This is a genomic window from Neotabrizicola shimadae (assembly GCF_019623905.1).
Taxonomy (GTDB): domain Bacteria; phylum Pseudomonadota; class Alphaproteobacteria; order Rhodobacterales; family Rhodobacteraceae; genus Neotabrizicola; species Neotabrizicola shimadae.
The window spans coordinates 3,593,682-3,640,000 of record NZ_CP069370.1 but is presented as its reverse complement, the minus strand read 5'-3'; the positions used below and the strand labels follow the sequence as shown (position 1 = coordinate 3,640,000).

The following is a 46,319-nucleotide window of genomic DNA, read 5'->3' as shown; positions in this document are numbered from 1 at the left end:
CGACCAGCCGAGCCGTCCATTGCGTGCTGTCATCGCTTTTCTCCTGCGACATGCAATCCTTGTGCTTCTCCTTATACGCCTGCCGCTGGCGCGGAGTTTCACCCGGACCCCGCAAAATCATCAGCGCGCCGGTCACGATTTCTGACGTCCGATCACTCCAATGTGACTGGACGCGGCGCAAGGTCGCAGCTTGGCGCGAAATCGCCGCAGGTCAACGTCGCTTCGTCCAAATTTGAACCTGATCCGCCCCACACCCCACCGCCGTAGCCATTGGGCCAAAACGGCTCAACATACGGGAGTGACCGATGATCCGCAGAACCTTCCTCGCGCTTGCCGCTGCCACCACCTTCCTTACCGTCCCGGCCCATGCCGCCGAAGTGGACATCGTGGACACCGCGGTTGCCGCGGGCAGCTTCACCACGCTGGTCGCCGCCGTTCAGGCAGCGGGCCTCGTCGAAACGCTGAAGGGCGAAGGCCCGTTCACCGTGTTCGCCCCCACAGATGCGGCCTTTGCCGCTCTGCCCGTGGGCACGGTGGAAGACCTGCTGAAGCCGGAAAACAAGGACAAGCTGGTGGCGATCCTCACCTACCACGTCGTACCGGGCAAGGTGATGTCCACCGACCTGACCGAAGGCATGATGGCCAAGACCGTTCAGGGTGGTGAAGTGACCATCACCCTGGAAGGCGGGCCCAAGGTCAACGGCGCCGTCATCTCGGGCCCCGACATCGCGGCCACCAATGGCGTGATCCACGTCATCGACTCGGTCATCCTGCCGCCGATGTAAGACCAACCGACCGGGCGTCCCATCGGGCGCCCGGCTCGCTTTCCGGCTGACGCAAGCCCTGCGCAGGGCGCGCCCGGACCACCCCCCCACATCATATGGAGCCTGCCGTGCCCTCGATCGCCGCGATTGCCGCTGCCGACGACCGTTTCGACATCCTCGTGAATGTGCTGACCTTCGTGGATTCGGCCATCCCCGGATCGAACCTGCTTCCCACCCTGTCGGCCCCGAGTTCGGATTTGACCGTCTTTGCCCCGACCGATGCCGCCTTTGGCCAACTGGCGAAGGACCTCGGCTTTGCCGGAAACCCGGCCAATGCCACGGCCGTCACGAACTTCCTCACCAGCGCACTGGATGCGGCGACGCTGCGGACGGTGCTCCTCTATCATGTCAGCGCCGGCACCCAGCTTGCGGCCGACATTGCCGCGCAGGGCTCGGTCACCACTCTGACCGGGGCCACCATCACCACCGACCTGCCCACCCTGGTGGATGCAGAACCCGACCTGATCGACCCCTCGCTCGTGCAGACCGACGTGATCGCCAGCAATGGGGTGATCCACGCCATCGACCGCGTGCTGCTGCCCGTCGATCTGGCCGGAAATGACGCGCCCACCATCACGGAAATCGTCGCGGCCAGCGGCGGCACGCCCGATGCCAACCGTGGCGATTTCGACATCCTGCTTCAGGCCGTCACCACCGCCGGCCTCGCCGGCGCCCTGAACGACCCCAGCGCCGACCTCACCGTCTTTGCCCCGACCGACGCCGCCTTCATCCGGCTGGCCGAGGCCCTGGGCTACGACCAGCACGGCGAATCCGGCGCCTTCACCTATATCGCCGATGCGCTGACGCTCCTGTCCGGTGGCGGCGATCCGGTGCCGCTCCTGCAATCCATCCTCACCTATCACGTCGCGCCTGAATCCCTTCAGGCATCGCAAGTACTGTCAAGCGCCAGCATCGACACCCTGTTCGGCACGACCATCGGCCAGCAGAACGGACGCCTCATCGACGCCGACCCCGATTTCAAGAGCGCCGGCTTCGTCACCACCGACATCCAGGCTGCCAACGGCGTGGTGCATGTCATCAATGGCGTTCTCCTGCCGGTCGATATCCCCGGCTTTGGCGGCCCCAACGGCGATGAACTGGTGATCGCCGACGACGCGGCCAACATCCTGCGCACCAACGACGGCAACGACCTGATCGACGGCAACGGCGGCAATGACATCATCGTCGCTGGCTCCGGCAACGACCTCGCCCTTGGCGGCGCGGGCAACGACCGGCTGTCGGGTGGCCGCGCCAATGACACGCTTCTGGGTGGCGACGGACTGGATGTCCTTTACGGCGGCCACGGCGTCGACCGCTTGGGCGGCGGCACGGGCCATGACATCCTGGAAGGCGGCGGCGGGCGCGATGTCTTTGTCTTCACCACCGGCGACGGCCGCGACATCGTCACCGATTTCAAGGCCGGCACCGACCGCATCGACCTGTCGGGAACCGGCTTCGACGATTTCGCCGACCTCGCGGGCCGGATCGTCGACCGTTTCGGCCTGACCGAAATCCGCCTCGGCGGCGGCGATGTCATCAGCCTCTGGAGCGTTGACGCCCACGACCTCACGGCGCGCGACTTCCTCTTCGCCTGACGATCTCAGCGGGTGGCTGGCTTCTTCACATCCAGCGCGGTCTTGCCCGAGGCGATGTCATAAGTGCAGCTGGCGCTCTTGGCGCCAGCCTTGTCAAAGACCGACATCTCCACCAGCGCGCGCTTGCCACCAGCAGCCGCCGTTGTGCTGACGATATTGCCCACCGACAGGTTCTTCGCCTGGGCCGCCTTCACGCAGGCGGACTGGGCCGCCTTGACCGTGCCCGATGGCAGCCCGGCATCAGCCCGGTACGGCTCCACTGTCACCTTGCCGGTCGCCGCCACCTGAACGCAGCGGTAGTCGCCCTTCTTGCCCAAGAGCTTGCCGCGGAACAGCACTTCCGTCCCCACGGTCCGACCCTTCTTGTCGCGGATCGGCTGCACCTGCTGCAGCTTGTCGAAGATGATCAGCTGCTGCAGCGCCGCCTTGGCACAGGCCGGCACCGCGTCCTGCGCCCGCGCCGCAACCGGCAAGGCCAGTGCAAGCGACAGCATCAGCAGGGCAACACGCGAACGGGCAGACATGCGGGCGATTCCTTCCAGGTGATGTCGCATCATCCTAGTCGGACCCTCCGTCGTACCGAAAGGGGGCCAAGGCAGAAACGCTGGCAGGCGCCCGCACCGAAACCCCTGCCTTCTGCCTTTTCAGGCGGCACGCGCCGCTTCGGCCAGGCCAACAAGGTTGTCGACCGTTCGGGCCGTTCCCGCGGCCACGCCAAAGCGCAGGAAATCCTCCAGATGCGCCGCCGACCGGCAGCGGATCTCCACCCGCATGTCGGTCATCTCGCCCTCAGGCTGAAAAGTCACCGTACCGGCCGCGCCCATCGCCTCGAACTCCAGCCGGTGAGGCGGCTCGATCCGCGTATAGGTGCCGGTAAACGGATGGTCCGCCTGATCCGCGGTGGCGAAGTGCAGCCCGCCGCCGACCCGCAAATCGACATCGCAGCGCGCCAACGGCCTGCCGGCGGGATCCCACCACAGAGTCAGCCGCGCCGGATCGGTCCAGGACCGGAAGAGCCAATCAGGTGTCGCACGGACGCGGCGCTCCAGCCGGATGGTATGGGTGGTGTGGTCAAGGGTGAAACCGGTCGTTGTCGTCATGGTCCTGCCTTTCGGGACTCGGGATCGGTATCTGCAAGCGCCTCCAGCAGGTCGAACCGTCCGTCCCAGGTCTTGCGGAACGGCTCGACCCAGTCGCTTATCGCGGCAATCGCCTCCGGGCGCAGCCGGCGCGGCCGCCGCGTCGCCTCGCGCCCCGAGACGATCAGCCCCGCATCCTCCAGCACGCGCAGGTGGCGCGAGATCGTGGGCTGGCGAAGGCCAAACGGGGCGCAAAGCTGTGCCACCGTCGCCTCGCCCTCCAGAAGACGGGTCACGATGGCCAGGCGCGTAGGGTCACCAAGGGCCATGAAGATCTGGTCAAGCGGCATGGGGTCCTCGCAGGTTTCCATATTTATAGCCGATTCGCTATATAGATGCAACGCGATGTAATTCCGCCCCGGCCTGAAACGAAAACGGGGGGCCGAAGCCCCCCGTTTCCCGTCCTGTCGCGATGCTCAGTGCACCACCGCCGCCGCCGGCCGGTCGCGCCGCGATGACGCGACGCGGTCGCCGATGATCAGCCCCTCGGGGCCAACCGTGACATGGATGGTGGACCCGTCCATCACGTCGCCCGCCAGCAGCATCTCGGCAAGCGGATCCTGCAGCGCGCGCTGGATCACCCGCTTCAGCGGCCGTGCGCCATAGACCGGGTCGTAGCCCTCGTCCGCCAGCCAGGCCTTCGCGTCGCGGTCCAGTTCCAGCGTGATCTTGCGCTGCGCCAGCCGCTTTTCCAGCCGCTTCATCTGGATCGTCACGATGCCGTCCATGTCGGCCCGGGCCAGGCGGTCGAAGATCACCGTCTCGTCCAGCCGGTTCAGGAACTCGGGCCGGAAGTGCCCGCGCACCGCTTCCATCACCTCGCGCTTCGCCTCGGACGCATCCGCGCCTTCCGGCAGCTGGCTCAGCGCATAGGACCCCAGGTTCGACGTCAGCACGATCAGCGTCTGCTTGAAGTCCACGGTCCGGCCCTGGCCATCGGTCAGGCGGCCGTCGTCCAGCACCTGCAACAGCACGTTGAACACTTCCGGATGCGCCTTCTCGACCTCGTCGAACAGCACAACCTGATAGGGCCGCCGCCGCACGGCTTCGGTCAGCACACCGCCTTCATCGTACCCCACATAACCGGGAGGCGCCCCGATCAGCCGCGACACCGCGTGCTTTTCCATGAACTCCGACATGTCGATCCGCACCATCGCGTTCTCGTCGTCGAACAGGTACTCGGCCACGGCCTTGGTGAGCTCCGTCTTGCCCACGCCGGTCGGGCCAAGGAACAGGAACGACCCAAGCGGACGGTTCTCGTCGTTCAGGCCCGCCCGCGCGCGCCGCACGGCATTGGCCACCGCCGACACCGCCGACCGCTGGCCGATCACCCGCTTGCCCAGCTCCTCTTCCATATGCAGCAGCTTCTCGCGCTCGCCTTCCAGCATCTTGCTGGTCGGGATGCCCGTCCACCGCTCCACCACTTCCGCCACCTGCTCAGGCCGCACGGTCTCGGACACAAGGGCGCCGCCCTCGCGGTTCTCCGATTCCGCCAACTGCTTTTCCAGCGCCGGAATACGCCCGTACTGCAGCTCGCCCGCCTTGCCGAAGTCGCCTTCGCGCTTGGCCTGCTCAAGCTCCGCCCGGGCCCGGTCCAGCTGTTCCTTCAGCTCGCGCGCCTTCTCCAGGCTGTCGCGTTCTGCCTGCCAGCGGGCCGTCAGCTCGGCCGACTTCTCCAGCTCCTCGGCCAGATCCTTTTCCAGCTTCTCCAGCCGGTCCTTGGACGCCGCGTCGTCTTCCTTCTTCAGCGCCTCGGCCTCGATCTGCATCTGCAGGATCTGCCGGTCGATCTGGTCAAGTTCCTCGGGCTTGGAATCCACTTCCATGCGCAGACGCGAAGCCGCCTCGTCCACCAGGTCGATGGCCTTGTCGGGCAGGAAGCGGTCGGTGATGTAGCGGTGCGACAGCGTCGCGGCCGCAACAAGGGCCGAGTCCGAAATCCGCACGCCGTGGTGCAGTTCGTACTTCTCCTTGATGCCGCGCAGGATGCTGATCGTGTCCTCCACCGTCGGCTCGCTCACGAACACCGGCTGGAACCTGCGAGCCAGCGCCGCGTCCTTCTCTACGTGCTTGCGATACTCGTCCAGCGTCGTGGCGCCCACGCAATGCAATTCACCCCGCGCCAGCGCCGGCTTGATCAGGTTGGCCGCGTCCATTGCGCCATCCGCCTTGCCGGCACCGACCAGCGTGTGCATCTCGTCGATGAACAGGATGATCTGCCCTTCGGCCGAGGTCACCTCGTTCAGAACCGCCTTCAGACGCTCCTCGAACTCGCCGCGGTACTTCGCACCGGCAATCAGGGCGCCCATGTCCAGCGCCATCAGCTTCTTGTCCTTGAGCGACTCCGGCACGTCACCGTTCACGATGCGCAGCGCCAGGCCCTCCGCGATCGCGGTCTTGCCCACGCCCGGCTCGCCGATCAGCACCGGGTTGTTCTTCGTCCGGCGCGAAAGCACCTGCATGGCGCGTCGAATTTCGTCGTCGCGGCCGATGATCGGGTCGATCTTGCCCTGCTCGGCGGCCTCGGTCAGGTCGCGCGCATACTTCTTCAGCGCGTCATAGCCTTCTTCCGCCGAAGCGGTGTCCGCCGTCCGGCCCTTGCGGATGTCATTGATCGCGGCGTTCAGCTTCTGCGCCGAAACCGCGCCCGCATCCAGAGCGTCCTTTGCCTTCGAAGGCACCATGGCCAGCGCCATGAGGATCCGCTCGACGGGAACGAAACTGTCGCCCGCCTTCTTCGCCACCTTCTCGGCCTCGTCCAGCACCTTGGCCAGACCGGGGTCCATGAAGGGCTGGGCATCGCCCGAAACCTTCGTCTGGCGGGCCACCGCCAGGTTGACCGCCTCGGTCACGCGCGCGGGTTCGCCCCCGGCACGCCGGATCAGGTTGGCGGCCAGCCCCTGATCGTCATCCATGATCGCCTTCAGCAGATGTTCGGGCGCAAGCCTCTGGTGGCTTTCCCGCATGGCAATGGTCTGCGCCGCCTGAAGGAACCCGCGCGACCGCTCCGTGAACTTTTCCAGGTTCATCGGTTCAAATCTCCCTTTCCAGCACCGTGTCGGGACGCCCTCATCAGGCACGTCCCCCCGGCCTCGGGACCAAGATGGGAACCCGCCCCGCCTGATGCAAGATTGCCACAACCTTCCGCCACCGGATTTTTCCGGGGTCTCAGCCCGCCGTGCCGCCGATGCTCTCCTGCGCGACCGAGACCGCTTTCAGCACGGCAAAGACCGGCCGCCCCGGGTCCAGCGCCAGCGCCATCACCGACCTCTGCGTGATCCGCGCCAGCAGCCGGTCCTCGCCCACGCGCAGCAGGACCATCGCCCCGGGCCCCTCGCCGCGCCTGATCTCCTCGACCTGTGCCTCAAGGATGTTCAGCGCCGAAATGCCCGTGGGCCGCTCCACCGCCAGCATCACGTCCTGAGCCAGGATGCGCAGCCGCAGCACCGTTCCCTCCGGCGCCGGAACCCGCGGCAACCACAGCGCGCCGCCGCCCGTCTCCAGTCGCGTCAGCCCGTCCGGTTCCTGCGCCACCACCCGCGCCGGGATCATCGCCCCCGCCTCGCGCAGCCCCATCACCGGCGCCGTCGCCGGGTCGGCCATCACCTCGGAGGCCGGCCCGGCCGCCACCACCCTCCCCCCGTCCAGCAGGACGATGGTCGTGGCCAGCCGCGCCACCTCGGCGACCGAATGGCTCACATACAGGATGGGCAGCCGCAGCTCGTCCCGCAGCCGCTCCAGATAGGGCAGGATCTCAGCCTTGCGCGCCTCGTCCAGCGCGGCCAAGGGCTCGTCCATCAACAGAAGCCGGGGGTTCGACAGGATCGCCCGCCCGATGGCCACCCGCTGCTTCTCTCCCCCGGACAGCGCGCCCGGCCTCCGGTCCATCAGTGCGCCGATCCCCAGAAGATCGACGATCCGCGCCACATCCGCGCCCGGCCCCTTCGGCGCGAACCAGCGCCCATAGCCCAGGTTCTGCCGCACCGTCAGATGCGGAAACAGCCGCCCGTCCTGAAACACATAGCCCATGCGCCGGCGATGCACCGGCACCGCCATGCCCGCGTCGGTGTCCAGCAAAACGGTCCCGTCCACCGCGATCCGCCCCCGGTCCGGCCGCAGAAGCCCCGCCACCGCATTGACCAGCGTGGATTTCCCCGATCCCGACCGCCCGAACAGCGCCGTCACCCCCGCCGGCGCCTCGAAAGCCGCGTTCAGCGTGAAGCCGGGGAATCCGTGCCGCACCGAAACCGACAGCGTCATCGCCCCGCGATCCTTCGCGCCACGGCCCGGCTGACCCATTCCGCCAGCGCCAGCGCCGTCATCGCCACCGCGATCGAGATCAGCACCAGCCGGAACGCCTGCGCCTCTCCGCCCGGCACCTGCAACCAGGTGTAGATCGCCGAAGGCAGCGTCTGGGTCTGGCCGGGAATGTTCGAGACAAAGGTGATCGTCGCCCCGAACTCGCCCATCGCCTTGGCAAAGGCCAGGATCGCCCCCGTCAGGATCCCCGGCAGGATCAGCGGCAGCGTCACCGTGGCAAACACCCAGATCCGCGGCGCCCCCAGCGTGCCTGCCGCCTCTTCCAGCTTCGGGTCCACCGCCTCGATCGCCAGCCAGATCGCCCGCACCATCAGCGGAAAGGCCATCACCCCCGCCGCCAGCGCCGCCCCCGTCCAGCGAAAGGCAAAGACGATGCCGAACCACTGGTCCAGCGGCTCCCCCAGAAACCCCTTCCGCCCGAAGGTCACCAACAGCAGATAGCCCGTCACTACCGGCGGCAGGATCAAGGGCAGGTGCACCAGCCCGTTCAGCACCCCGCGCCCCCAGAACCGCCAGCGCGCCAGCGCAAAGGCCACGAACACCCCCAAGGGCAGGCTCACCACCGTCGCCCAGAACGACACGCGCAGCGACAATGCCACCGCACGCCATTCCTCCGCTGTCAGTGCCTCGACCATGCGCCCCTTCCGGGCTGGCTCAGTTCAGAACGGCAAACCCCTGCGCGGTGAACTTCGCATCCGCCGCCCCGGACGACAACGCCTCAAGAAACGCCCGGTCCGCCGCATCCGCCGCCCCGGTCAGCAGCGCCGCCGGATAGACGATGGGCCGGTGCGTGTCCTCGGGGAAAACCCCCACCACGCTCACCCCCGCCTCCGCCACCGCGTCCGAGGCATAGACGATGCCGTAGGGCGCCTCGCCCGCCGCCACCAGCGCCAGCGCCGCGCGCACATTTTCCGACTGCGCCACCGCCCCCTCGACCGAAGGCCACAGCCCCAGCGTCTCCAGCGCCTCCTTGCCGTACTGCCCCGCCGGCACCGCATCCACCATCGCCATCGACAGCTTGCCCTCGCCCAGGAGCCCCTTCAGGTCCAGCCCCGGCCCGATCTCGACCTTCGCCGCCTCCGCGCCATGCGCCACCAGCACCAGCGTATTGCCCAGCAGATCGGCGCGCGTGCCCGGCACAACCAGCCCGGCCTTTTCTACCTCGTCCATCCAGGGCTCCGAGGCCGAGATGAAGATATCCGCCGGGGCACCCTCGATGATCTGCTTGGCCAGCGCGTTCGACCCGGCGTAGCTGATCGTCACCGTATTCCCGGTCGCGGCCTGGAACTCTGCCGCCACCTCGTCCAGCGCGGTCTTCAGCGAGGCGGCGGCAAAGACCACCACCTCCTCCGCCATGGCGGGTGCAGAAAGGCCAAGGCCCATCACGGCGGCAAGGGCAAGACGGCGGATCATCGGATGCCTCCAGGCGTTATATTCCGCCAGACATATCAGCCGGCCACGCCCACCCTGGCAAGCGTTATTTTCCGCCAGATATAGCGCCTAGCCCTTCGCCCGCAGCATCCGTTCCAGCGCCGCCACCGGCCCCGCCGCCGCCCCCTCGGCGACCTGAACCACCTCGCGGTACAGCCGCAACACCTCGGCCCCGGCCTCGGTCAGCCGCGCCCCGCCGCCGCCCGACCCGCCACGGACCGAGGCCACCAGCGGCTCGGCAAAGGCCGCGTTCATCTCTTCCACCAGCATCCAGGCGCGCTTGTAGCTCATCTCCATCTGCCGCCCCGCGGCGGAAATGGAACCGGTCTCGCCGATCCGCTCCAGAAGCTCGGCCTTGCCGGGCCCCAGCATCGCCCCGTCGAACAGGATGCGCAGCTTCAGGGATGTCATGGCTCTCGCTCCGCTACCGACAGAAGCGATGTTTCCTGATCGGCCAACCGGGCGCAAGCACCCGGCCCGCTCACATCCCCGGATCGACCGGCTCCACCACGGCGCCGCCACCCTCTTTCCAGTCCTTGAACCCGCCCAGGTTCCAGACCTCGGTGTATCCCATGTCCAGCAACAGCTTGCCCGCCAGTGCCGCGCGCCCCCCGCTCGCGCAATGCAGAACGACGGGGCGATCCCGCCGCAACTGCGGATCGGCATAGGGAGACTCCGGATCAGCCCGGAACTCCAGCATCCCGCGCGGAATGTGGTGCGACCCCTCGGCCCGGCCCATCTTGTCGATCTCCGGCGCGTCGCGGATGTCCAGAAGCAGCGCGCCCGCCGCCACCTTCTCTTGCGCCTCGGCCGCAGAAATCCGCGGCACCACCGCATTTGCCGCCGCCATCAAATCCTTCAGCGTCACCGTCATCGCACCCTCCTCACATTCGATGTTCAAGATACTTGCATGACATCCCCGGCCCGGCAACCACCCGCACCGGCTCAGTTGCCGAAGATGCGGATCGGCACATTCGCCAGAATCTGGTCCAGCCCCGGCGTTCCCGCACCGCCCAGACCGGGCGAAGAATTCAGCCCCAGCGCGATCAGCTCCACCACTTCGGGCGAATCCGCGAACTTGTCATGGCTGTTCGCCGGCGCATCGGCCACTTCGGTCAGGTCCACCACGGTGATGCCCAGCCCCTCCAGCGCCTCGGCATGAATCGCGCCCACCCGCGGCACCCCGCCCGCCACCACGCGCGACACCCGCAGCGCATAATCGCCTTCCGAAACCAGGACGTGAATCTTCTTGCGGAACTCGGGCGGCAGAATGGCCACCTGCGTGCGGAACAGATCCACGTCAATGTCGGGCGAGGCCAGGATCACCGTGTCGATTGTCTTGCCGCGCCCCAGCCGGCCCGAAAGCTGCGCATCCACCAGCCCCTCCATGGTCAGGAACGTGCCCATCGAATGGGCCAGGATGCTCACCCTCTCGGCGTTGGTCCGCGACAGGATCGACGACAACTCCTTCAGCTGCGACCGCGCCACCAGCGCCGAATTCAGGTCATAGACATAGCGCGGCACCCGCGCCGCCGAGGCCCAGGTGAACAGCACCGGCACTCCCTTGAACCCGCTGTCCTTGACGAACTGCGCCAGCCGCAACACCGCATCGCTCGTCGTGGTGTTGTAGCCATGGACAAACAGCAGAATCTCGCGCTGCCCCTTGGGTCGCTTCGCCAGCGCGGCATCCAGTTGCGAAATGAAGTCGCGTTCGGTCGTGTAGATCACCGGATCGACGATGGCGAATTCCTTGCGCGGATCGGGCGGCAACCGTTTGGGCCGCTCCAGCTGGCCCGTCACATGGTTCGGCGGAATGCTCACCTCGACCGAGGCCATCCCCAACTCCGGCGCGCGGGTTGCGGAATACAGCGCCCCCACCACTTCCGACGCCTGCCGCGTGCTCAGGATATACAGCTTCTCGCGCGAACTGCCGGGCACCGATTCGACTGGCACTGCCGCATTTTCCACGCCCACGATGTCCGGCGGGCGCGAACAGCCCGCCAGCATGAAGGCCGAAACCGACAGGGCAACGATCAGGCCACGAAACGGCAGGGGCATCCGGGTCTCCATCAGCGCGGCCCCTGTTCCGGCAAGCCCGGTTCAGGCAAGCCTGGGGGCAGGTCACGCAGCCTTATCACCGAACCCCCGCCCGCGCGGCAAGACGGCGCGGCGCCCGTCCTGCAAATGTCATGCCGGCGTTACGCGCGAAGGGCCTCCCCGCCCCTCCCGGTTCCTGTCATGCTCACCCGGCACGGCACACCGGCCGAAAAGGCGCAAGGCAACATGACCAGATCCCTGATCGAGACCAGCAGCTTCATCCTGCTCGTCGTGCTGATTTCCGCGGGCCTTGTCTGGCTGGTCCTGCCCTATTTCGGCGGCGTCCTCTGGGCCGTGATCTTCTCGATCCTGTTCCGCCCGCTGTTCCTGCGCCTTCTTTCCGCGACCGGAGGCCGCAAGACGCTCGCCGCCGCCCTCAGCCTTCTGACCTGCATCTTCATCGTCCTCATTCCCGCCGCCGTCATGCTGCAATCCCTGCTGGCAGAGCTTTCCGTCAGTCACGGTGCAACCGGAACAGGTACTGGCGCTGGCACCGGTGTTGCCCTCGACCCGGCCGCCGCGGTCCAGTCCCTGTGGAACGCCCTGCCCCTGTTCGTCACGGACACCCTGACCCGCTTCGGGATCGAAGGGCCGGGACAACTGCGCGAGATGGTCGCCACGGTGATCGGCGAAATCGCCAACACGGCCACCCGCCTGTCGCTCCAGGTCGGACAGGGCACGCTGCAACTGACCATCAACCTCGGCGTCATGCTCTACACGCTGTTCTTCCTGTTCCGCGACGGCCCGGCGATCATGGCCGCCATCCGCCGCTGCAGCCCGCTCAGCCCGGATCACACCGCCCGCATCATCGACCGCTTCGCCTCGGTCGTGCGCGCCACGATCAAGGGCAATGTCATCATCGCCATCGTGCAGGGCGTCCTGGGCGGCGTGATCTTCTGGCTCCTTGGCATCGACCCCGCCCTGCTCTGGGGTTTCGCGATGATGCTCCTGGCGCTCCTGCCGGTGGTCGGTGCCGCGCTCGTCTGGTTCCCCTTCGGCGTCATCCTCCTGCTTGGCGGAGACGTGACCAAGGGCCTCATCCTGCTTGCCTACGGGACGCTGGTGATCAGCGTGGTCGACAATCTCCTGCGCCCCGCCCTCGTGGGGCGCGACCTGCGCCTGCCCGATTATGTCGTGCTGATCTCGACCCTGGGCGGGCTGTCGGTGGCCGGGGCCAACGGCTTCGTCCTCGGCCCCATGATCGCGGCCCTGTTCTTCGCGGTCTGGTCCCTCTTCGCCGAGGAACAGGCCGCGACGCCCAAATCATGAAGTCCAGGTTAATGCGCACGCGCAACCCATTGATTTTGAACGGGTCGAGCAAGCGTCCGAGCTCGGACGCCTCTCCGGCAGTGGTGCGGGATGGTAGGCCCGGAGGGACTTGAACCCCCAACCTAAGCGTTATGAGCGCTCAGCTCTGACCATTGAGCTACGGGCCCCCCCGCGGTGCCTAGCAGATGGGGGGTTCCAGTCAAGCTCACCGCCCCCGCTCCCACCCCCGCGACCGCCCCAGCCGGACCGCCAGCGACACCGCCCCATAGACCGCGAACCCCACCGGGTCCCGCAGTGCCAGCCCGGCCAGGTCGGGCAAGGTCAGCCGCGCCTTGCCCTCCCGGTCCATCAGCCCCGGCCACAGCCGCGCGATCTCGGCCACCCCGGCATCCTGCCGCCGCCGCACCCGCACCAGCGCCGCGAATCCCTCGATCATCGGCCAGTCATAGGTCGGCCCCACCTGCACCCGCTCCCCCGGCAGGAACTGCATCCGGACAAAGGTATCGTCCGAAATGATCGCCGGAAACGCCCCCCACCGCGCCCGCCCCACGGCGTTGACCGCAAACAGCCCGTACCCCGGCGCCACGCTCCGCGCAAAGGGCAACCGCTGCCAGAACCGCGCATAGGCCCGCGTCACCGCCGTCTCGGGCCGCGGAATGACCGGCGTGCCAGAGGCATAGGCCGCCCCCTCACGCCCCAGCACCTCCACCAGTGCCCGCATCAGGCCCGGGCTCACCACCACATCTGCATCCAGATAGACCCGCCACTCCCCGCGCGCCGCGCCATCCCCCGCGTTCAAGGCGCCCGGCTTGCCGCCCTGTGCGAGGTCCAGCACGGTCAGGCCCCAGCCCGCCGCCGCCGCCTCCCCGGCCAGTTCCGCCGCCGCCGCCGCTGTCCGGTCGCGGCAACCATTGGCCACCACCACCGCCTCGACCGGTACGCCCGCGGGGTCCGAGCCGAACAAGGCCCGCAGGCACCGCCCGATCAGCGCCTCCTCGTTCGAGGCCGGGACGATCACGCTCAGCACCCGCCGCAGCCTTTCGCCAGCGCCTGCCACCGCGGGTTCTCGTCCGCCAGATGCCGCAGCGCGCCCCAGCCTCCCCATTTCGACGGGGCGGCAATGTCGTTGTAGGCCGCGAAGGGCGCCGCGCTGACCCGCGCCCAGTCGACCAGAAGCTCCTCGTAAAGCGCCCCCATCTCGGGCGAGTAATTCAGCGCCGAAAGGAAGCCGTTCAGCGCCATGTCGTCGTTCAGCGCCGGAGCGGCTGCGGCATGGCTTCCGCCCTCGTACATCACAAGGTCCAGCCCATAGGCCGAAGCCACCTGCGCCTGATAGGCAAACAGGTCGCGCAACCCCTTCAGGCTGCCATCCTCCGACCCTGACAAGGACCCGTCCCGCAGCTCCTGGGACGCCAGCTGCAGCGCCGCACCATAATCGCCCGGCCCCGACCCCGTCTGCTCCATCCAGCCCTTCACCAGCGCCGCGCCGGCGTCGGACCCGAGCGAGCCGCCGAAGTAGCCGGTCACGGCATAGGCATCAAAGCGCGTGGCCGGCATCGGCCGGCCCTCGGCCACCGAGGGCGGAGAGGTCAGGAGGGCTTCTTCCAGCCCCTTCCAGCCGGTCTGCGTGGTGATCACCCGCACCAGCCGGTCCGGCGCCTCGGCGCCAAAGACATCGGCCCAGATGTCGGCGATCTCGGCAGCGCGGTGGCCATAGAACTGCATCCAGACCGCCTTGTCGGCATCACCCCACCGCGACTTGCCCTGCTCATCGGCCCAATGCGCCTGTTCAAACCCCCAGTTCCAGACCTCGTTGGAATACTCCACCCATGCCCGGCGCCCCGGCGCCATCCCATCGCGCGCCGCCTCGGCCAGCGCCCTTGCCAGCCCGTCGTCGGCCTTGTGAGGCACATTGAACCAGGCATCGGCCTGGAGCTCGTTCGCCAGCGCCACCATCGCCGCCATCGGCACGCCCACCCGCGCCCAGGTGTAATCCGCCACCTGGGGCAACTGGTCGGCCGACACCAGAGGCGAGCCGTTGGTGGCCATCCAGTCCATGAAGCGCAGCATCTTCACCCCGTGCATCCGGGTCAGGAAATCGGGGTTGAAGATCTGGCCGGCGTCCAGAAGCCCGGCGCGATCCTCGCGCACCACGGTGATGCGGCGGATCGGGTCGGCAGGGTCGATCCTGTCGATGGTCACGATGACCGGCCCCTCGCCGGGAGTGAAGTCGAACAGCACCCGGCCCGGTATCGCCTGAACCACCTGCCCGCGCCCGCCCACCGAAAGGTCGCCCTGGCCTTCGTACCGCAGCAGATAGCGCCCCGCGATGCCGCCCGCGTCGGGCGGCAGGTCGGTCAGCATCACCGTGGCAATGGCGGAAAGTTCAGGCGGCATCGCCTTGGGCCAGCCCTCGGCATCCAGATAGCCCCCCTTCGCCAGTTCGTCATGGCCCCAGCCACCCCATTGGCCAGGCAGATGGCCGATCCAGGGCCGCGCCGTCTTCATCACGTCCAGGAAGGGCTGTTCCACCGTCCAGTCGTTCACCCCGGCCAGGTTCATCGCCAGCGAGGGGTTGGTGATCGGCGTCAGTCCATCCGGCAGCGCGGCATTGGCGGCAGGGGGCGGGGGCGGCGCGGTGGCCGGCTCGGCCACGGCAGACTGAACCGGCTGGGTTTGCTCCACCACGGCCAAAGCTTCGGGAGAAGGAGGCTCGTAACCAGAAACCGCTTCCCAGGCGATGCGCTGCATCGCCGCCGCCAGTTCGTCCGAGATCACAGCATCGCGCGAGGCCCAGGTCCGCGTCAGTTTGGCCGGCAACCCTTCGGGCGAGGCGCCGGTCAGCGCCGCCACGTTCACCATGGCCACGAAGTAAAGCCCCTTGGCATTGGGGTGGATCTTGTCCTCGAACAGATCCTGCGGCGAGGACAGCCCCGGCACCTCGCCGCGCGTGATGGCATCGGCCATGCGCGCCATTGCCTGCCCCGCCGGAATCAGCTGCACCGGCGCCCCGCCCAGTTGCGCGCTGGCCGCCGCCGCGGCCTGTTCCCAGGCCGGCAGATCGGCATCCAGCCGTTCCCGCCAGGAAAGGCGCGAATTCGGATCGCCGTCCACCGGCGTGCCGGAATCCAGGTCGTGCCAGGTCTCCAGCAGATAGATGCGCGCTTCGGGCGAGGCCGCCCGCGCGGCCTGTCCCCATTGCGCGATCTGCCCCGCGGTGTCGTTCCAGGCCACCTGAAAGGCCAGAGGCAGGCCCTCGGTCAGCACCAGCGCACCGACACCGCCCTGCGCCAGAACCGCGCGGCCATCGACACCCTCGGCCTCGGACGAATGGTCCCAGTTCCAGGACAGGGGCGCCCCGTTGATGACCTGCGCCTCGACCGGGTTCACATGCCCTCCCGCGCGCAGCGCCGCCTCGACCAGACCAGGCAGCTGCGGGCCGATCAGGCTGTGCCCGACGAACAGAACAGTGGCGGCAACTGGCAGGATCGACATGAGCCCTCGCGTTCAGCCCCTGGCCGGGGCCAGTCCCGCCGGAGGATAGCCGCTGACGACCCGCCAGACCACCTGCCGCAACGCGTCCTCGGCGTCCGGAGGCAGCGGCGTGGCCGGGCTGCCATCGGCGTTCAGCACCGGCGCATCTTCGGGCAAGCCGTGATAGATCACCGCGTGATGGGTCATCGCCACCAGCCAGTTGCCCCAGTCGCCCAGGTGAATCATGTCCGGCGCGCCCTCGGGCGTCCGGCCGAACAGCTGGCTGCGGTCGGTCATCCCCGGCACCTCGCCCGCCTCCATCGCCCGCACCGCCGCCGCCATCACCTGTCCGGCCGGAATCACATGGATCGTGCCCACGCCCCGCTCGGCCAGGGCGGGGCGCAGGATCTCGCCCTCCCAGTGCCGCGCAAGATCGGCATCCAGCCGCGCCAGCCAGCCCTCCGGATCGTCCAGCGGGTGCCAGGTCTCGTACAGATAGACGCGCACCTCCGGATTGCCTGCCCGCGCCGCGCGCGCCCAGGCCGCCAGCTCATGCGCCGAGTCGTGCCAGCGGATCGCATCGCGGATCTCCACCATCTCGGTCAGCACAACCACGTCGTAGTCGCCCGAAGCCAGCGCCTCGCCCACCGGGCGAAAGGCTGCGTGGTCGTTCTCGGTGTCGAACCCGGCGATCTCGCCCGTACGGTGGCCCTTCAGCGGCGTGCCCCAGCCCAGTTGGCTGGCGTGGTCATGACCGGCCCAGGCCCCCAGCATCGCCGGCATGTCCCGGCCCACCAGGCTGTGGCCCAGGTGATAGGTCGCCACCGGCCCCGAAGGCGGCGCAAGCGGCTCCCGGTACAACGCCGCGAATTCCTCGGTCGAAAGGCTTGGCCGCCGCCGGAACGCCCACCACAGGCCACCCGCCGCCGCCAGCGCGGCCCCCGCCCCGATAACCACGCTTCGCCTCTTCATCCCGCCCTCCGTTCCGTTCCAGTTGGGGGCACCCGGACGCATTGGCAAGGCCCCGGCCAGCGCCTATAGAACCGGCAACCAGCGGAGGGGACGATGACGCATCTGTGGGTCCGGGCCGAACAGCGGCCGAACGAGGAACGGGTGGGCCTCACCCCGCAGGGCGTGGCCGAACTGGTCCGCGCGGGCATCCAGGTCACGGTCGAGGAATCCTCGGTCCGCGCCATCCCGATCGAGGGCTACCTGCATGCCGGCGCCCGCATCGTCGAAGAAAACCTCTGGCCCCATGCACCTGCCGACGCCATCATCTTCGGCCTGAAGGAACTGCCCGAGGACGGCACGCCCCTCACCCACCGCCACATCATGTTCGGCCATGCCTACAAGGGCCAGCCCGCGGGGCAAGTGCTGCTCAAGCGGTTCAAGGCCGGCGGCGGAACGCTCTACGACCTGGAATACCTGGTTGACGACTCTGGCCGCCGCGTCGCCGCCTTCGGCTACTGGGCGGGCTATGCCGGCGCCGCGATCAGCCTGAAATGCTGGGCGGCACAACAAGCCGGCGGCATCGCCGGCCCGGTCCACAAATACCCAGGCAAGGCGGCGCTTCTGGCCGATCTGGTGGGCGACCTGCGCGGTCTGCCCCACCCAAGCGCGCTCATCATCGGCGCGCTTGGCCGGGTCGGCACCGGCGCGGCCGACCTCTGCTCTGCCCTCGGCGTGCCCACCACGCTGTGGGACATGGCAGAAACCGCCAGCGGCGGCCCCTTCCCCGAGGTGCTGCAACACGAGATCTTCCTCAACTGCATCCTCGCCCGTCCTGGCTGCCCGGTCTTCGTGCCCGCCTCGGCCAGGACCGACCCGCGCAAGCTGACCGTGATCGGCGACATCGCCTGCGACCCGACCTCGGATTTCTCGCCGATCAAGGTCTATGACCGCACGACCACCTGGGAGGAACCGGCGCTGCGCGTGGCCGACCTTCCGCCGCTGGATGTGACCGCCATCGACAACCTGCCCTCGCTCCTGCCCGTGGAATCGAGCGAGGATTACGCGACCCAGCTCCTGCCCTCGCTGCTGACCCTCACCGACCTCGGATCGGGCGTCTGGGGCCGTGCGAAGGCCGAGTTCGACCGCCACACAGCCACGCTCTGAACAGACGCCCTGCAAGGGCGCCGCCACCGAAGGGAGTTCACTCATGACGACGATCCACTGGTGCGGCACCGGCCTGTCCTCAGGCCCCGGCCTGCGCCGCCTGCTTGAACGCGGCCACAAGGTCACGGTCTGGAACCGCTCGGTCGACAGCGCCCGCGCGGCAGTGGGCGGCCTGACGCAGGACGTGCGCCTCTACACGCTGGATGCGCTGACCGCCGCACTGGAACCGGGCGACATCGCGGTGTCCATGCTGCCGGCCGACCATCATGTCGGGATCGCCAAGGCCTGTCTCGCGAAGGGCGCGAATTTCGTCTCGTCATCCTACATCGCGCCGGAAATGCGCGCGCTGGACGAAGACTTCCGCGCGAAGGGTCTGGTCTCGGAAAACGAGGTCGGGCTCGACCCAGGCATCGACCACCTGATGGCGCATGACCTCGTGGCCCGCTACCGCGCGTCGAAGGCCTATCACCCCGACAACGTGCTGTCCTTCATCTCCTATTGCGGCGGCGTGCCAAAGGTCGCCAATGCCTTCCGCTACAAGTTCTCCTGGGCGCCCGCCGGCGTGCTGAAGGCGCTGCGCTCGCCCTCGCGGTCCTTGCGCAACTTCAGCGAGTTGCGCATCGCCCGCCCCTGGGATGCCGTCACCGCCTATGACGCGCCGCTGCCGCAACCCGAAAGTTTCGAGGTCTATCCCAACCGCGACAGCTATCCCTTCATGGCGGATTATCGCTTCGATGCCGACTGGAAGGTGCGCGATTTCGTGCGTGGCACCATCCGCCTGAATGGCTGGGCCGCAGCTTGGGAGCCGGTGTTCCGCGCCGTGGAAAAGCTGGAAGGGGCAAGCGCCGCCGAAGTGGACGCCACCCTGGGCGCCATGGCGGCCGAGCTTCTGAAGGAAAACAGCTATTCCGAGGGCGAGGCCGACCGCGTGGTTCTGTTCGTCAGCCTCAAGGCCGAACGTGACGGCAAGCCGGTGTTCCACGAAACCTGGGCGATGGATGCCTGGGGCGACGTCCGTGGCACCGCCATGGGGCGGCTGGTCTCGGTGCCCGTGTCGCTCGCGGTGGAATCGGTGCTGTCGCGCGAAATCCCGGCAGGCGTCCATGCCGCGCCGCATGATCCGCGCCTGATCGAGAAATGGCTGGGCGAGGTCCGCCACCTTGCCCAATACATGGACCGCATCGACCACCTGGCCTGAGACGCACCGCCGGGCAGGGTGACAGCCCCGCCCGGCGCGGCTATGCTTTCGCCCCAAAGGCCCGCAAGGGTCAGAGGCAGGCATGACAGGCAAAACCGGAAAACCAGCAGCCGAACTTCGGGCGGCCGAACGCGGGGCGTTCGGCACACGCTTTGCCGTTTGGCGGGCCAGCCTGTCGCGCAGCGCGGAAAGCTTCGTCAGCCAGCCGGAACCGCGCACGATCGGCCATTTCGCCCGCGGCCGGCAGCTGGTGGCCGGCAACTTCCTTCTGGGCGGCTCCTTGGTCGAAGCGCCCGATACCCGCCTTTGGGACATCGCCGCGCCGCATCCCGATTTCGCGCAAGAGGCACAGGGCTTCGCCTGGCTTGACGATCTGGCCGCCGTGGGCAGCGCCGCCGCGCGCGACCGCGCGCAGGACTGGACCTTCGGCTGGATCGAGCGGTTCGGTCGGGGCGACGGGCCGGGCTGGACGCCGGGGCTTGCCGGACGGCGGCTGATCCGCTGGATCAACCATGCCTTCTTCATCCTTCAGGGCCGCCCCAAGCCCGAGGCCGACGCCTATTTCCGCTCGCTGACCACCCAGACGGTCTGGCTCTCGCGCCACTGGTCCGCCGCACCTCCCGGCCTGCCCCGGTTCGAGGCGCTGGTCGGAACCATCTGCGCGGGTCTCGCGCTGACGGGCCTTGGCCGCCACGTCGGCCCTGCCGTTGCGGCGCTGGCGCAGGATTGCACCAGCGGAATCGACTCGCAGGGCGGCATCCCGACCCGCAACCCCGAGGAACTGCTCGAAGTCTTCAGCCTGCTGCTGTGGGCAGATCAGGCGCTGGCCGCAGCGGATCAGCCCATCCCCGAGCCGTTGACCGCCGCGCTCGACCGCATCGCCCCCACCCTGCGGGCATTGCGCCATGCCGATGGCGGGCTGGCCCGGTTCCACGGTGGCGGGCGCGGGCTGGAAGGGCGGCTCGACGCCGCGCTTGCCACCTCGCCGGTCAAGACCGTGGCACCGGGTTTCGCTATGGGATTCGCACGCATGGCCGCACATCGCACCACCGTGATCGTCGATGCCGCCTCGCCCCCTGCCGGCGCCGCCGGCGCGCGTGGCCATGCCTCGACGCTGGCCTTCGAACTCACCTCGGGCCGCCGCCCGCTGATCGTCTCTTGCGGCTCGGGCGCGGCCTTCGGCCCGGAATGGCGCCGCGCCGGACGCGCCACCGCCTCCCATTCCACCCTCTCGATCGACGGCTTCTCCTCCTCGCGTTTTCCCGGCGACGGACGCGAGGTCCTGACCGAACTCGCGCCCATCACCGTGGCGCGGCTCTTCCCCGCCGATGTCGGCACCGTCATCCACCTTGGCCACGGCGGATGGTCCGTCACCCACGGCCTCACCCACCGCCGCGACCTCTCGCTTTCCCCGGATGGCCGCCGCCTCGCCGGCCTCGACACGCTGCTGGCCGCCACACCCGAAGAGCGCGAACGGTTCGAGGCGCTGATGACGCGCACCCACCTGGAAGGCGCGGCCTATGCCGTGCGCTTCCACCTGCACCCCGATGTCGATGCCTCGCTCGACCTTGGCGGCACGGCGGTCTCCCTTGCCCTGAAAAGCGGCGAGATCTGGGTGTTCCGCCCCGAGGGCCGCTCGGCGCTGTCGCTGGAACCCTCGGTCTACCTCGAACGCGGCAGACTTGCGCCGCGCGCGACACATCAGATCGTGCTTTCGGGCCGCGCGCGCGATTTCCATACCGAAGTCGGCTGGACCTTGGCGAAGGCACAGGATACTCCGCTGGCGATTCGAGACCTGGACCGGGACGACTTGACCGTCCCCCTCTGACCGACGCGAAGGGGTGCCCATGACGAACCTCGTCCCCATCGGCCGCGCGCTGATCTCCGTTTCCGACAAGAGCGGGCTACTGGACCTCGCCCGCGCGCTTGCCGCCCAGGGGGTGGAACTGATCTCCACCGGCGGCACCTCCGGGATGCTGCGCGCCGCGGGGCTCAAGGTGCGCGATGTCTCCGACGTGACCGGCTTCCCCGAGATGATGGATGGCCGGGTCAAGACGCTGCACCCCGCCATCCACGGCGCCCTCCTCGCGCTGCGCGACGACGACGAACACCTTCTGGCCATGGCCGCCCACGGGATCGAGCCGATCGACCTCCTGATCGTGAACCTCTACCCCTTCGAAGCCACCGTCGCGATGGGCGCCGACCACGCCACCTGCATCGAGAACATCGACATCGGCGGCCCCGCGATGATCCGCGCCGCGGCCAAGAACCACCGGTCCGTCGCCGTCGTCACCGACCCGGCCGATTACCAGCCGCTGCTGGACCAGATGGCCGCCCATAACGGGGCCACCACCATGGCCTTCCGCCAGAAGCTGGCGCTCAACGCTTATGCCCGCACTGCCGCCTATGATGCCGCCGTGTCGGGATGGCTGGCGCAGGAAATCAACTGCCCCTTCCCGCGCCATCGCGCCTTCGGCGGCCATATCGCCCAGAAGCTGCGCTATGGCGAGAATCCCCACCAGGCGGCTGCTTTCTACACCGATGGCACCCGGCGAGAGGGCGTGGCAACGGCCCGCCAGTGGCAGGGCAAGGAATTGTCCTACAACAACATCAACGACACCGACGCCGCCTTCGAACTGGTGGCCGAATTCGACCCGGGCACCCCGGCCTGCGCCATCATCAAGCACGCCAACCCCTGCGGCGTGGCCACCGGCGGCTCGCTCACCGATGCCTACCTGCGCGCCTATGATTGCGACCGTACCTCGGCCTTCGGCGGCATCGTCGCGCTGAATCGCGCGCTGGACGCCGCCACCGCGGAAGAGATCGTGAAGATCTTCACCGAAGTCGTGATCGCACCCGGCGCAAGCGACGAGGCCCGCGCCATCTTCGCCGCCAAGAAGAACCTCCGGCTTCTGACCACCAATGCCCTGCCCGACCCGCGGGCCAGGGGCCTGTCCTTCCGCCAGGTCTCCGGCGGCTTCCTGGTGCAGGACCGCGACGCCGCCAGTGTCACCGAAGCCGACCTCAAGGTCGTGACAAAGCGTGCCCCCACCGCCCGCGAAACCGCCGACCTCCTGTTCGCCTGGTCGGTCGCCAAGCACGTCAAGTCCAACGCCATCGTCTATGTGAAGGACGGCGCCACCGTCGGCGTGGGCGCCGGCCAGATGAGCCGCGTGGACAGCACCCGCATCGCCGCCCGCAAGTCGCAGGACATGGCCGAAGCGCTTGGCCTGCCCGGACCTCTGACCCTGGGCTCGGTCGTCGCTTCCGACGCCTTCTTCCCCTTCGCCGATGGCCTGCTGGCCGCGGCCGAGGCCGGGGCCACAGCGATCATCCAGCCCGGCGGCTCGATGCGCGACGACGAGGTGATCGCAGCGGCCGATGCCGCGGGGCTCGCCATGGTCTTCACCGGCCAGCGGCATTTCCGGCACTGATCTCCATGCACCTTCTCACGCTGGTCGCCCTTGCCACCTTCGTGCTGGACCAGGTCACCAAATGGGCCGTGGTCCATGGCATGAACCTGATCGAGATCGGCTCGATCGAGGTGATCCCCACGGTGCTGGCCTTCCACATGGCCTGGAACACCGGAATCAACTTCGGCCTCTTCGCCGCCGAGGCCGACTATGCCCGCTGGATCCTCATCGCCATCGCGCTTGGCATTTCCGCCTGGGTCTGGCTCTGGGTAAGGCGCGAAGGCGCCGATCCCCGGTCGCAGGTCTTTGCCGGCCTGCTGATCGGCGGCGCCATCGGCAACGTTGTGGACCGCGTGATCTACGGGGCAGTGGCAGATTTCCTGAACGTCTCGTGCTGCGGCATCGAAAACCCCTTTTCCTTCAACGTGGCCGATGCGGCGATTTTCGTCGGCGCGCTTGGCCTCGTGCTGTTTCCGGGCAAATCCGCCGAACCCGGAAAGAAGGGCCGAAAGACCCCGTGACGCGGCAAAGCCCCTGCGCTAAGGAAGGCCGACCGGGGCCGGTGGAGACAGGCATGATCGTGGAAGGCGGAAGGTGGAAGGCGGCGCTCGTTGCGCTGGCACTCCTTGCGGCCTGCTCCTCGGGCGACCCGAACCTGATGCGTCTCAAGCCCGCGGGCGAAGGGCCGGACGAATTCGCGGCGATTCCCTCCAAGCCACTGGAAATGCCGCCAAGCCTCGCCGCCCTGCCCGCGCCGACGCCGGGCGGACAGAATCGCGCCGATATCAACCCGATGGCCGATGCGGTCATCGCCCTGGGCGGCAATCCGACGGCGCGCACCGGTACGCCGCCCGCCTCGGATGGCAGTCTTGTGACCTATGCGTCGCGCTATGGCGTCAGCCCGAACATCCGCCAGGTTCTCGCCCAGGAGGACTACGACTACCGCAGCGCAAACCAGGGCAGGCTCCTGGAACGCTGGTTCGGCCTGAACACCTACTACGGCGCCTACACGCAGTTCTCGCTGGACCCCTGGGCCGAGATGCAACGTTGGCGCAAGGCCAACGCCGCCACGCCTTCGGCCCCGCCCTCGCCGGAATTCGTCGTCCAGTAATCGCGCGCGCTCACATCTGCGCCAGCCGGGGTTGCCTGACGGCAGGCATCGCGTAGCTTGCCGGCACCATCACCGGGAAGGAAGACCATGCCGCGACTGCCGGCTTTCGGGCGTGCCGCCCTTTTTGCCCCCGCCCTCCTGCTCGCCACTCCGGCGCTTGCCGAGACGAACGATGCCGTCACCAGCTTCACGCTCGACAACGGCCTTCAGGTCGTGGTGATCGAAGATCACCGCGCGCCCGCCGTCGTGCACATGGTCTGGTACAAGATCGGCGCCGCAGACGAGACGGCGCCACATTCCGGTATCGCGCATTTCCTGGAACACCTGATGTTCCAGGGCACTGACACCCTCGCGCCCGGCGAGTTTTCGGCCACGGTCGAAGCACAGGGAGGCAACGACAACGCCTTCACCAGCTGGGACTACACCGCCTATTTCCAGCGCGTCGCCGCCGACCGCCTTGGCCTGATGATGCAGATGGAGGCCGACCGGATGCGCGGCCTGAACCTCACCGAGGACGATGTCGCCACCGAACGCCAGGTGATTCTGGAAGAACGCAGCCAGCGCACCGATTCCGATCCCGGCGCCCTGATGGGCGAACAGATGCGCGCCGCCCAGTACCTCAACCACCCCTATGGCCGGCCGATCATCGGCTGGCGGGCCGAGATGGAACAGCTGTCCCGCCAGGATGCGCTGGATTTCTACAAGGCCAATTACGCGCCCAACAACGCGATCGTCGTCGTGGCGGGCGATGTGACGCCCGATCAGGTCAAGGCGCTGGCTGAACAGAATTACGGACCCCTCGCGCCGTCGGAAAACGTCACCCGAAAGGCTCGTCCTCAGGAACCGCCGCAGCTGGCCGAACGCCGGTTGAACATGACCGATGACCGGGTCAGCCAGCCCTCCTTCACCCGCAGCTACCTCGCGCCCGAACGCGATCCCGGCGACCAGCGCACCGCCGCGGCGCTGACGATCCTGGCGGAATACCTGGGCGGCAACCCGACAACCTCGCTTCTGGCGCGCAAGTTGCAGTTCGAAGATCCTGTCGCCGTCTACACCGGCGCCGGCTATGACGGCACCGCCGTGGATGACACGACCTTCGGTCTCTACGCCGTGCCCTTGCCCGGCAAATCGCTTCAGGATGTCGAAACAGCGCTCGACAAGGTGCTGGCCGATTTCCTGGCCCAGGGCATCGACGCCGAGGACTTTGCCCGCATCAAGACGCAGATTCGCGCCGCGGACATCTATGCCCGCGACTCCTCGCGCGGCATGGCGCAGACCTATGGCGAATCGCTCGCGGTCGGCCTGACGCTGCAGGACATCGAGGACTGGCCCGACATCCTGCAATCCATCACGCCCGAAGAGGTCATGGCCGCCGCGCAGTCGGTGCTGGACCGCAAGACCTCGGTCACTGTCTGGCTGAGCCAAACCGAAGAGGCCGCGCAATGAAGATCCTCCGCCTCGCCGCGCTGTTCCTGCTGGCAGCCCTTCCCGTCCGCGCGGAAACCGACATCCAGACCGTTACCACCCCCGGCGGTGTCACCGCATGGCTGGTGGAGGATCACCAGATCCCCTTCACCGCATTGGAACTGCGCTTTCAGGGCGGCACCAGCCTGGACCTGCCCGGCAAGCGCGGCGCCGTGAACCTGATGACCGCGCTGATCGAGGAAGGCACCGGCGATCTCGACAGCCAGGGCTTCGCCAAGGCGCGCGATACCCTGGCCGCGAGCTTCGAGTTTGACTCGGATTCCGACTCGGTCACCGTCTCGGCCCGCTTCCTCTCCGAAAACCGTGACGCCGCCGTAGACCTCCTGCGCCAGGCCATCACCGCGCCGCGCTTCGACCAGGATGCCATCGACCGGGTAAAGGGCCAGGTGCTGGCCAACCTCCGCGGCTCCGAAAAGGATCCCGGCGACATCGCCAACCGCGCCTTCGACGCCGCCGCCTTCGGTGACCACCCCTATGGCACAGATGGCAGCGGCACCGCCGACAGCGTCACCGCGCTGACCCGCGACGACATCCTCGCCGCGCACAAGGGCGCCATGGCGCGCGACCGCGTGACCGTCGCCGCCGCTGGCGACATCACGCCCGACCAACTCGCAGCCGTGATCGACATGCTGCTCGCCGGCCTGCCCGAAACCGGCCTGCCCCAACCGGGCGCGGCCACCATCGACCTGAAGGGTGGCATCACCGTGCAGGACTATCCCGGCCCGCAGTCGGTCATCCTGTTCGGCGCCCCCGGCATCGCCTTCGAAGACCCCGATTACTTCGCAGCCTCCGTCCTGAACGAGATCGTCGGCGGCAGCCGCTTTTCGGCCCGCCTGATGAACGAGGTCCGCGAAAAGCGCGGCCTCACCTACGGCATCGGCACCGCACTGGCCGGCTATGACCACGCAGACCTGATCGTGGGCCAGCTGTCCAGCGACAACACCAAGACCGCCGAGGCGATCCAGGTCATCCGCGACCAATGGGCCGAAATCGCCGCCAACGGCGTCACGCCCGAGGAACTGGAAGCCGCCAAGACCTACATGACCGGCGCCTATCCCCTCCGCTTCGACGGCAACGGCCGCATCGCCTCGATCCTTGTGGGGATGCAGTCGCTTGGCCTGCCCGCCGATTACCCCAAGACCCGCAACGACCGCATCAACGCCGTCACGCTGGACGACGTGAACCGCGTGGCCAAGCGCCTGATGAACCCCGACACTCTGACCTTCGTGGTGGTCGGCCAGCCCCAGAACCTGCCGAATCCATAGCGTCAGCCTCTGGACCCTGCTACATATGGGGGCATGACACTCGATGCCCCCAACATGCGCCCCGTCATCCGCCAGCTCGACGAAGCCGCGATCAACCGCATCGCGGCCGGCGAGGTGGTGGAACGCCCGGCCTCCGCCGTCAAGGAACTGGTGGAAAACGCGCTGGACGCCGGCGCCACCCGCATCGCGGTGGACTTCGCGGCAGGCGGCAAGACCCTGATCCGCGTCACCGACGACGGCTGCGGCATGACGGCGGCTGACCTGCCCCTCGCCCTTTCGCGCCACGCCACGTCAAAGATCGACGGCACCGACCTTCTTGCCATCCATTCCTTCGGCTTCCGGGGCGAGGCGCTACCCTCCCTCGCCGCCGTCGGCCGCCTCACCATCACCTCCCGCGCCGAAGGCTTCGACGCCGCGCAGATCGCCGTCGCCGGCGGGCGCCAATCCCCTGTCCGCCCCGCCGCGCTGACCAAGGGCACCGTGGTCGAACTGCGCGACCTCTTCTTCGCCACCCCCGCGCGGCTGAAGTTCCTGCGTTCCGACCGCGCCGAATCCCAGGCCATAGCCGACACGATCCGCCGCCTCGCCATGGCCGAACCCCATGTCGGCTTCACGCTCCGCGACGTGACCGAGGGCGCCGAGGGCAAGCTCATCCTGCGCGCCGACCCGGAACCCGGCGATTTCTTCGATGCGCTCCACGGCCGCCTCGCCACGCTGATCGGCACCGACTTCATCCAGAACGCGCTGAAGATCGACGCCACGCGCGACGGCCTGACCCTCACCGGCTACACCTCGCTGCCCACCTATTCCCGCGGCTCCTCCACCCAGCAGTTCCTCTTCGTGAACGGCCGTCCCGTTCTGGACCGGATGCTGTTCGGCGCCCTGCGCGCCGCCTATTTCGACACGCTGCCGCGCGACCGCCACCCTGCTGCTGTGCTGAACCTCTCGCTCGATCCCCATCGCGTGGACGTCAACGTCCATCCCGCTAAGTCCGAGGTCCGCTTCCGCGAGCCCGATCTTGCGCGCGGCCTCATCGTGTCGGCCGTCAAGCACGCGCTGCATGCCCAGACCCCGCGTGGCGCCACCACCATCGCCGACGCCACGCTTGCCGCTTTCCGCCCCGAACCGCGCATCTACCAGATGGACCGCCCCTCGCAGGCCACCTTCGCCCGGTCGCTCGCCTTCCAGGCACCGGCCCCCGGCTTTGCCGAGGCACCACAGGCCCGCATCGAACCCGATCCGGCGCCCCACTCCGAAACCCTGCCGCTTGGCGCCGCCAAGGCACAGCTCCACGGCCTTTACGTCATCGCGCAAACCGCAGACGGGCTGGTGATCGTCGATCAGCACGCCGCCCATGAACGCCTGGTCTACGAACGGCTCAAGACCCAGATGGAAGGTCACGGCATCGCAGCCCAGGCGCTTCTCATCCCCGAAATCGTGGAACTCTCCCCCACCGACACCGCGCGCCTTGCCGAACTTGCCCCCGAACTCGCCCGCTTCGGGCTGGAGATCGAGCCCTTTGGCGGCGCCGCCATCTGCGTCCGCGCCACCCCGGCCATTCTTGGTCAATGCGCCGCCGCAGCCCTGCTGAAGGACATCCTCGACGAAACCGAGGGCGAGCCGCTCACGTTGAAAACCCGCATCGACGCCATCCTCAGCCGCATGGCCTGCCACGGCTCCATCCGTCATGGCCGCCAGATGCGCGCCGACGAGATGAACGCGCTCCTGCGCGAAATGGAGGCCACGCCGCTGTCGGGCCAGTGCAACCACGGGCGGCCCACCTTCGTGGAACTGAAACTCGCCGATATCGAACGCCTGTTCGGCCGACGCTAGACCAAGCCCGCCATTCCCGTCCCGCCGCCCGGACCTGCGCCACCCTTCCAATGAAGGAAAGTCGGGATGCAGGGGCGAAGTCTATGGCTTTCCGAGCGAAACTTGCGCATCCTGCGGTTCTGGAACGGCGATGTCCTGTCCAACCTTCCCGGCTGCCTGCCGGTCGTTGCAACAGGGATCGCCCGATGTTCCGCCACCTCACCCCTGCCGACTACCGGCATCAGCCCTGGGCGAATGGCCGGGGCGTCACGGTGGAACTGGCCCGCGCCGATGGGCCGGACGGGCTGATCTGGCGGCTGTCCATGGCCACCGTGGCAGAAGATGGCCCCTTCTCGCTTTTTCCGGGTATCGAGCGGAACCTGACGGTGATCTCCGGTCCCGGCTTCCGGCTGGAAGGCTCGGCGCTGGCGCTCAAGGCGCGGCCTATGGCGCCGGTCGCCTTTCCCGGCGACGTTGAAATCTCGGCGGTCGGGGTTGCCGCGCCATCACAGGACTTCAACGTGATGACGGCCCGCCCCCTGCCCCGCCCCGATGTAGCCGTCGTGGTCGGCGAGGCGCGGATCGAAGGCGGCGGGCTTCTGGCGGCCTTTGCGCTGAACCCCACGCGGATCAATGGGCAAGCCATCGGAGAGCAAGAGCTCATCCTGACCACGGCGCCGCTGCATGTCGCGGGTTCGGCGCTGATCGTGCGTCTGTCCGGGCCCGCAACGTAGGATGGGCAATCCTGCCCATCCCCTCTGCTGCGTCAGATGCGCAGGAACGGTTGCGCCAGCCGGGGCACCAGGCCCTTGAACCGCAGGCGCGCATCGGTCGCGGCCAGGCAAATGCAATCGGGCCCCGGCTCGGCAATCGGCGTGTGTTCCAGCGCCTCGTCGGCCATTTCCACATCGCCCGGCCCATACAGCCCGGTCTCGTCGCGGAACGCGCCTTGCAGCACAAGCGTCAGCTCGGTGCCGCCGTGGCCGTGATCGGGTACCGCCTGGCCGGCAGGAATGTGCAAGAGCCGAACCGAGGCAGAGCGGTCGGACACGAGGATCGCTTGGCGCACGCCCATGCCGACGCTGCGCCACTTCACACGGTCGGCTCCGCCGCCGACATATTCGGCAAGCGGGGCGGGGAAGATGCCGGCGCGTCGCGGCGCAGGGCGCAGTTCGGCGGGCGTATCGTCCAGCCGGGCGAGGACCGCATCAAGACTGCCGCGCGACAGTTGGGCTTCGTCGCCCGTCTCCATCACGGCACCGCCAACCGCCTCGTAGGCCTGGGCGGCGGCGCGACATTCGTCGCACAGCGAAATGTGGGTGGCCACCAGAAGCGAAAAGGCTTCGGGCAGGCTGCCGGCCGCATAGGCCATCAGAAGGGTATCAGACAGGTGGTGGCGGATCGTCATGCTCATCTCTCAACTCATCTGCCGGCGCAGGCGGTCCAGCGCGAGGCGTATTCGCGACTTGATCGTGCCAAGCGGCAGGCCGGTGGCGGCGGCAATCTCGGTCTGGCTGAGATCGCCGAAATAGGCCCGCTGGATCAGGTCGCGCTGGTTCTCGGGCAATTGCGCAAGCGCCGCGGCAAGCCGCCGCGAGTCCTCCTGCGCCTCATAGGCTTCGCTCTGGTCCGGTTCGGGCTCCGGGCCCCAGGGCAATTCTTCCGGCTCGGGCCGCCGGGACCGGCGCAGCGCGTCGATCCGCCGGTTCCGGGCAATCGTGAACACCCATGTCGCAACCGAAGCGCGCGCTGGGTCGTACAGATGCGCCTTCTGCCACAGCGTGACCATGACATCCTGCGCACATTCTTCCGCCAGCGCGGCATCCGCGCCGGACTTCATCAGGAAGGCTTTCACCCTCGGGGCGAAATGCCCGAACAACGCGGCGAATGCCGCACGGTCGCGTGCATCCCGTACACGCAGGACCAGCCCGGCCCAGGGATCGCTGTCTTCCGTTCCTGCCAACATCCCACCCGACATGGCTCTTCCGCCCGCCCCAGAATAGGGGTGCTGCATGGTCTGTCCAACAGTCAGAGGCAAGGCGGTTTCCGGCATGGTGTCATGGTTACGCAGGGCATTGCCGAACGGATCACCCGGCTGTGTCACAGTTTTTCCCCCCGCGGCTGATCCGCCGTCCTCCCCCCCGCGTAGCAGTCAGGCAACCACTGGAGCCGCCATGCCCTTCGACCCCCTCTCCGTCCCCCCGCGCCGCATCGCCATCATCGGCGGCGGCATCTCGGGCCTCGCTGCGGCGCACCTCCTCGCTCCCTCCGCTTCGATCGTCCTCTATGAGGCAGAGCCGCGCCTGGGTGGCCATGCCCGCACGATCATCGCGGGCAAGCGCGGCGACCAGCCGGTCGACACGGGCTTCATCGTCTTCAATCACGTCAACTACCCCCGCCTCACCGCCCTCTTCGCCGAGCTGGACGTGCCCACCGCACCCTCGGACATGAGCTTCGGCGCCTCGATCCAGGGCGGCGCGCTGGAATATGCCCTGTCCTCGCTCGACACCCTCTTCGCGCAACGCCGCAACCTGGCCCGCCCCGCCTTCCTCGCGATGCTGCGCGACATCCTGCGCTTCAACGCCAGGGCCGAGGCGCTGGCCCAGGACCCCTCGCTCAGCCTGGGCGACCTCCTCGCCCGCCTCGGCACCGGCGACTGGTTCCGCGACCACTACCTCGCCCCCTTCTCCGGCGCGATCTGGTCCACGCCTTGCGACGGCATGATGGACTTCCCCGCCCAGGCGCTCGTCCGTTTCTTCCGCAACCACGGGCTCCTCGGCATCAACGGCCAGCACCAGTGGTACACCGTCCGCGGCGGCTCCACCGAATACGTCAGCCGCCTGCAATCCAGCCTCGCCCGCCAGGGCGTCGACCTGCGCCCCGGCGCCCCCGTCGCCGGTGTCCGGCGCGAGCCGGGGGGCGTCCTCGTCCGCCCGCATGGCGGCACGTGGGAGTTCTTCGACGAGGTGGTCTTCGCCACCCATTCCGACGACACCTTGCGCCTCATCTCCGACCCCACGCCCGACGAACAGCGCCTCCTGTCGGCCATCCGCTACCAGCCCAACCAGGCAGTGCTGCACGCCGATGCCTCGGTCATGCCCCACCGCCGCAAGGTCTGGTCCAGCTGGAATTATGTCGAACCCAAGGGCCCCCGCGCCGACCGCATCGACCTGACCTACTGGATGAACCGGCTCCAGCCGATCCCGCAGGACGATCCCCTCTTCGTCACGCTGAACGGCACCCAGCCGATCCGCGAGGACCTGATCCACGACGTCACCACCTTCCGCCACCCGGTCTTCGACCGGGCTGCCCTCGCCGCCCAGACGGACCTCGCCCGCATCAACGGGCAGAACCGCACCTGGTTCACCGGCGCCTGGATGAAGAATGGCTTCCACGAGGACGGCTTCGCCAGCGCCGTCGATGTCGCCACCGCGCTGACCGCCCGCCGCGACGGGGCGCTCGCCGCATGACCGGCATCGACCATATCGCGGGCGAAACCTTCCACGGGCGCAAGGGCGCGGTGCAAAACGCCTTCCGCTACTCGGTCGACTATGTCCTGCTCGACCCCGAAACCGCGCGCGGCCCGGCCCTCTTCTCGCTGAACCGCACCAACCTGATGGCGCTCCACGCGCGCGATCACGGCGGACCGCCCGGCCAGGGCCGCGGCGCCCCCTGGGCGCGCGAGGTGCTGGCCGCCCATCACCTGCCCGCCCCAGCCAAGCTTCTGCTCCTGGCACAGCCGCGCATCCTGGGTCATGTCTTCAACCCGGTCAGCTTCTGGCTGGCCTTCGACGCCGAAGACCGCCTCACCGCCGTCATCGCCGAGGTGACCAACACCTACGGCGACCGCCATTCCTACCTGTGCGCGCGCGAAGATCACGGCCCGATCACCCCCGAAGACCGGCTGACGGCGACGAAGATCTTCCACGTCTCGCCCTTCCAGCCCATCGAGGGCAGCTACCGCTTCCGCTTCGACATCCGCCCCGACCGCATCGGCATCTGGATCGACCTGACGCTGCCCCACGGCGGGCTATCCACCAACCTGATCGGTCCGCGCCGCCCGCTCACCACGTTGGGCATCCTCGCCGCTTCGCTGCGCCGCCCGCTTGGGTCGCGGCGCGTGCTGGCGCTGATCCACTGGCAGGCGCTGAAGCTGTGGTGGAAGGGCGTGCCCTTCCGCGCCCGGCCTGTTCCCCCCACCGAAGAGGTCAGCCGGTGACAGCCGCCCTCGCCAGCGCCGCGCCGGCCCGGGGTCTTTGGCCCTGGTCGCTCTTTGCCGCAACGCTGGCGGCGGCGGGGCTGCCGCTCTACATCCACGCGCCCGCCTTCTATGCCGAAACATACCATATCGGCCTGGGCGCCCTGGGTGCGGTGCTCGGGGCCATCCGCTTCATCGACGTGGTACAGGACCCCGCCCTTGGCTGGCTGGCCGAGGCGCAGCGCCGCCACCGCGGCGCGCTGGTCGGGGGTGCAATGGCACTCATGGCGGGCGGCATGGCGGGGCTGTTTGCCGTGACGCCACCGGTTGCGCCGCTTCTGTGGTTCGCCCTGATGATGACGGTGCTCTGCACCGCCTGGTCCTTCCTGTCGATCGCCTTCTATGCCCAGGGCGTCACCCGCGCGGTCGGGCTCGGGGCCTCGGGCCACCTGCGCCTCGCCACCTGGCGCGAAGGCGGGGCGCTGGTGGGCGTCTGCCTCGCCGCAACCGCGCCCCTGGCCCTTGGCGCCATCAGCGCCGAACCCTTTGCCGTCTTCGCGCTGATCTTTGTTCTCGCCACGCTGGCCGCGGGCCTCGCCATGCGGCACGAATGGCAGGCCGGCCCGGCGGTCGCACTGCCCGGCCTCGCGCTCTTCCGCCCGGTGCTGGCCGACCCCCTGGCGCGGCGGCTTCTGATCCTGGCGCTGCTGAACGCCGCCCCGGTGGCCGTGACCTCGACGCTGTTCCTGTTCTTCGTAGGCGAACGGCTCCAGGCGCCGGATGCCGCCGGCCCGCTCTTGCTGGCCTTTTTCCTGGCCGCCGCCGTCTCGGTACCGCTGTGGTTCCGCCTGGCCTCACGCTTCGGGCAAAAGGCAACGCTCATGGCCGGCATGGTGCTGGCGATCATCTCCTTCGCCTTCGCGCTCACGCTCGGGCCGGGCGACGTGCTGGCCTTCGCGGTAATCTCCGCCGCCTCTGGCGCGGCACTCGGCGCCGATACCACGCTCCTGCCCGCCATCTTCGCCCGCCGGCTCGCGGCCCTCGGGCCGGGAGAGGCCGCCGCCTTTGGCCTTTGGGCCTTCGTGTCCAAGCTGTCGCTGGCGCTCGCCGCTGTCACCCTGCTGCCGGCCCTGCAACTCGCGGGCTTCACCCCCACGGGCGCCAACCCGCCCGCCGCCCTCAGCCTCCTCACCCTGCTTTACGCCGGCCTTCCGCTGGCGCTCAAAGCCCTTGCCATCGCCCTTCTGGCCAGAACGCGGTTGAACCAGCCATGACCGATACCTTCCTTCTCCTTGCCGGTATGCTCGGCAGCCTCGCGCTCATCTCCCTTGCCCGGCGCTTCACCGGATTTCGGGCTCAGAAGCCGTCCGACTATGCGAACGGCCCGCGCTTCGATCCGCGCACCCACCTGTCGGGGCCAATCCTCTGCGAAGGGGTGATCTACGGCCCCACAGGGCGCGTGGTCTCGCGCTTCGTGGCCGACATGCACGGCGAATGGCAGGGCAATTCCGGCCGCCTGATGGAAACCTTCCGCTACGATTCCGGCACCACGCAGAACCGCGAATGGCGTCTGCGCCTGGGCAATGACGGCGGCATCCAGGCCGAGGCCGACGATCTGGTGGCCCCCGGCACCGGCCGCGCCGAAGGCTCTGCCGTGCAGATGCGCTATCGCATCCGGCTCACGCCCGAAGCCGGCGGACATGTCCTGGACGTGACCGACTGGATGTATCTCATGGACAACGGCACGATCATGAACCGCAGCCAGTTCACCAAGTTCGGCATCAAGGTGGCCGAGCTGGTCGCCACCATGCGCCGGGTGCCGGCATGACGGATTGGACCGGCCGGCGCTGGTGGCTGGTCGGTGCGTCCGATGGCCTTGGCCTTGCGCTGGCACAAAGGATGAGCCGCGCCGGATGCGATCTTGTGCTGTCCGCCCGCGATCCTGACCGGCTTGCCGCTGCGGCGGCAGGGCTGCCACGCCCGGCCCGCGCCGTGGTCTGCGACGTCGCCGACCGCGCCGATGTGGAACGCGCCGCAGCCGAGGTTGGCCAGGTGGACGGCATGGTTTTCCTTGCCGGCGTCTATTGGCCGATGCGCGCCCAGGACTGGGACGCGGCAAAGGTCGAGGCGATGTGCAACGTGAACCTCACCGGCTGTGCCCGCACCGTGGGTTCAGTGCTGCCCGGCATGGTGGCGCGCAATGCCGGACATATCGTGATCACCGGCTCGCTGGCCGGCTTTCGCGGCCTGCCCGGCGCGGTGGGCTATGGCGCATCCAAGGCCGGCTGCATGTCGCTGGCCGAAACGCTGCACGTCGATCTGCGCGGCAGCGGGGTCAAGGTGCAGCTGGTGAATCCCGGCTTCGTGCGCACCCGCCTGACTGACCTGAACCAGTTTTCCATGCCGCAGATCATGGAACCCGAAGCCGCGGCCGAGGCGATCTTCGCCCATATGCAGACCCGCCGCTTCGCCCTCAGCTTCCCTGCGCCCTTCGCCTGGGCCTTCCGCCTGGCGCAATTCCTGCCCCAACCGCTCTACGACCGCGTCTTCGGCACCCCGAAACCGGCCGCGTGACCCCGACAAACCCGGCGACGAAAGGGGGCACATGCTCCGCACGATCCCTCGGACAAGTCTTAAGTCCAAGTTAAAGCGGTTTCGTAACTCATTGATTGTAAACGACTCGACTCGGCGTCCGAGCTCGGACGCCTAGAAGTCGATGGCCAGGCCCTTCTTCTCCCAATCCCCGTAACGAACCGGCTCCGGCCCCTTGCGCCCCCCCAGCTCCACCGGCCGGACCACCTCCCCCGCCGCCCGCCTCCGGGCCTCAGCCTCGGCCAGCGCCCTCTGGGCCGCCGGGGGAAGATCGGGATGGGGGGTGGGGGTCTCGTCGGTCATGGCTTCCTTCCGTCCGGGCCTGAGGAGGGTTATACCCCTCCCGGACCAAGGGACAAGGTGACAGGATGGCAGGCAAGGCAACGGCACGGGGCGCGGCCCTGGCCCTGATCCGGGCGGTGATGGAGGGCGGCCAGACCCTGGCCGAGGCCGAGCCCGCCCTGCTCGCCCCCCTCGCAGCCCCCGACCGCGCCCGCGCCGGCCGCCTGGTCCGCGCCACCCTCCGCCGGGTCGAGCCCTGCGACCGGGTGCTGGCCCCCCGCCTCCGCAAGACCCCGCCCCCCGCCGTGCTGGCCCTCCTGCGGCTGGCCCTGACCGAGCTCTCCCTCGGCGCCGCCCCCCACGGGGTGGTCAACGAGGCCGTGGACCTGGCCCGCGCCGACCGCAAGACCGCCCACCTCGCCGGGCTGGTCAACGCGGTCCTTCGGGGGCTGCCGGAGGGCGACCCTTTGGCGGGTCAGCCGGTCCAGAAGCTCCCCCGCTGGCTGCGCCAGCCCCTGGTCCACGCCTGGGGCCGCGAGGCGGTGGCGGGGATGGAGGCGGTGCAGGCCGGCGAGCCGCCGGTGGACCTGACCCTGCGGGCCGGCGCGACCGCCACGCCCGAGGGCGATGCCCTGCCGTCCGGCAGCCTGCGGCTGCGGGAGGCCGGGCAGCTCTCGGCCCTGCCGGGGTATGAAGCCGGGCAATGGTGGGTCCAGGACGCGGCGGCCGCTCTGGCGGTGCGGCTGCTGGCGCCCCGGCCGGGGGAGCGGGTGCTGGACGCCTGCGCGGCGCCGGGGGGCAAGACCCTGCAGCTGGCCGATGCCGGGGCGGAGGTCACGGCTCTGGATGTGTCGGCCGCACGGATGGAGCGGGTGGGGGAGAACCTGGCGCGCACGGGGCTGACGGCCCGGGTGGTGGTGGCCGATGCCCTGGACTGGGCGCCGGACGGCCCCTTCGATGCGATCCTGCTGGATGCCCCCTGTTCGGCCACCGGGACGATCCGGCGGCACCCGGACCTGCCCTTCGTGAAGGACGGGTCGGAGGTGGCGGGGCTGGTGGCGCTTCAGGCCCGGCTGATCGACCGGTGCCTGGGGTGGCTGAGGCCGGGGGGGCGGCTGGTGTTCTGTACCTGCTCGGTCCTGCCGGAGGAGGGGGAGGGGCAGCTGGGGGCGGCGCTGGCCCGCCATCCGGGGCTGCGGGTCGGGTGGGTTGATCTGGCCGGGGTCGAGCCGGGCTGGTGGACCGGGGACGGGGGACTGAGGCTGAGGCCGGACTACTGGGCCGACCGGGGGGGGATGGACGGGTTCTTCATGGCCCGGCTGGAGGCGTCCGAGCTCGGACGCTGAGTCGATCCAAATAAAATCAATATCTTACGAAACCGCTTTAACTTGGACTTAAGAATTGTCCGAGGTCAGGACGCGGGCGGAACGGCGAATTTCACGCACATTGGCGTGCCGATGGCAATGAAGACGCCCGTATCTTCCAGAAGCCCGGTCTCCGCTTCGCGGCGCAGGATACTGACCCGGTCGGCGTTCTGGTTTGCCGACAGGAGGTGCCGCCCCGAGGGCGTGAGCGCGAGGTTGCGCGGCGTCGCTCCGCCGCAGGGCGCGTAGCCAAGCGGGGTGAGCCGGCCGCTGTCCTGATCGACGGCGAAGATCGCGATGCTGTCATGGCCCCGGTTGGCGCCATAGAGAAAACGACCATCCGGCGAAATCTGGATGTCGGAACAGTGGTTCGACTCGCGCGCCTCTGCCGGGACGGCGGGCTGCGAGTCGATCAGCGTCAGGGTTCCGGTTGCCGGATCGAGCGCATGGGCAGTGACCGAGGAATCGAGCTCGTTCATCACGAAGAAAAGGCGCCCGTTCGGATGCAGCGTCGCATGGCGCGGGCCGGCGCCGGGCGCGGTTGGGGTGGCCGTGATGCGCCGGGGGCTGCCATCCGCGGCGATCTGGTAGGTAATGAGTTGGTCGGTGCCGAGATCGGCGACGATCACGAGGTTGTCGGCCACTTCGGTCACGCTGTGGGCATGGGCGCGTTCCTGGCGGGCGGCATTGGGGCCATGCCCGCGGTGTGCGGCGCTGGCCTTGACCGAGGTCAGGCTGCCATCGGGACGCAGGCCGAGAATCACGAACGATTGGTCGGGGCCACTATCGCCGAGCGTGTAATTGACGACGAAGAGATGCTTGCCATCCCGAGAGAGGGCGCTGTGTGCCGGGATGCTGCCAAGGGTCGGTTGCATGTTGAGCGGCACGAGTTTCTCGGTCGCGCGGTCGAAGGCGAGGGCAGAGACCAGACCTTCGGCCCAGCCGAAGATTTCGGAATTCGCATAGACGCGGCTTCCATCGGGCGAGACGGAGAGATAGGTCGGGTTGTCGATACCGCTGAACTCGGCCAGGTGAACCACGTTCAGTTTGTCTTCGTCGAAGGCATAGACGTTCAGGCCGTTGCCGCGCGCACCCTGGAAATAGGGCGCCTCGCGGTTGAGGGTTCCGATGAACAAGAGCAGATCTTCGGCCATGATGCTCCCCCGGATCGTTGGCGCCGCGAGTCATTCCATGAATGAAAGGCTGTATCGCCAGTAAACTCTGTTGACGCAGGCCCGTCAACGCGTAGCATCGGCCTCGCAGACAAGAGGTGAAGATGTCCGACCCGGAAGACGAAGGCCGCTATCGCGCGCCCGCACTCGACAAGGGGCTGGACATGATCGAACTTCTGGCCGCAACGGAAGAGGGAATGACGCTCAAGGACATTTCGAGCGCCCTTGGCCGCAGTCCGACCGAACTTTACCGGATGCTCGACCGCCTGGCACGGCGCGGCTATGTCGCGCGGCAGGGCGACACCTATGAACTGACGATGAAACTGTTCCTGCTGGCGCACCGTCGCCCGCCGATCCGGCGGCTGGTGGGGTTGGCGACCCCGGTGATGCGCCGGTTCACGGCGGCGGCGGAACAGGCTTGCCATCTGGTGAAATACGACAGGGGCGATCTTGTGGTGATCGCACAGGTCGAAGCGCCGGGTTACTGGGGGCTTGCGATCCGCGTGGGTGCGCGCGTGGGCATGGTCAACACCGGGTCGGGCCATGTGCTTCTGGCCTTTGCGCCGGAATATGAACGCGCGCTGATGTTCGAGGAACACGAATGGATGCCGCACGAAGCCCCGCCGCCGAACCTTGATGCGCGGCTGGAGCAAGTGCGCGCCCAGGGCTATGAATCGATGGAAAGCCAGCAGACAGCAGGGGTGATGAACCTTTCGGTGCCGATCCTGGCATCGGACGGTTCGGTGCTTGCGGCGCTGACCTGCCCCTTCGTGTTGCGGCTGGACAATCACGAGGCCCCCGATCGCGACCAGGTGCTGCGGCTTCTGATCCAGGCGGGCAAGGACCTTTCGGGCTCTCTGTCGTCGTAACTCCAATCCCTATGCCGGGAAGGGCGCGGCCGTCGATGGCCGGCGCCCGGGCGTCACATTTCGGGCTTGCGAGAATCTTCCACAAATGAAAACATGATTCATCAACGAAAGTTCCGGCCATGCCGAAGCCGGGCGCGACGCGCCGGCGCGGCATGGGGGGCAGGAGCCGGAGAAGAGCTTTGCGCGACACCGATCCCACGCTGCCGCTGAGCGGGCTTGTGGTTCTGGACATGAGCCAGTTCCTTTCGGGCCCCTATTGTTCGTTGCGGCTGCTGGACCTTGGCGCCCGGGTCATCAAGATCGAGCGGCCCGATGGCGGCGACCTGTCCCGCCGGCTGTATCTATCCGATACCGAGATCGGCGGGGATTCGACGATCTTCCACGCGATCAACCGGGGCAAGGAAAGCCTGGCGATCGATCTGAAGAACCCTGCCGATCTGGAGGCCCTGAAGCGGCTGATCGCAAAGGCGGATGTGCTGATCCAGAACTTTCGGCCCGGCGTGATCGAGCGGCTGGGGCTGGACCATGTGGCGGCGCGGGCAATCAATCCGCGGCTCGTCTACGCCTCGATCAGCGGGTACGGCGAGGAAGGCCCCTGGGTTTCGCGGCCTGGCCAGGACTTGCTGGCGCAGTCGCGTTCCGGCGTGATGTGGCTGAACGGGGACGAGGGTCAGGGGCCGGTGCCCTTTGGCCTGGCGGTGGGCGACATGCTGGCGGGGGCCGCCTGTGCGCAGGGTATCCTGGCTGCTCTGGTGCGGCGCGGCATCACGGGCGAGGGCGCGCATGTCGAGACGAGCCTTCTGGAGGCTTTGGTCGACTTCCAGTTCGAGGTTCTGACCACGCATCTGAACGACGGGCGGAGGTTGCCGAAGCGCTCGGACTTCCGCAGCGCCCATGCCTATCTGTCGGCGCCCTATGGCGTGTATCCGGCGAGGGACGGCTATCTGGCGATTGCCATGACACCCATTCCTCGGCTGGCCGACCTGATGGGGATTGGCACGCTGGCGCCCTATCGCGACGATCCGGCCAGCTGGTTCCGGCACCGCGACGAGATCAAGCGCCGGATCGCCGAAGTGGTGGCGACGCGCACGGTGGACGAGTGGCTGGCGATTCTGGAGCCGGCCGACATCTGGTGCGCGCGGGTGCTGAACTGGGAAGAGATGCTGGCAAGTGAAGGATTCCGCGTGCTGGACATGCTGCAGACCGTGACGCGGGCGGATGGCGTTTCGATCGACACGACGCGCTCGCCGCTGCGGATCAACGGCAAGCGGGCGGCGGTGGGGCAGGCGGCCCCCCTGGTGGGCGCGGATTCGGCGGCGATCCGGGCGGAGTTCGGGCTGTGACGCGGCTGAAGGGCATGACATGGAGCCATCCGCGGGGCTTTGACCCGATGGTCGCCTGTGCGGCGGCCTGGGAAAAGCGGACGGGCGTGGGCATCGACTGGGACAAGCGGTCGCTGCAGGATTTCGAATCCTATCCGGTGGAGGATCTGGCGCGGGCCTATGACCTGATCGTCATCGACCACCCGCATGTGGGGCAGATCACCGAGGAGGGTTGCCTGCTGGCGCTGGATGTGCCGGAGGGCGCGGCGGCGCTGGCGGAACTGTCCGCGGGGTCGCTGGGGCAGAGCTTTCCGAGCTATACCTGGAAGGGGCGGCAGTGGGCCTTTCCCATCGACGCGGCGACCCAGGTGCAGGCCTGGCGGCCGGATCTGCTGGCCGCGCCGCTGGGGCGTTGGGACGAGGTGGTGGCGCTGGCGCATGAGGGGCGGGTGATGCTGCCCCTGCGGCCACCGCATTCGCTGATGGTGCTGTACACGCTGGCGGGGCAGTTGGGGCGGCCCTGCCGGGTGGAGGGGCCCGATCTGATTGACAGCGACACGGGCGAGCGCGTCTGGGAGATGATGCGCGAAATCGCGGGGCTGGTGGATCCGGCCTGCGCGGGGATGGACCCCATCGCGGTGTTCGAGGCGATGGCCGGAGAGGGGGCGCGCATTGCCTGCGCGCCGCTGATCTATGGCTATGTGAGCTATGCGGTGCCGGGGTTCCGGCCGCGGCGGATCGGGTTTGCCGACATGCCGGTGGCGGGGCCGGACGGTCCGGTGGGTTCGGCACTGGGCGGGACCGGGATCGCGGTGTCGGCCTTTTCGGCGGAACCGGGGGCGGCGCTGGACTTTGCCTACTGGGTGGCCGGCGCCGATGTGCAGCGCGGGATCTATGCCGCCTCGGGCGGGCAGCCGGGCCATGCGGCGGCCTGGGGGGACGAGGCGGTGAACCTGGCGGCGGGGGATTTCTACCGCGCCACGCGGGCGACGTTGGACGGCGCCTGGGTGCGCCCGCGGCATGACGGCTACATGGCGTTCCAGGCGGCGGCCTCGGAGCGGATCACCGAAGGGCTGATCCGCAAGGACGCGGCGGGGCCGGTCATGGCCGCGATCAATCGACTGTTCCGGGAGAGTTTTTCGCCCGGGGACTGACGGCCCCGGAAACGGGTTGGACGAAGATCAAGGGAGGAAGCGAGATGAAGACGGTTATCCAGGGGTTGATGGCTGCCACGGCCTTGTGCCTTGCCACATCGGTCCAGGCGGACGAGGCGGTGGAAGCGGTGATCGCCGCGCTGCCCGAGCCGCTGAAGGCGCAGTACGACGGTGCGCCGCAGACGATCCTGCCGGGGCCGCTGGCGAACTATACCCCGCCGGCGAAGCCGTGGAAGTGGTGCCATTCGGAATCCTACCAGGGCAATCCCTGGCGCGTGACCGTGACCCAGGAGCTGAAGCGGCTGGTGGACGGGCTGATCGCCGACGGCTCGGTGTCGAGCTTCGAGGTGTCGGACAGCAACGGCGATGTGGGCCAGCAGATCAACCAGATCCGCGCCTTCATCGACAAGGGCTGTTCGATCATCACCTCGATCCCCGGTTCGGCGACGGGGCTGGACGAGGCGGTGGATGCGGCGGCGGCGGCGGGGATTCCCTTCGTGACCGCGGCGGGTTCGGTGACCAGCACCAACGCGGTCAACGTGGACAGCAACTATGCCCGCTGGGGCTATGACATGATGGACATGATCGGTAAGGCGCTGCCCGATGGCGGCAATGTGCTGATCGTGGAAGGCATCGCCGGCCATCCCATCGTGGCGCAGGAACGCGCGGGCGCCGACAAGGCGATGGCGCAGTATCCGAACCTGAAGATCGCCCGCGTGGTGAATGGCGACTGGACGGCCAATGTCACCAAGACGGTCGTGCTGCAGACGCTGGCCACCAATCCGGCGCAGATCGACGCGGTCTGGACCGCCGGTTCGGAGAGCCGCGTGGTAGCGGAGGCCTTCAAGGAGGCTGGCCGGCCCGCGCCGCTGATCACCGGGTCGATCACTGGCGATGCGCTGGGCTACTGGAAGGCCAACCCGGATGACTATCGCTTTGCCGGTCATGCGGTGCTGCCGCACTGGACGGCCGAGACGCTGTTCCGCGTGGGCGTACGCATCCTGTCGGGCCAGAAGCCGACGCTAAACACGCTGCTGATGCCCATCCCGGCGGTGGACGGGGCCAATCTGGAGGCGTGGTACAAGGACTGCATGACGCCGGATGCGGTGTCGGTCTTCCCGGTGCCGCCGACCGATCCGGTGCCGGAAGAGCTGATCGACGCCTACTTCTCGAACCCGGCACCGACGCCGGGCTGGGATTACAGCCAGGTGCCGGACGCCTGCGCGAAGTGATGACGACTGCCGCCCCGGACCTGTCCGGGGCGGCCCACCGATCTGACCCGGAGCCGACCTGTGCTGGACATCGCAGCGATTTCGAAACGCTATGGCGAGACCATTGCCCTGTCGGATGCGACCATCGCCTTCCGCCCGGGGACCATCCACACGATCCTGGGCGAGAACGGATCGGGCAAGAGCACGCTGGTGAAGATTCTCTCGGGCATCGTGCAGCCCGACAGTGGCACGGTCCGGCTGGACGGGCGCGCGATCACCGGGCGCAATCCGGCGGATTTCCAGGCCCAGGGCTTTGCCACGGCGTTTCAGGAAGTTCTGATCGCGCCGGACCGGAGCGTGACCGACAACATCCTGTTGGGTCTGGACGGCCTGTGGCGGCGGAACATCCCCAGGGCACGCCGACGCGACCGGGCGGCCGAGGTTCTGGCCCGGTTTGCCCGAACCGAGATTCCGCTGGATCTGCCGGCTGGCCGCCTGCCCCTGGCGGCGCAACAACTGGTGGTGCTGGCCCGTGCGGTGGCGCGGGATCCGCGCATCCTGATCCTGGACGAGATTACCGCGGCGCTGGACTTCGCCGACCGGGAATCCGTCTTTGCCTTCATGCAGCGGCAGGCGGCCGAGGGGCGGCTTATCCTGTTCATCACGCATCGCATGGACGAGGTGATGGCGCTGTCCGATGACATTTCCGTGCTGCGAAGCGGGCGGGTGGTACAAAGCGGCCCGCGTGGCAACGCGACCCCGGCTGACCTGCTGCGGGTCATGGCCCCCCAGACGGCTGAAGAATTGCGGAGCCATGCCCATGCCTGAGAACGTGGTGCTTGACGTGTCCGGGCTTGCGCTGCGGGCCGGCGCCGCGCCCATCGTCCAGACGATCCGGGGGGGCGAAATCGTGGGCCTGGCCGGGTTGGACGGGCACGGGCAGGACCGGTTCCTGACCCGGCTGGCCGGGCTGAACAATGCCACGGGACAGGTGCGCCTGCGGTCGGGTGGGGGCGAGCGGGCAATCACCGGCTTTGCCGAGGCCGAGCGGGCAGGCATTGCCTATGTGCCGCGCGACCGGCGCAGCACGGGCATCTTTCCGTCGCTGTCGATCCTGGACAATTTCGCCATCGCCACCGTGGCCCGCGACAAGCGCGGCCCGCTGATCAGCCCGGCCGCCCGGCGTGCGCGATACGAGGCATGGAAGGAGCGGCTGTCCATCGTGGCGCCCCGGCCAGATGCCCCGATCACCACCCTTTCGGGGGGCAACCAGCAGAAGGTGCTGCTGGCGCGGGCCCTGGCCCGCGAGCCGAGGGTTCTTTTGCTGAACGATCCGACGCGCGGCGTCGATGTCGCCACGCGCCATGTGCTGTACGACCTGTTCCGGGATCTGGCCCGCGAGGGCATGGCGCTGGTCATCCTGTCGAGCGAGATCGAGGAGATTCTCGTCCTGTGCCAGCGTGTCCTGGTGTTCCGCGACCATGAGATGACCGCGTCCTTTTCCGGCGAGGCGATGCGGACCGAGACGGTGATCGCCGCGATGTTCGGGCGGGCAGCATGATCCGCCAGGTTATCCAGAGATACGGCTTTGCCGCGGCGATCCTGCTTGTGCTGCTGGTCGCGAACATCGTTATGAACCCCGCGCGGTTCCATCCGGCGGCCTGGGGCACGCTGATCGGCCTAGCGGCACCGCTGATCGGTGCGGCGCTGGCCTCGACCCCGGTGATTCTGGCGGGGCGGGGCGGCATCGACATATCGGTCGGGCCGGTGATGGGGCTGGTGAATGCCGTGGTGGTGCAGGTGCTGTTCCTGCAGGCGGGCGTGAGCTCGCCCTTCCTGCTGTGGCCGGCGGCCCTGCTGATCGGGGCGGCGATCGGCGCCGTGAACGGGGTTCTGGCGACGGTGGTGCGCATCCAGCCGATCGTCGCGACGCTGGGGGTTTACCTGATCCTGACCGGGGTGACGCTGACCATCCTGCCGGCCCCGGTCGGGCCGGTACCCGACTGGCTGAAGGCAATGGCGGGGGCCTATTCCATTGTGCCGCTGGCGGTGATTGCCGCGCTGTGGTGGGGCCTGACCCGGCTGCCGTTCCATGACCAGCTGATGGCCGTGGGCAGCGACGACCGCGCGGCCTTTACCGCAGGCGTGAACGTGACCGCCGTGCGCTTTGCCGCCTATGTGCTGACCGGGCTTCTGGCCGGGGCGGCGGGCATGATGCTGACGGCGCTGATCGGATCGGCCGACCCCAATGTGGGCCCCGGCTACACGCTGATCGCCATTGCCGCGGTGGCGCTGGGCGGGGTGAGCCTGGCCGGCGGGCGCGGCGGGCTGGCGGGGGCGGCCATCGGGGCCATCGACATCTTCCTGCTGCAAAGCCTGCTGACGACCTTCAACGTCTCGACCTATGTGCTGCAGGTTGCCTATGGCGCGATCCTGGTGGCGGCGGTGGTGCTGATGGCCTTGCAGGACCGGCAGGCGAAGGAGGCCCTGGCATGAGACGCCTTGACCCGACAACGGCGCGGATGCTGGGCGCGCTGGCGGTGGCGCTGGTGCTGCATGGCATCGGGACGGCGCTGATCCCCGGCTATTCCGCGCCTTTCGCGATCCGCGCCATGCTGGTGATTGCCGCGCTGCTGGCGGTGGCGAGCATCGGGCAGACGCTGGTGGTCATCCTGGGGGGGATCGACCTGTCGATCCCCTTCGTGATCGGCTTTGCCAATGTGGTGGCGGCGCAGTTGTACGGGCAGGGCTGGAACTTCGGGCTGGTCTGCCTGGTGGTGGCGGGGCTGGCGATCCTGATCGGGGCGGTCAACGGCGCGCTGTCGCGCGGGCTGAACATCCATCCGCTGATCGTCACGCTGGGCATCGGCATGATCGTGCAGGGGCTGGTGCTGATCTGGACGAAGGGCTTTCCTTCGGGCTCGGCACCCAAGGCGGTGTCGGCCTTCGTGTCGATCGGCGGGTCGGTCGGGCCCTTGCCGGTGCCGGCCCTGATCCCCGCGCTGGCGGTGCTGACGCTGGCGGTGGGGCTGGTTCTGGCGCGCACGCCCTATGGGCGGCAGCTGTACGCCCTGGGCAGCAATCCGGGGGCGGCGCCCTTTGCGCTGATCCGACCGTTGCGGATGTGGATCATCACCTTCGCCGCCTCGGCCTTCTTTGCGGCGACGGCGGGGGTGCTGCTGTTGGGGTTCACCGGGTCGGCCTATGGCGATGTGGGCGAGCCCTACCTGTTCCAGACCATCGCCGCGGTGGTGGTGGGGGGCGCGGCGCTGGTGGGTGGGCGGGGCAGCTTTCTGGGCACGCTGGCCGGGGTTCTGGTGCTGACCGAGATCAACACCCTGCTGATCGGGCTGGGCTTTCAGCCCTCGGCGGTGCAGGCGGCCTTCGGGCTGATCATCCTGATCCTCGTGTCGCTTTACGGGCGCGAACGGCATTTCCGCACGACGGTCTAGGGCGGACGGGGCGCTGTCAGCTGTTGTCGGCCCGGATCCGCGTGATGAATTCGCGCAAGAGAGCCACGCGGCGCGGGCGGAAGCTTTCGGCGGAAAGCGCCACGTCGGACATCTCGGCCACGTGGAAGCGGCGGAAGTCCCGGCGCAGGCAGCAC

46 protein-coding genes and 1 tRNA gene (2 of these 47 cut by a window edge) are annotated in these 46,319 nt (G+C 68.4%); 27 read left to right on the top strand and 20 right to left on the bottom strand.

What is annotated here, in order from left to right; all coding sequences use genetic code 11:
- Positions 1-33, bottom strand: the 5' end (the start) of a protein-coding gene (gene msrP, locus JO391_RS17655; RefSeq protein WP_220661745.1) for a protein-methionine-sulfoxide reductase catalytic subunit MsrP. Its footprint begins 900 nt before the window's first position; 33 of the gene's 933 nt are visible here — the first part of the coding sequence; it begins with the start codon at positions 31-33; the stop codon falls past the left edge of the window.
- A gap of 272 nt (positions 34-305) precedes the next feature.
- Between msrP and JO391_RS17650 the strand changes: the two genes are divergently transcribed.
- Together JO391_RS17650 and JO391_RS21760 are read left to right on the top strand one after the other, a co-directional pair.
- A complete protein-coding gene (locus tag JO391_RS17650) occupies positions 306-785 on the top strand; it encodes a fasciclin domain-containing protein (RefSeq protein WP_220661744.1) in 480 nt (159 codons plus the stop codon).
- Positions 786-892: 107 nt separating this feature from the next.
- Positions 893-2,419, top strand: coding sequence for a fasciclin domain-containing protein (locus tag JO391_RS21760; RefSeq protein ID WP_220661743.1), 1,527 nt, complete (start codon positions 893-895; stop codon positions 2,417-2,419).
- 5 nt (positions 2,420-2,424) lie between these two features.
- Here the strand turns inward: JO391_RS21760 and JO391_RS17640 are convergent, their stop codons facing one another.
- From JO391_RS17640 to JO391_RS17595, 10 genes are all read right to left on the bottom strand, one after another.
- Complete coding sequence (locus JO391_RS17640; RefSeq protein ID WP_220661742.1) at positions 2,425-2,943, bottom strand: hypothetical protein; 519 nt, start codon at positions 2,941-2,943, stop codon at positions 2,425-2,427.
- Between the two features lie 120 nt (positions 2,944-3,063).
- A complete protein-coding gene (locus JO391_RS17635) occupies positions 3,064-3,519 on the bottom strand; it encodes an SRPBCC family protein (RefSeq protein ID WP_220661741.1) in 456 nt (151 codons plus the stop codon).
- A complete protein-coding gene (locus tag JO391_RS17630; RefSeq protein ID WP_220661740.1) occupies positions 3,516-3,848 on the bottom strand; it encodes an ArsR/SmtB family transcription factor in 333 nt (110 codons plus the stop codon). Before JO391_RS17630 ends, JO391_RS17635 begins: the two co-directional genes overlap by 4 nt.
- 126 nt (positions 3,849-3,974) lie before the next feature.
- The gene (gene clpB, locus JO391_RS17625) at positions 3,975-6,587 is read right to left on the bottom strand and encodes an ATP-dependent chaperone ClpB (RefSeq protein WP_220661739.1); all 2,613 of its coding nucleotides are present in this window, start codon (positions 6,585-6,587) and stop codon (positions 3,975-3,977) included.
- Between the two features lie 139 nt (positions 6,588-6,726).
- The gene (modC, locus tag JO391_RS17620; RefSeq protein WP_220661738.1) at positions 6,727-7,818 is read right to left on the bottom strand and encodes a molybdenum ABC transporter ATP-binding protein; all 1,092 of its coding nucleotides are present in this window, start codon (positions 7,816-7,818) and stop codon (positions 6,727-6,729) included.
- Positions 7,815-8,513 carry a molybdate ABC transporter permease subunit gene (gene modB, locus JO391_RS17615; RefSeq protein ID WP_220661737.1) on the bottom strand — a complete coding sequence of 233 codons (699 nt, stop codon included), beginning with the start codon at positions 8,511-8,513 and terminating at the stop codon, positions 7,815-7,817. The genes modC and modB overlap by 4 nt, the downstream gene beginning before the upstream one ends.
- A 19-nt stretch (positions 8,514-8,532) precedes the next feature.
- Positions 8,533-9,291, bottom strand: coding sequence for a molybdate ABC transporter substrate-binding protein (gene modA / locus JO391_RS17610; protein WP_220661736.1), 759 nt, complete (start codon positions 9,289-9,291; stop codon positions 8,533-8,535).
- 87 nt (positions 9,292-9,378) lie between these two features.
- Positions 9,379-9,720, bottom strand: a complete 342-nt coding sequence (locus tag JO391_RS17605; protein ID WP_259444744.1) for a winged helix-turn-helix domain-containing protein — start codon at positions 9,718-9,720, stop codon at positions 9,379-9,381.
- 70 nt (positions 9,721-9,790) lie between these two features.
- Positions 9,791-10,183, bottom strand: a complete 393-nt coding sequence (locus JO391_RS17600; protein ID WP_220661735.1) for a rhodanese-like domain-containing protein — start codon at positions 10,181-10,183, stop codon at positions 9,791-9,793.
- A gap of 71 nt (positions 10,184-10,254) precedes the next feature.
- The gene (locus JO391_RS17595; RefSeq protein ID WP_220661734.1) at positions 10,255-11,367 is read right to left on the bottom strand and encodes an alpha/beta hydrolase; all 1,113 of its coding nucleotides are present in this window, start codon (positions 11,365-11,367) and stop codon (positions 10,255-10,257) included.
- A 225-nt stretch (positions 11,368-11,592) separates the two neighbouring features.
- On the opposite strand from JO391_RS17595, the gene JO391_RS17590 reads away from it, so the two are divergent.
- Entirely contained in the window at positions 11,593-12,675 is a 1,083-nt protein-coding gene (locus JO391_RS17590; RefSeq protein ID WP_220661733.1) for an AI-2E family transporter, read from the top strand.
- 91 nt (positions 12,676-12,766) lie between these two features.
- Here the strand turns inward: JO391_RS17590 and JO391_RS17585 are convergent.
- The 4 genes from JO391_RS17585 to JO391_RS17570 form a co-directional block, all read right to left on the bottom strand.
- Positions 12,767-12,842 (bottom strand) — tRNA-Ile (locus JO391_RS17585).
- 38 nt (positions 12,843-12,880) lie between these two features.
- A complete protein-coding gene (locus tag JO391_RS17580; protein WP_259444743.1) occupies positions 12,881-13,732 on the bottom strand; it encodes a glycosyltransferase family 2 protein in 852 nt (283 codons plus the stop codon).
- A complete protein-coding gene (locus tag JO391_RS17575) occupies positions 13,696-16,170 on the bottom strand; it encodes a hypothetical protein (RefSeq protein ID WP_220661731.1) in 2,475 nt (824 codons plus the stop codon). The genes JO391_RS17580 and JO391_RS17575 overlap by 37 nt, the downstream gene beginning before the upstream one ends.
- A 12-nt stretch (positions 16,171-16,182) precedes the next feature.
- Positions 16,183-17,121 (bottom strand): hypothetical protein, encoded by a 939-nt coding sequence (locus JO391_RS17570; RefSeq protein WP_220661730.1) that lies wholly within the window; start codon positions 17,119-17,121, stop codon positions 16,183-16,185.
- Positions 17,122-17,214: 93 nt separating this feature from the next.
- Here JO391_RS17570 and JO391_RS17565 point away from each other — a divergent pair, with 93 nt between their 5' ends.
- The 10 genes from JO391_RS17565 (at position 17,215) to JO391_RS17520 (ending at position 29,282) form a co-directional block, all read left to right on the top strand.
- Entirely contained in the window at positions 17,215-18,264 is a 1,050-nt protein-coding gene (locus JO391_RS17565) for a saccharopine dehydrogenase (RefSeq protein ID WP_220661729.1), read from the top strand.
- Positions 18,265-18,307: 43 nt separating this feature from the next.
- Positions 18,308-19,462, top strand: coding sequence for a saccharopine dehydrogenase family protein (locus JO391_RS17560; protein ID WP_220661728.1), 1,155 nt, complete (start codon positions 18,308-18,310; stop codon positions 19,460-19,462).
- Between the two features lie 82 nt (positions 19,463-19,544).
- Complete coding sequence (locus tag JO391_RS17555) at positions 19,545-21,290, top strand: heparinase II/III family protein (protein WP_220661727.1); 1,746 nt, start codon at positions 19,545-19,547, stop codon at positions 21,288-21,290.
- Positions 21,291-21,309: 19 nt separating this feature from the next.
- Entirely contained in the window at positions 21,310-22,896 is a 1,587-nt protein-coding gene (gene purH / locus JO391_RS17550) for a bifunctional phosphoribosylaminoimidazolecarboxamide formyltransferase/IMP cyclohydrolase (RefSeq protein WP_220661726.1), read from the top strand.
- 5 nt (positions 22,897-22,901) lie between these two features.
- Entirely contained in the window at positions 22,902-23,396 is a 495-nt protein-coding gene (gene lspA, locus JO391_RS17545; protein WP_220661725.1) for a signal peptidase II, read from the top strand.
- Positions 23,397-23,449: 53 nt separating this feature from the next.
- Positions 23,450-23,986, top strand: coding sequence for a DUF3035 domain-containing protein (locus tag JO391_RS17540; RefSeq protein WP_220661724.1), 537 nt, complete (start codon positions 23,450-23,452; stop codon positions 23,984-23,986).
- Between the two features lie 87 nt (positions 23,987-24,073).
- Positions 24,074-25,432: a M16 family metallopeptidase gene (locus JO391_RS17535; protein ID WP_220661723.1), complete on the top strand. Its 1,359-nt coding sequence runs from the start codon at positions 24,074-24,076 to the stop codon at positions 25,430-25,432.
- Positions 25,429-26,736 carry a M16 family metallopeptidase gene (locus tag JO391_RS17530; protein ID WP_220661722.1) on the top strand — a complete coding sequence of 436 codons (1,308 nt, stop codon included), beginning with the start codon at positions 25,429-25,431 and terminating at the stop codon, positions 26,734-26,736. Before JO391_RS17535 ends, JO391_RS17530 begins: the two co-directional genes overlap by 4 nt.
- Positions 26,737-26,769: 33 nt before the next feature.
- The gene (gene mutL / locus JO391_RS17525; protein ID WP_220661721.1) at positions 26,770-28,569 is read left to right on the top strand and encodes a DNA mismatch repair endonuclease MutL; all 1,800 of its coding nucleotides are present in this window, start codon (positions 26,770-26,772) and stop codon (positions 28,567-28,569) included.
- 185 nt (positions 28,570-28,754) lie between these two features.
- Positions 28,755-29,282, top strand: a complete 528-nt coding sequence (locus tag JO391_RS17520; protein WP_220661720.1) for a HutD/Ves family protein — start codon at positions 28,755-28,757, stop codon at positions 29,280-29,282.
- Between the two features lie 32 nt (positions 29,283-29,314).
- Here JO391_RS17520 and JO391_RS17515 read toward each other — a convergent pair whose 3' ends face one another.
- Together JO391_RS17515 and JO391_RS17510 are read right to left on the bottom strand one after the other, a co-directional pair.
- Positions 29,315-29,956 (bottom strand): ChrR family anti-sigma-E factor, encoded by a 642-nt coding sequence (locus JO391_RS17515; protein WP_220664615.1) that lies wholly within the window; start codon positions 29,954-29,956, stop codon positions 29,315-29,317.
- Positions 29,957-29,965: 9 nt separating this feature from the next.
- The gene (locus tag JO391_RS17510) at positions 29,966-30,526 is read right to left on the bottom strand and encodes a sigma-70 family RNA polymerase sigma factor (RefSeq protein WP_310795044.1); all 561 of its coding nucleotides are present in this window, start codon (positions 30,524-30,526) and stop codon (positions 29,966-29,968) included.
- Between the two features lie 196 nt (positions 30,527-30,722).
- Between JO391_RS17510 and JO391_RS17505 the strand changes: the two genes are divergently transcribed.
- The 5 genes from JO391_RS17505 to JO391_RS17485 are packed head-to-tail and all read left to right on the top strand — an operon-like array spanning position 30,723 to position 35,320.
- Positions 30,723-32,018 (top strand): NAD(P)/FAD-dependent oxidoreductase, encoded by a 1,296-nt coding sequence (locus JO391_RS17505; protein WP_220661719.1) that lies wholly within the window; start codon positions 30,723-30,725, stop codon positions 32,016-32,018.
- Positions 32,015-32,767 (top strand): DUF1365 domain-containing protein, encoded by a 753-nt coding sequence (locus JO391_RS17500; protein ID WP_220661718.1) that lies wholly within the window; start codon positions 32,015-32,017, stop codon positions 32,765-32,767. Before JO391_RS17505 ends, JO391_RS17500 begins: the two co-directional genes overlap by 4 nt.
- Positions 32,764-34,020: an MFS transporter gene (locus JO391_RS17495; RefSeq protein WP_220661717.1), complete on the top strand. Its 1,257-nt coding sequence runs from the start codon at positions 32,764-32,766 to the stop codon at positions 34,018-34,020. Before JO391_RS17500 ends, JO391_RS17495 begins: the two co-directional genes overlap by 4 nt.
- Positions 34,017-34,574 carry a DUF3833 domain-containing protein gene (locus JO391_RS17490; RefSeq protein WP_220661716.1) on the top strand — a complete coding sequence of 186 codons (558 nt, stop codon included), beginning with the start codon at positions 34,017-34,019 and terminating at the stop codon, positions 34,572-34,574. Before JO391_RS17495 ends, JO391_RS17490 begins: the two co-directional genes overlap by 4 nt.
- Positions 34,571-35,320: an SDR family NAD(P)-dependent oxidoreductase gene (locus tag JO391_RS17485; protein WP_220661715.1), complete on the top strand. Its 750-nt coding sequence runs from the start codon at positions 34,571-34,573 to the stop codon at positions 35,318-35,320. Before JO391_RS17490 ends, JO391_RS17485 begins: the two co-directional genes overlap by 4 nt.
- A gap of 132 nt (positions 35,321-35,452) precedes the next feature.
- On the opposite strand, the gene JO391_RS17480 is transcribed toward JO391_RS17485, so the two are convergent.
- Positions 35,453-35,641, bottom strand: a complete 189-nt coding sequence (locus JO391_RS17480; RefSeq protein ID WP_220661714.1) for a DUF1674 domain-containing protein — start codon at positions 35,639-35,641, stop codon at positions 35,453-35,455.
- A 65-nt stretch (positions 35,642-35,706) separates the two neighbouring features.
- On the opposite strand from JO391_RS17480, the gene JO391_RS17475 reads away from it, so the two are divergent.
- The gene (locus JO391_RS17475; RefSeq protein WP_220661713.1) at positions 35,707-36,966 is read left to right on the top strand and encodes an RsmB/NOP family class I SAM-dependent RNA methyltransferase; all 1,260 of its coding nucleotides are present in this window, start codon (positions 35,707-35,709) and stop codon (positions 36,964-36,966) included.
- A 65-nt stretch (positions 36,967-37,031) separates the two neighbouring features.
- Here JO391_RS17475 and JO391_RS17470 read toward each other — a convergent pair whose 3' ends face one another.
- Positions 37,032-38,138 (bottom strand): lactonase family protein, encoded by a 1,107-nt coding sequence (locus tag JO391_RS17470; RefSeq protein WP_220661712.1) that lies wholly within the window; start codon positions 38,136-38,138, stop codon positions 37,032-37,034.
- Positions 38,139-38,260: 122 nt separating this feature from the next.
- Here JO391_RS17470 and JO391_RS17465 point away from each other — a divergent pair, with 122 nt between their 5' ends.
- The 8 genes from JO391_RS17465 to JO391_RS17430 all read left to right on the top strand — a co-directional run bounded on the left by JO391_RS17465 (position 38,261) and on the right by JO391_RS17430 (position 46,164).
- Positions 38,261-39,025 carry an IclR family transcriptional regulator gene (locus tag JO391_RS17465; RefSeq protein ID WP_220661711.1) on the top strand — a complete coding sequence of 255 codons (765 nt, stop codon included), beginning with the start codon at positions 38,261-38,263 and terminating at the stop codon, positions 39,023-39,025.
- Positions 39,026-39,204: 179 nt separating this feature from the next.
- Positions 39,205-40,368, top strand: a complete 1,164-nt coding sequence (locus tag JO391_RS17460; RefSeq protein ID WP_259444742.1) for a CaiB/BaiF CoA transferase family protein — start codon at positions 39,205-39,207, stop codon at positions 40,366-40,368.
- Positions 40,365-41,501, top strand: a complete 1,137-nt coding sequence (locus JO391_RS17455; RefSeq protein WP_220661710.1) for an ABC transporter substrate-binding protein — start codon at positions 40,365-40,367, stop codon at positions 41,499-41,501. The genes JO391_RS17460 and JO391_RS17455 overlap by 4 nt, the downstream gene beginning before the upstream one ends.
- Positions 41,502-41,545: 44 nt before the next feature.
- Positions 41,546-42,733, top strand: coding sequence for an ABC transporter substrate-binding protein (locus JO391_RS17450; protein ID WP_220661709.1), 1,188 nt, complete (start codon positions 41,546-41,548; stop codon positions 42,731-42,733).
- Between the two features lie 60 nt (positions 42,734-42,793).
- Entirely contained in the window at positions 42,794-43,540 is a 747-nt protein-coding gene (locus tag JO391_RS17445) for an ATP-binding cassette domain-containing protein (RefSeq protein WP_220661708.1), read from the top strand.
- Complete coding sequence (locus JO391_RS17440; protein WP_220661707.1) at positions 43,533-44,273, top strand: ATP-binding cassette domain-containing protein; 741 nt, start codon at positions 43,533-43,535, stop codon at positions 44,271-44,273. Before JO391_RS17445 ends, JO391_RS17440 begins: the two co-directional genes overlap by 8 nt.
- Positions 44,270-45,208 carry an ABC transporter permease gene (locus JO391_RS17435; RefSeq protein ID WP_220661706.1) on the top strand — a complete coding sequence of 313 codons (939 nt, stop codon included), beginning with the start codon at positions 44,270-44,272 and terminating at the stop codon, positions 45,206-45,208. Before JO391_RS17440 ends, JO391_RS17435 begins: the two co-directional genes overlap by 4 nt.
- The gene (locus tag JO391_RS17430) at positions 45,205-46,164 is read left to right on the top strand and encodes an ABC transporter permease (RefSeq protein ID WP_220661705.1); all 960 of its coding nucleotides are present in this window, start codon (positions 45,205-45,207) and stop codon (positions 46,162-46,164) included. The genes JO391_RS17435 and JO391_RS17430 overlap by 4 nt, the downstream gene beginning before the upstream one ends.
- Before the next feature lie 16 nt (positions 46,165-46,180).
- Here the strand turns inward: JO391_RS17430 and JO391_RS17425 are convergent, their stop codons facing one another.
- Positions 46,181-46,319: the final stretch of a helix-turn-helix transcriptional regulator gene (locus tag JO391_RS17425; protein WP_220661704.1), read on the bottom strand. 551 nt of this gene lie beyond the right edge of the window; only the last 139 of its 690 coding nucleotides appear in the window; its start codon lies off the right edge, out of view — the gene reads right to left on this strand; its stop codon occupies positions 46,181-46,183.

Bases quoted from the DNA above. Each gene is read 5' to 3' on its own strand.
- JO391_RS17590 (WP_220661733.1), top strand. From the start codon at position 11,593: ATGACCAGATCCCTGATCGAGACCAGCAGCTTCATCCTGCTCGTCGTG.
- JO391_RS17650 (WP_220661744.1), top strand. From the start codon at position 306: ATGATCCGCAGAACCTTCCTCGCGCTTGCCGCTGCCACCACCTTCCTT.
- JO391_RS17565 (WP_220661729.1), top strand. From the start codon at position 17,215: ATGACGCATCTGTGGGTCCGGGCCGAACAGCGGCCGAACGAGGAACGG.
- JO391_RS17435 (WP_220661706.1), top strand. From the start codon at position 44,270: ATGATCCGCCAGGTTATCCAGAGATACGGCTTTGCCGCGGCGATCCTG.
- JO391_RS17475 (WP_220661713.1), top strand. From the start codon at position 35,707: ATGGCAGGCAAGGCAACGGCACGGGGCGCGGCCCTGGCCCTGATCCGG.
- clpB (WP_220661739.1), bottom strand. From the start codon at position 6,587: ATGAACCTGGAAAAGTTCACGGAGCGGTCGCGCGGGTTCCTTCAGGCG.
- JO391_RS17530 (WP_220661722.1), top strand. From the start codon at position 25,429: ATGAAGATCCTCCGCCTCGCCGCGCTGTTCCTGCTGGCAGCCCTTCCC.
- modA (WP_220661736.1), bottom strand. From the start codon at position 9,291: ATGATCCGCCGTCTTGCCCTTGCCGCCGTGATGGGCCTTGGCCTTTCT.
- JO391_RS17575 (WP_220661731.1), bottom strand. From the start codon at position 16,170: ATGTCGATCCTGCCAGTTGCCGCCACTGTTCTGTTCGTCGGGCACAGC.
- JO391_RS17555 (WP_220661727.1), top strand. From the start codon at position 19,545: ATGACAGGCAAAACCGGAAAACCAGCAGCCGAACTTCGGGCGGCCGAA.
- JO391_RS17520 (WP_220661720.1), top strand. From the start codon at position 28,755: ATGTTCCGCCACCTCACCCCTGCCGACTACCGGCATCAGCCCTGGGCG.
- JO391_RS17600 (WP_220661735.1), bottom strand. From the start codon at position 10,183: ATGACGGTGACGCTGAAGGATTTGATGGCGGCGGCAAATGCGGTGGTG.
- JO391_RS17440 (WP_220661707.1), top strand. From the start codon at position 43,533: ATGCCTGAGAACGTGGTGCTTGACGTGTCCGGGCTTGCGCTGCGGGCC.
- JO391_RS17510 (WP_310795044.1), bottom strand. From the start codon at position 30,526: ATGTCGGGTGGGATGTTGGCAGGAACGGAAGACAGCGATCCCTGGGCC.
- JO391_RS17505 (WP_220661719.1), top strand. From the start codon at position 30,723: ATGCCCTTCGACCCCCTCTCCGTCCCCCCGCGCCGCATCGCCATCATC.
- JO391_RS17465 (WP_220661711.1), top strand. From the start codon at position 38,261: ATGTCCGACCCGGAAGACGAAGGCCGCTATCGCGCGCCCGCACTCGAC.
- JO391_RS17490 (WP_220661716.1), top strand. From the start codon at position 34,017: ATGACCGATACCTTCCTTCTCCTTGCCGGTATGCTCGGCAGCCTCGCG.
- JO391_RS17605 (WP_259444744.1), bottom strand. From the start codon at position 9,720: ATGACATCCCTGAAGCTGCGCATCCTGTTCGACGGGGCGATGCTGGGG.
- JO391_RS17450 (WP_220661709.1), top strand. From the start codon at position 41,546: ATGAAGACGGTTATCCAGGGGTTGATGGCTGCCACGGCCTTGTGCCTT.
- JO391_RS17595 (WP_220661734.1), bottom strand. From the start codon at position 11,367: ATGCCCCTGCCGTTTCGTGGCCTGATCGTTGCCCTGTCGGTTTCGGCC.
- modB (WP_220661737.1), bottom strand. From the start codon at position 8,513: ATGGTCGAGGCACTGACAGCGGAGGAATGGCGTGCGGTGGCATTGTCG.
- JO391_RS17470 (WP_220661712.1), bottom strand. From the start codon at position 38,138: ATGGCCGAAGATCTGCTCTTGTTCATCGGAACCCTCAACCGCGAGGCG.
- lspA (WP_220661725.1), top strand. From the start codon at position 22,902: ATGCACCTTCTCACGCTGGTCGCCCTTGCCACCTTCGTGCTGGACCAG.
- JO391_RS17540 (WP_220661724.1), top strand. From the start codon at position 23,450: ATGATCGTGGAAGGCGGAAGGTGGAAGGCGGCGCTCGTTGCGCTGGCA.
- JO391_RS17485 (WP_220661715.1), top strand. From the start codon at position 34,571: ATGACGGATTGGACCGGCCGGCGCTGGTGGCTGGTCGGTGCGTCCGAT.
- JO391_RS17430 (WP_220661705.1), top strand. From the start codon at position 45,205: ATGAGACGCCTTGACCCGACAACGGCGCGGATGCTGGGCGCGCTGGCG.
- JO391_RS17630 (WP_220661740.1), bottom strand. From the start codon at position 3,848: ATGCCGCTTGACCAGATCTTCATGGCCCTTGGTGACCCTACGCGCCTG.
- JO391_RS17635 (WP_220661741.1), bottom strand. From the start codon at position 3,519: ATGACGACAACGACCGGTTTCACCCTTGACCACACCACCCATACCATC.
- modC (WP_220661738.1), bottom strand. From the start codon at position 7,818: ATGACGCTGTCGGTTTCGGTGCGGCACGGATTCCCCGGCTTCACGCTG.
- JO391_RS17560 (WP_220661728.1), top strand. From the start codon at position 18,308: ATGACGACGATCCACTGGTGCGGCACCGGCCTGTCCTCAGGCCCCGGC.
- purH (WP_220661726.1), top strand. From the start codon at position 21,310: ATGACGAACCTCGTCCCCATCGGCCGCGCGCTGATCTCCGTTTCCGAC.
- JO391_RS17480 (WP_220661714.1), bottom strand. From the start codon at position 35,641: ATGACCGACGAGACCCCCACCCCCCATCCCGATCTTCCCCCGGCGGCC.
- JO391_RS17570 (WP_220661730.1), bottom strand. From the start codon at position 17,121: ATGAAGAGGCGAAGCGTGGTTATCGGGGCGGGGGCCGCGCTGGCGGCG.
- mutL (WP_220661721.1), top strand. From the start codon at position 26,770: ATGACACTCGATGCCCCCAACATGCGCCCCGTCATCCGCCAGCTCGAC.
- JO391_RS17640 (WP_220661742.1), bottom strand. From the start codon at position 2,943: ATGTCTGCCCGTTCGCGTGTTGCCCTGCTGATGCTGTCGCTTGCACTG.
- JO391_RS17500 (WP_220661718.1), top strand. From the start codon at position 32,015: ATGACCGGCATCGACCATATCGCGGGCGAAACCTTCCACGGGCGCAAG.
- JO391_RS17515 (WP_220664615.1), bottom strand. From the start codon at position 29,956: ATGACGATCCGCCACCACCTGTCTGATACCCTTCTGATGGCCTATGCG.
- JO391_RS17535 (WP_220661723.1), top strand. From the start codon at position 24,074: ATGCCGCGACTGCCGGCTTTCGGGCGTGCCGCCCTTTTTGCCCCCGCC.